Source organism: Bradyrhizobium sp. SZCCHNR1015 (assembly GCF_032489875.1).
In the GTDB taxonomy this organism is placed as follows: domain Bacteria; phylum Pseudomonadota; class Alphaproteobacteria; order Rhizobiales; family Xanthobacteraceae; genus Bradyrhizobium.
In genome coordinates, this window is record NZ_JAUEYW010000008.1 from 288,203 (window position 1) to 340,589 (window position 52,387).

At 65.5% G+C, this 52,387-nt stretch carries 39 protein-coding genes (1 of these 39 only partly in view); 13 read left to right on the plus strand and 26 right to left on the minus strand.

All coding sequences use genetic code 11. From position 1 onward, the window contains the following. Together QX128_RS16075 and QX128_RS16080 are read right to left on the minus strand one after the other, a co-directional pair. Window positions 1–817 carry the 5' portion of a branched-chain amino acid ABC transporter permease gene (locus QX128_RS16075; RefSeq protein ID WP_315752511.1) on the minus strand. The gene continues 59 nt to the left of window position 1, outside the view, so only the first 817 of its 876 coding nucleotides appear in the window; its start codon is at window positions 815–817; its stop codon lies beyond the left edge, outside the window. Between the two features lie 75 nt (window positions 818–892). After that, complete coding sequence (locus tag QX128_RS16080) at window positions 893–2,113, minus strand: amino acid ABC transporter substrate-binding protein (RefSeq protein WP_316237922.1); 1,221 nt, start codon at window positions 2,111–2,113, stop codon at window positions 893–895. Window positions 2,114–2,332: 219 nt separating this feature from the next. Between QX128_RS16080 and QX128_RS16085 the strand changes: the two genes are divergently transcribed. After that, window positions 2,333–3,226 carry a helix-turn-helix domain-containing protein gene (locus QX128_RS16085; protein WP_316237923.1) on the plus strand — a complete coding sequence of 298 codons (894 nt, stop codon included), beginning with the start codon at window positions 2,333–2,335 and terminating at the stop codon, window positions 3,224–3,226. 1,069 nt (window positions 3,227–4,295) lie between these two features. Then, a complete protein-coding gene (locus tag QX128_RS16090) occupies window positions 4,296–7,361 on the plus strand; it encodes an ATP-binding protein (RefSeq protein ID WP_316237924.1) in 3,066 nt (1,021 codons plus the stop codon). Window positions 7,362–7,369: 8 nt separating this feature from the next. Here the strand turns inward: QX128_RS16090 and QX128_RS16095 are convergent, their stop codons facing one another. The 3 genes from QX128_RS16095 to QX128_RS16105 form a co-directional block, all read right to left on the minus strand. Further along, a complete protein-coding gene (locus QX128_RS16095; protein WP_316237925.1) occupies window positions 7,370–10,495 on the minus strand; it encodes an NAD(P)-binding protein in 3,126 nt (1,041 codons plus the stop codon). Between the two features lie 372 nt (window positions 10,496–10,867). Next, window positions 10,868–12,247: an ATP-binding protein gene (locus QX128_RS16100; protein WP_316237947.1), complete on the minus strand. Its 1,380-nt coding sequence runs from the start codon at window positions 12,245–12,247 to the stop codon at window positions 10,868–10,870. Continuing rightward, window positions 12,247–12,969, minus strand: a complete 723-nt coding sequence (locus QX128_RS16105; protein WP_316237926.1) for a response regulator transcription factor — start codon at window positions 12,967–12,969, stop codon at window positions 12,247–12,249. The genes QX128_RS16100 and QX128_RS16105 overlap by 1 nt, the downstream gene beginning before the upstream one ends. Before the next feature lie 322 nt (window positions 12,970–13,291). Between QX128_RS16105 and QX128_RS16110 the strand changes: the two genes are divergently transcribed. Then, the gene (locus QX128_RS16110) at window positions 13,292–15,655 is read left to right on the plus strand and encodes a polysaccharide biosynthesis tyrosine autokinase (RefSeq protein ID WP_410053157.1); all 2,364 of its coding nucleotides are present in this window, start codon (window positions 13,292–13,294) and stop codon (window positions 15,653–15,655) included. Window positions 15,656–15,721: 66 nt separating this feature from the next. Here the strand turns inward: QX128_RS16110 and QX128_RS16115 are convergent, their stop codons facing one another. The 3 genes from QX128_RS16115 to QX128_RS16125 all read right to left on the minus strand — a co-directional run bounded on the left by QX128_RS16115 (window position 15,722) and on the right by QX128_RS16125 (window position 18,336). After that, a complete protein-coding gene (locus QX128_RS16115; RefSeq protein ID WP_316180516.1) occupies window positions 15,722–15,982 on the minus strand; it encodes a hypothetical protein in 261 nt (86 codons plus the stop codon). Window positions 15,983–16,101: 119 nt separating this feature from the next. Further along, complete coding sequence (gene opgC, locus QX128_RS16120; RefSeq protein ID WP_316237928.1) at window positions 16,102–17,136, minus strand: OpgC domain-containing protein; 1,035 nt, start codon at window positions 17,134–17,136, stop codon at window positions 16,102–16,104. Between the two features lie 168 nt (window positions 17,137–17,304). Further along, window positions 17,305–18,336: a WecB/TagA/CpsF family glycosyltransferase gene (locus QX128_RS16125; protein ID WP_316237929.1), complete on the minus strand. Its 1,032-nt coding sequence runs from the start codon at window positions 18,334–18,336 to the stop codon at window positions 17,305–17,307. 473 nt (window positions 18,337–18,809) lie between these two features. Here QX128_RS16125 and QX128_RS16130 point away from each other — a divergent pair, with 473 nt between their 5' ends. Beyond that, complete coding sequence (locus tag QX128_RS16130) at window positions 18,810–20,201, plus strand: O-antigen ligase family protein (protein ID WP_316180513.1); 1,392 nt, start codon at window positions 18,810–18,812, stop codon at window positions 20,199–20,201. Window positions 20,202–20,231: 30 nt separating this feature from the next. On the opposite strand, the gene QX128_RS16135 is transcribed toward QX128_RS16130, so the two are convergent. Continuing rightward, window positions 20,232–22,283, minus strand: a complete 2,052-nt coding sequence (locus QX128_RS16135; protein ID WP_316237930.1) for a glycosyl hydrolase family 28-related protein — start codon at window positions 22,281–22,283, stop codon at window positions 20,232–20,234. Between the two features lie 180 nt (window positions 22,284–22,463). On the opposite strand from QX128_RS16135, the gene QX128_RS16140 reads away from it, so the two are divergent. The 3 genes from QX128_RS16140 to QX128_RS16150 all read left to right on the plus strand — a co-directional run bounded on the left by QX128_RS16140 (window position 22,464) and on the right by QX128_RS16150 (window position 25,745). Beyond that, window positions 22,464–23,414, plus strand: a complete 951-nt coding sequence (locus tag QX128_RS16140) for a glycosyltransferase (protein WP_315802920.1) — start codon at window positions 22,464–22,466, stop codon at window positions 23,412–23,414. A gap of 76 nt (window positions 23,415–23,490) precedes the next feature. Further along, window positions 23,491–24,762, plus strand: coding sequence for an acyltransferase (locus QX128_RS16145; protein WP_316180510.1), 1,272 nt, complete (start codon window positions 23,491–23,493; stop codon window positions 24,760–24,762). A 206-nt stretch (window positions 24,763–24,968) separates the two neighbouring features. Continuing rightward, on the plus strand, window positions 24,969–25,745 hold the full coding sequence (locus tag QX128_RS16150) for an SDR family NAD(P)-dependent oxidoreductase (RefSeq protein ID WP_315802918.1): 777 nt from the start codon (window positions 24,969–24,971) through the stop codon (window positions 25,743–25,745). A 46-nt stretch (window positions 25,746–25,791) separates the two neighbouring features. On the opposite strand, the gene asnB is transcribed toward QX128_RS16150, so the two are convergent. From asnB to QX128_RS16205, 11 genes are all read right to left on the minus strand, one after another. Next, the gene (gene asnB, locus QX128_RS16155) at window positions 25,792–27,732 is read right to left on the minus strand and encodes an asparagine synthase (glutamine-hydrolyzing) (RefSeq protein ID WP_316237931.1); all 1,941 of its coding nucleotides are present in this window, start codon (window positions 27,730–27,732) and stop codon (window positions 25,792–25,794) included. A gap of 113 nt (window positions 27,733–27,845) precedes the next feature. Beyond that, complete coding sequence (locus QX128_RS16160; protein ID WP_316237932.1) at window positions 27,846–28,877, minus strand: NAD(P)-dependent oxidoreductase; 1,032 nt, start codon at window positions 28,875–28,877, stop codon at window positions 27,846–27,848. Then, window positions 28,874–29,932, minus strand: a complete 1,059-nt coding sequence (locus tag QX128_RS16165) for a Gfo/Idh/MocA family oxidoreductase (RefSeq protein WP_316237933.1) — start codon at window positions 29,930–29,932, stop codon at window positions 28,874–28,876. Before QX128_RS16165 ends, QX128_RS16160 begins: the two co-directional genes overlap by 4 nt. Continuing rightward, complete coding sequence (locus tag QX128_RS16170; protein WP_316216141.1) at window positions 29,932–31,233, minus strand: glycosyltransferase family 4 protein; 1,302 nt, start codon at window positions 31,231–31,233, stop codon at window positions 29,932–29,934. The genes QX128_RS16165 and QX128_RS16170 overlap by 1 nt, the downstream gene beginning before the upstream one ends. A gap of 138 nt (window positions 31,234–31,371) precedes the next feature. Continuing rightward, window positions 31,372–32,871 (minus strand): lipopolysaccharide biosynthesis protein, encoded by a 1,500-nt coding sequence (locus QX128_RS16175; protein WP_316237934.1) that lies wholly within the window; start codon window positions 32,869–32,871, stop codon window positions 31,372–31,374. Between the two features lie 175 nt (window positions 32,872–33,046). Continuing rightward, window positions 33,047–34,204, minus strand: a complete 1,158-nt coding sequence (locus QX128_RS16180) for a glycosyltransferase (protein ID WP_316237935.1) — start codon at window positions 34,202–34,204, stop codon at window positions 33,047–33,049. Between the two features lie 58 nt (window positions 34,205–34,262). Continuing rightward, window positions 34,263–35,582 carry a DUF4910 domain-containing protein gene (locus QX128_RS16185; protein ID WP_316237936.1) on the minus strand — a complete coding sequence of 440 codons (1,320 nt, stop codon included), beginning with the start codon at window positions 35,580–35,582 and terminating at the stop codon, window positions 34,263–34,265. Between the two features lie 24 nt (window positions 35,583–35,606). Continuing rightward, the gene (locus tag QX128_RS16190) at window positions 35,607–36,575 is read right to left on the minus strand and encodes a phytanoyl-CoA dioxygenase family protein (protein WP_316180496.1); all 969 of its coding nucleotides are present in this window, start codon (window positions 36,573–36,575) and stop codon (window positions 35,607–35,609) included. 103 nt (window positions 36,576–36,678) lie between these two features. Next, the gene (locus QX128_RS16195; RefSeq protein WP_316180494.1) at window positions 36,679–37,221 is read right to left on the minus strand and encodes a dTDP-4-dehydrorhamnose 3,5-epimerase; all 543 of its coding nucleotides are present in this window, start codon (window positions 37,219–37,221) and stop codon (window positions 36,679–36,681) included. 42 nt (window positions 37,222–37,263) lie between these two features. Then, window positions 37,264–38,526 carry a class I SAM-dependent methyltransferase gene (locus QX128_RS16200; protein ID WP_315802908.1) on the minus strand — a complete coding sequence of 421 codons (1,263 nt, stop codon included), beginning with the start codon at window positions 38,524–38,526 and terminating at the stop codon, window positions 37,264–37,266. A gap of 61 nt (window positions 38,527–38,587) precedes the next feature. Further along, window positions 38,588–39,625: an SDR family oxidoreductase gene (locus QX128_RS16205; protein WP_315802907.1), complete on the minus strand. Its 1,038-nt coding sequence runs from the start codon at window positions 39,623–39,625 to the stop codon at window positions 38,588–38,590. A gap of 390 nt (window positions 39,626–40,015) precedes the next feature. On the opposite strand from QX128_RS16205, the gene QX128_RS16210 reads away from it, so the two are divergent. Beyond that, window positions 40,016–41,116, plus strand: coding sequence for a hypothetical protein (locus tag QX128_RS16210; protein WP_315802906.1), 1,101 nt, complete (start codon window positions 40,016–40,018; stop codon window positions 41,114–41,116). A 109-nt stretch (window positions 41,117–41,225) separates the two neighbouring features. On the opposite strand, the gene QX128_RS16215 is transcribed toward QX128_RS16210, so the two are convergent. Together QX128_RS16215 and QX128_RS16220 are read right to left on the minus strand one after the other, a co-directional pair. Beyond that, window positions 41,226–41,879, minus strand: a complete 654-nt coding sequence (locus tag QX128_RS16215; RefSeq protein WP_316237937.1) for a PIG-L deacetylase family protein — start codon at window positions 41,877–41,879, stop codon at window positions 41,226–41,228. Next, a complete protein-coding gene (locus QX128_RS16220) occupies window positions 41,876–42,673 on the minus strand; it encodes a glucose-1-phosphate cytidylyltransferase (RefSeq protein WP_315802904.1) in 798 nt (265 codons plus the stop codon). Before QX128_RS16220 ends, QX128_RS16215 begins: the two co-directional genes overlap by 4 nt. 487 nt (window positions 42,674–43,160) lie before the next feature. On the opposite strand from QX128_RS16220, the gene QX128_RS16225 reads away from it, so the two are divergent. Further along, entirely contained in the window at window positions 43,161–44,633 is a 1,473-nt protein-coding gene (locus QX128_RS16225; RefSeq protein WP_316237938.1) for an undecaprenyl-phosphate glucose phosphotransferase, read from the plus strand. 209 nt (window positions 44,634–44,842) lie between these two features. Here QX128_RS16225 and QX128_RS16230 read toward each other — a convergent pair whose 3' ends face one another. The 3 genes from QX128_RS16230 to QX128_RS16240 all read right to left on the minus strand — a co-directional run bounded on the left by QX128_RS16230 (window position 44,843) and on the right by QX128_RS16240 (window position 47,378). Beyond that, window positions 44,843–45,229, minus strand: coding sequence for an H-NS histone family protein (locus QX128_RS16230; RefSeq protein ID WP_315802902.1), 387 nt, complete (start codon window positions 45,227–45,229; stop codon window positions 44,843–44,845). A gap of 990 nt (window positions 45,230–46,219) precedes the next feature. Further along, window positions 46,220–46,624: a hypothetical protein gene (locus QX128_RS16235; protein ID WP_315802901.1), complete on the minus strand. Its 405-nt coding sequence runs from the start codon at window positions 46,622–46,624 to the stop codon at window positions 46,220–46,222. 427 nt (window positions 46,625–47,051) lie between these two features. Next, a complete protein-coding gene (locus QX128_RS16240) occupies window positions 47,052–47,378 on the minus strand; it encodes a hypothetical protein (RefSeq protein ID WP_316180484.1) in 327 nt (108 codons plus the stop codon). Between the two features lie 670 nt (window positions 47,379–48,048). Here QX128_RS16240 and QX128_RS16245 point away from each other — a divergent pair. From QX128_RS16245 to QX128_RS16260, 4 genes are all read left to right on the plus strand, one after another. Continuing rightward, window positions 48,049–49,158, plus strand: a complete 1,110-nt coding sequence (locus QX128_RS16245; RefSeq protein WP_316237939.1) for a polysaccharide biosynthesis/export family protein — start codon at window positions 48,049–48,051, stop codon at window positions 49,156–49,158. Window positions 49,159–49,395: 237 nt separating this feature from the next. Next, window positions 49,396–49,698, plus strand: coding sequence for a hypothetical protein (locus QX128_RS16250; RefSeq protein WP_315717381.1), 303 nt, complete (start codon window positions 49,396–49,398; stop codon window positions 49,696–49,698). A 117-nt stretch (window positions 49,699–49,815) separates the two neighbouring features. Next, entirely contained in the window at window positions 49,816–50,697 is an 882-nt protein-coding gene (locus QX128_RS16255; protein WP_316237940.1) for a sterol desaturase family protein, read from the plus strand. Continuing rightward, complete coding sequence (locus tag QX128_RS16260) at window positions 50,694–51,587, plus strand: alpha/beta hydrolase family esterase (RefSeq protein WP_315802898.1); 894 nt, start codon at window positions 50,694–50,696, stop codon at window positions 51,585–51,587. The genes QX128_RS16255 and QX128_RS16260 overlap by 4 nt, the downstream gene beginning before the upstream one ends. Before the next feature lie 64 nt (window positions 51,588–51,651). Here the strand turns inward: QX128_RS16260 and QX128_RS16265 are convergent, their stop codons facing one another. Next, window positions 51,652–52,071 (minus strand): DOPA 4,5-dioxygenase family protein, encoded by a 420-nt coding sequence (locus QX128_RS16265; protein WP_316237941.1) that lies wholly within the window; start codon window positions 52,069–52,071, stop codon window positions 51,652–51,654. Between the last annotated feature and the right edge of the window lie 316 nt (window positions 52,072–52,387).

Consider the following 52,387-nt stretch of genomic DNA (forward strand, 5'->3'; position numbering starts at 1 on the left):
TCGCAAACGTCGCGGCCAAGGTCAGCCCGGGATCGACCAGCCGCGCCACCGCGGTCTCGACGACGCCGAGCAGCAGCCCTGCGGCCAGCGCGCCCATGACATTGCCGACGCCCCCCATGATCACGACCACCAGCGCCTTCATCGTGAAGACGACGCCCATCGAGGCGTTGAAGGTGAGGAACATGCTGACGAGCACCCCGCCGGCGGCGACCAGTCCACCACCGAACGCAAACGCCAGTCCTGCGAGCCAAGCGACATCGATGCCGACGAGCCGCGCGGCATTGGCATCGACCGCGACGGCACGCACGGCCGTACCGATCCTCGTCCGCGTCAGCGCGAGATAGACGCCGGTGCCGATCAGCGCGGCGAAACCGAGCGCCACCAGCCGGTTCACCGCGAGCGTCGAGCCGAGCACCGTCACGGGAATGGAGAGATAGCTGTAGCTGTAATACTGCCCGCCAAAAGCGACCAGCATGATGCCCTGGATCACGAACAGCACGCCGAAGGTGACGAGGATGCTGTCGACCTCCTGGGCACCGGCGTCCTTGCCGCGGCGGATCAGGCGCTGCAGCAACAGCCTGTAGAGCAGCCAGTTCAGCAGTCCCGCGGCGGGCATCGCCAGCAGCAGCGCCAGCAGCGGACTCAGTTGCAGGCCGGAATAGAGCGACAGCGTGCCGAACGCGGCCGCGACCAGCGACTCGCCATAGGACAGGTTCATGATGCGCGCCACGCCATATTGCAGCGTCAGGCCGAGCGCGATCAGGGCATACATGCCCCCCAGCACCAGACCGGGCAGCAGGATGTCGAACAGCAGCATGGGATGGTGCCTCTTGCGCGAGGCCCGCGGACGCGCGCATTGACGCGCGTCCGCAAGCTCACGACCTCGTTCCGGCTATTTCCACTCGGGCTTCGGCACGACCGCGGCGCGTGCGCCGGGCAGCGAGGCCGGCGCCAGGGCGTAGAACTCGCCGTTCTGCCACTGGCCGACGCTCCAGACCTCCTGCAGCAGGCCGTCCTTCAGCTTCACCTTGCCGATGATGGTGTCGAAAGAGCCCTCGCGGATCTCCTTGGCGACCGCGGTACGGTCGACCTTGCCGACCTTCTCGATCGCCTGCTGCAGCACCTGCAGGCTGGCATAGGTGATCGGGCTCGCCCAGCGATCCGGCTCCTGCCCGGTCGCCGCCTTGTGGCGGGCGAGATAGTCCTTGAGCGCGGGCGCGTCGGCGTTCCAGCCGCCGATGCCCATCACGCCGTCGCTGCCCGCGCCGAACTTGCCCTTGAACAGCGGGAACGCCGTGCCGACGCCGACATAGAAGACCTTCGGATTGTACTTGAGCAGTTGCGCCTGCTCGGTCAGCCCGATCGTATCCGGCGGATAGCTGAAGGCGACGAAGGCATCGGCGTTGCTCGCGATCGCATCCTTGAGCAGCGGCTGCAGGTCCTGCGAGCCCATCGGATAGGTCTTGTCGTAGGCGACGGTCAGTCCGGCCTTCTTGAAGGCCTCGCGCCCGGCGGCGGCCAGCTCGATGCCGAACTGATCGGCGACGCTGACCATCGCGACGGTGCCGCCGATCTTGCCCTCGCTCTTCAGCTTGCCGAGCAGCTCGGCGAGCCCGTTGGAGATCTGCGCCGACGTGCCGAGCCAGAAGGTGGCATTGGCCCAGCGCTTGGCGAGCTCTGGCGCCTTGTCGGTCACCGACGTCACCGCGAGATGCGGATAGCCGAGCCGGTTCAAGGTCGGACCGACCGCGAGGTTGAGACCGGTGCCCCAGGGCGGCAGGATGAAGTCGACCTTGTCCTGGTTGGCGAGGCGCTCGATTGCCTTCACCGCCTCTTCCGACGAGCTGCGGTCGTCATATTCGACGATCTCGACCGGCAGCCTATTGTCGCCGAGCTTGATGCCGCCGGCCGCGTTCACGTCCTTCACCCAGAGCTGATAGTTGGGCAGCGTGGTGATGCCGGCGCCGCCGGCATAGGGGCCGGTCTTCGAGATCGCATAGCCGATGCGGATCTTGTCCTGCGCCTGGGCCTGCGCGGCCGATACGGCAAAGCCGGCTGCGATCGCTGCCGCTCCCGCGATCCGCAGCACCTGACGACGGTTGGTCGAAGTCATCTCTCTGTCCTCCTCCCATGTTCACGCGCGCGGACCGCGCGGGTGAATCGGTGACGTTCCTCTGCCCCGGCGTCGTCCGCGGTTTTTTGTTTGCGGTCGTCGGGACTTGACGAGGGAAACACCGCAGGCTTGGGTGACGCAATGGACAGTTCCGGCAAAAGAGTGCACTTTTCTGGGGCGACGGCTGCGCGTAATGCCGCGCCCCGGACGCTGCCGCCGGTGGCTCGCGGCACCCCGACAGCGCTCGGCGCCGAAGCCATTCCCACGCATTTCGAGGCACGGCGCTGGGCCCTGCGCTCGGATGCCGCGCGGCCGTTCGTCCACCTGCTCTGCCTCTCCGCCGGGGCTGCCTCGGCGCGCTTCGCCGATGACGAAATCCAGACCTGGTCCGGTCCGGCGCTGGTCTGGCTGCCAGCGGGAGAGGCCGAGCATCTCGACGTCGCGGCCGGCTCGGCCGGCCATCTCCTGCGGCTGAGCTCCGGGCTCTGGCACCGCCACCTGCCCTCCTCCGCCGAGCCCGCCTATCTCGACCTCGCAGGCACCGAGGCCGTCCTGGCCTTCTCGGTCACGGCCGAGTTCGCCGCGGTCATCGCGCGCTCGATGGCGGCGATCGCAGCCGAGATCGAAAATCCGTCACGGCGCGGCGCGGCCTCGATCACGTCATCGGAGCTGACCCTGTGCGTGCTGCGCTTCTGGCGGCTGTTTGCCGACGACAGCGCCGGCGAGGCGCAGGGCTCCAGCGCCGAGATCCTGAGCCGCTTTCGCCGGCTCGTCGAGGAACGCTTTCATCAGCAACTGCGGGTCGCCGACTACGCTGCGCTGCTCGGCGTGACGCCGGATCGCCTGCACGCGCTGTGCACCCGGGTGCTGCAGCGGTCACCGAGCGCGCTGATTCAGCAACGCGTCATTCAGGAGGCGGCGACCCGGCTCGAAACCACCACCGCGACGATCAAGCAGATCGCCTTCGCGCTCGGCTTCAAGGACAGCGCCTATTTCAACCGCTTCTTCGTCAGGCACACCGGCCAATCACCGGGCGCGTGGCGCAAGGGCGTTTCGTCGCAGCGGACCAAAGGCCAGTCGCGGGCCATCCTCAACTTCGCCGACTGGCCGTGACGGAGCGGCGCAGCCAGGCGCCTCGGTCGTCCTCCTTGTCGGTCCAGGACGACGCGTCAGCGTCGGACCAGAAAATCCCGAGGTTCGGACGGGCGGCGCAATCGTTGGATGCTCGATGCGCCGAGAAACTGATTTCCGCTGCGCGATCAAGCTGGTTTGGCCTGTCCAGTCCCCGCGCCGAAAATATTCCTCTTTCGTTTTTCCGAAAATCATGGTTCTATTCCTACATCCCGTCTCGAGCTGAGGGGCGTATCGCGGTCGTCACGACATGCGAGGCGGGGAGCGGTGGGCGTGGTGGATTGCAGCGCGGGTTGCTCGCGCCGACGAACAATTCGCCACGCACGGTCAAGTCGCGCGGTCCTGATATCCCGATGCTGATATCAACTCACGTCGAGGCCCTGGCTTCGCGTGGGGATGGTGGCCAGAAAGCCCGGCGCACCAGGGAGAACGCGAAGCAGCCGTTCAACCATCGCGCAGGGAGGGCCGGGTTTCCGGCTGACCTGTGGTACCTGCCGCCTGCATTTTTTTCGCAGGCGGGCCACGGGCCTCAGTCGAGGTCCGGCCTTCCCTGCGCCCTCACGCTTTCCGAGGGCCTCACGACGCATCACCCGGACGGGCCATCCGCCGCGGGATCGCGCGATCATGCGCGCCTTTCCGCAAGCGAGGCGGCCTGATGCTTCCACATTGATGTCAAATCGTCGCAGGCTTGAACGGTCCCGCCGGCATCGAGGACACCCGAGGGAGCCGTCCGACATCGTTCCCCCCTCCCCGGAGCGACCGCGAGCAATCCGGCACCGTTGCTACTCTGCCACGAATGCGCTATGAGTTGAACATGATCAGCCGGTCCTGGTCGCACTCGAAATGCCAGTACCGCAAACCGATGCTTCGCGCTCGGCGCGCGACGTCGGTCGATACGGGCGCCGCGATCGCGCCCTCATCGCAAGCTCCGCGCTTCGCGCTCATTCGCATTCCGTAGTCGTGTCCGGGAGCCCGAACGCAGATGGATTGTGAAACCTGTGGTCGGCCCAATCCACCGGGCTCGGACGTCTGCGGCGGGTGTGGCGGGGCGTTGCGACAGCCGTCATCCGATACGACGACGAGCTCGCGCCTGCTCGGCATGCATCGCGCCGAGCGGCGGCAGGTCACGGCGCTGATCTGCGATCTCGTCGGCTCCGTCTCGCTCACGGTCAGGCTCGATCCGGAAGATATGACCAGCGTCATCGACGCCTTCCTGACGACCTGCGAAAACGTCATCGGCCACCATGGCGGCGCCATCACGCAATATGCCGGCGACGGCGTGCTCGCCTATTTCGGCTATCCGCGCGCGGGGGAAGACGATGCAGCCACCGCGATCCGCGCCGCCATCGCGCTGCGCGACGCCGTCGGCCGGCTCGAGGCCCCGCATGGACAGAAGCTGCGCCTGCGCATCGGCATCGCCACCGGCCTCGTCGTGGTCAGCGACCTCATGCCCCGCGCCGACGGCCGCCCGGTCGACATCGTCGGCGAGACGCCGAATCTGGCGGCGCGGCTGCAATCGATCGCCGCCCCCGACAGCATCGTCGTGGCCCGGACCACCGAGCGCATCGCGCGCGGCATGTTCGACTTCCGCGATCTCGGCACGTTCGCGCTGAAGGGATTCGCCGCACCGGTCGAGGCGTTCGAGGTGCTGGAGGAAGCCGCCGTCGCGAGCCGTTTCCACGCCCGCATTCGCGGCGAAAGCTCCCCCCTGGTCGGGCGCGACCAGGAGCTGGCGCGTCTGTTCGATTGCTGGGCGGCGGCGCGGTTCGGCAGCGGACAGGTGGTGCTGCTCCATGGCGAGCCGGGCATCGGCAAGTCGCGGCTGGTCGAGGAGCTGCGTCGGCGCGTGGCCGACGTCTCCCAGCTCCAGATGATCTGGCACTGCAGCCCTACCCGTTGTGACAGCGTGCTGTATCCGATCTCGGAGCAGCTCGCGCTCATCGCCGGCTTCGACCGCTCCGACGGCGCAGCGACGCGTCGCGACAAGCTCGATCGCTTCATGAACGCGCACGGCGTCGGCGACGCCACGGCGCGCGCCGTGCTCGCCGATATCCTGGGCGTCGCTCCCGAGCCGGACAGTCCGCTGCAGACGATGACCGTCGAGAAGCGCTCGGAAGTCACGCGGGAGACGCTGCTCCGGCTGATCGACATGATGGTGCCGACCGGGCCCGCGCTGCTGGTGCTGGAAGACGCGCATTGGAGCGACACGACCACGCTCGAGCTGCTCGATCGGGCGATCCGGCGCGCCGCACAACGCCGCTGGCTGATCGTGGTCACGGCCCGGCTCGAATATGAGCCGCCCTGGGCCGCGAGCCCGCAGGTCACGCGGCTCCCGCTTGGGCGATTGAGTCACGGCGACGCCGAGCGGATCTGCAGCCATGTGGCCGCCTCGGCCGCGCTGCCGGCAGCGACGCTGCGCCAGATCGTCAGCCGTGGCGAAGGCATTCCGCTATTCCTGGAAGAGCTGGCGAAGTACGTCGTCGAAGCCTCCGCGGCGCCCGCGCGGGACGGCCATGCGAGCGTGGCCATTCCCGCCTCGCTGCAGGACTCCCTGGTTGCGCGGCTCGACCGATTGGGGCCGGCGCGCCGGATTGCCAATCTCGGTGCCGCCATCGGCCGCCGCTTCAGCTACGATCTGTTGTCGGCCATCGTGGCGGAGCCCGAAGCCAGGCTCGGCGAGAGCCTGGATCAGCTCGTCAAGTCCGGCCTCGTGGAGAGCAGCGGCGCGCCGCCCGACGGCCTCTACACGTTCAAGCACGCGTTGATCCGCGACGCCGCCTACGAGTCCCTGCTCCGGCGCGAACGCCAGACATTGCATGGCAGGATCGCCGCGGTGCTGCGCGATCGCTTTCCCGAGACGCGGGACACCGAGCCGGAGTTGCTGGCCTACCATTTCACCGAGAGCGGCGCGATCGCCGAAGCCATCCCGCTATGGGCGGCCGCGGGCCGGCGCGCCGCCTCGCGCGCCGCGCATGTCGAAGCGGCGCGACATCTGCAAACGGCGCTCGACCTGCTGCGTCATCAATCCGCCGACGGCGAGCGCGCCGACTTGGAGCTCGAGCTCCTGATCGGGCTTGCCGTCAGCCTCGCCGCCTCGCGCGGCTACACCGTGGCCGAGGTCGGCAAGGCGCTGTCCGAGGCACGGGCGATCTGCGACGCACTCGGCAACACCGCCGGCCTGTTCGCCGTGCTGCGCGGCATCTGCAGTTTCCTGATCATCGCGGGCGATCTCGACGGTGCCGAGGAGATGGCGCATCTGTGCCTGGGAATCGGCGAGCAGACCGGCCTTCCCGAGCACCGCATCGAGAGCGGCGTTGCGTTGGGCTACATTCTCTTCGCCAGAGGCGACCTCCCCGCCGCGCGCCGGCTGCTGGCCGCCGCGGTGCAGCTCTATCAGGCGTCGGACGGCGCGCGGCTGCCGCAACTGTCCTCGCAGGATCCGCTGGTCGCCGCCCAGGCCTCGCTGCTGCAGGTGCTGCATGCGATGGGCGACGACGCTGGTGCGGCCGCGGTCGCCAGCGATCTCATCGCGCATGCGCGCCGGCTCGGACGTCCGTTCGACCTCGCCTGGGCGCTGTCGTGGCTCGCCTTCTATCAGCTCGCACGCGGCGACTACGAGGATGTCCTCCTCGCCACCGAGGAGGCCCTGAACATCTGCCGCGACCATGGCTATCCGCTCTATCAGCTGGTGGCGGGCAGCCTGCAGGCGCACGCCCGCGGCCATCTCGGCAGGAATCCAGACGAGGCGCTGGCGGCGGCGTGCGAGGCGTTGCCGGCGTTCCAGACGCTCGGCATGATGCATTTCTCCTGCTTCTATCTCGGCGAGGTCGCCGGCCTGCAACTGATCGTCGGCAACACGGCCGAGGCGATGCAGACGATCGATGCGGCGATCGACGCCGCGCGGCGCTATGGCGACGGCTATTTCCTGTCGCCGCTGCATCGGCGGCGCGCCGAGATCCTGGCCGCCGTTCCGGATCATGCGCCGGGCCAGGTGACGGCCGCGCTGCGCGAGGCCGTCACGGTGGCCGAGGCGCAGGGCGCGGCGGCGTTCCTGCGCCGGGCGGCGGCGCGGCTCGCCGCCGTCGATGATGACGCGCCGAGGCGACAATCGGCGTGACGACCTGTTCAGGCCATGGGGGTGGCCGTCGCGACGGTGAAGTCGATCTCGGCCCAGATGCGCGTGGTCGCGGTCAGGACGAGCTTGCCGTCGACGGGCGTGCCGAGCCCGAGGTCGCGAATGAACGGCAGGCTGTCGAGCGCGCTCATCTCGATCGTCCAGTTGCCCGATTGCAGTTGCCAGCTGCGCAGCGCCGTCAGGTCAAGCGCGCCGTTCAACAGCGTCTTGTAGCTCGCCGCGGTGAGACTGTCCGCCGACCGCGCCTGCTTGAGATAGAACACGGGAATCGGCAGGCCCCAGACGCCGCCCAGGAACGACGCCATGCCGGGCCCGGTCGTCACCTGCTTCAGCCGCTCGTCGTCGGCTCCGGCACAGAGCCGCCGGAACGCATCCGCCGGCGAGGCCACCGCGGTCGCGGTCGGGGGCGATCCGTCCGTGCCTTCGATTCGGATGACGCGCTGCTGGCAGGCATGGGCATCCGGCCCGTAGCAGGCAATCGCCAGCCCCGAGACGTCGAACGGGTCGTTCGATGGCGCGCTGGCCGGCTGGACGATGGTCGCGTGATATTTGGGAAAGCCCCAGACCTCCTGCCCCGCAACCACCGACCAGGCATTGTCGACGAACAGATAGGCAGGCACGAAGCCGATCGATTTCGGCAGCAGGGCACCCCGCTCATAGCTGCCGACCAGGAGCCACAGCCCGATATCGGTCTCGGACATCGTCCCCTGCTCCGCGAATGGCGGCGTCGCGGCCTGGCTCTTGCGCACCTGGATGACGTTGACGAACGCCATGTCCAGCATCACGCGGAACTGGTCGCGGCCCGCGACGCGGTTGAAGGAGCGGTCGAGGAATCGCTGGCAGGCACCGAGGTCGGCCGGCACGGCGAAGCCGTAGAAGGTCGAGTCGTTGCAGAGATAGGGCGCCGGCGGAAGCGTGATCCATCCGGCGTAGTTGACATAGGCGTTGGTGATGTAGGGTTCGGGACTCATCGAGACGATCGGAATGTAGACGCCCGACAGCGCCGACGCCGCGGCAAGGCCGGACATTGCCGCGACCTCCACGCATCCGGCGTTGATCTCAGGCACACGGGTCCAGTCGCCGGCGAGGAAGAGATTGTCGTAGCCGGACTTGCCGGGCTCCATCCGGTGCCGCAGCGTGCCCGGCAGGCTCAGCACATAGCGTTCGCTCGGATTGATGTTGGCGCGCCAGAACTGGAAATCGAGCCGCGCCGATCCGCTGATGTCGCTCGGCGCGTGCAGCAGATCCCAGCGGAACGTGCTGCCGCTGCCGATGTTCGTCCACAACGTATCGAGCCAGGACGTCATCCAGTCCTTCGATGCGTTTTTCACATAGTCCGCCGCCAGCTCCTCATTGTCCGGCGCGCTCTTGTCGCTCATGATGGCACAATAATAGGCGATCGAGCGCGGCCCCGGCGCCGGCCAGTCCTCGGCCGGCAGCAATTGCGACATGTCGGAATAGGTGTCCAGCGGCGGCTTGCAGGTGGTGACGATCGGCCCCATCGTCTCCAGCGACGGTCCAGGCGCCACATAGGGGCCGCCGAGATCCCCGACCGGGCAGTCGAGCCAGAGCTGCAGCGCCATGGTGCGCACGGTTGGGAGATTGCCGACCATGTCGGCCCAGGCCGGCTTCTGCTGCACCAAGGGCCGGCAGATCTCATCGAGCGCGCCGACCGCGATGCCCAGCACCACCTGGTCGAAATCCTGGCCGAGCTGCAGGCTGAGACGCGCCGCCGGAGGCGGCTGCGGCGGGTTGGGAGGACCATAGGCGTTCTCGAAATTATAGCCCTTCAGCGCGTAGTACTCGCCGTTCTCGATCTCTGTCCATTTGGGCTCGGACGGCCAGCACCAGTAGTTCTTCACCAGGACCAGCGGATCATATTTGCCATCGACGAACTCGACCTGCTTGTCGATATGGATGGTCGCGATGTTGCGGCCGTCCTCGGTCGGCTCGAGACTCGTGACCTTGTGGAAGAACTTGAAGTTCACGCCGCGCCGCGCCAGCAGCTGGTAGATCGGGGTGCAGATCGTATCCCCCATGCCGACGACGGACTTATAGAAGAACGCCCCCTTGTAGGTGAAGAACAGCCGCAGCAGTCCCTGAACGGCCGAGCAGGCCGACACCTGCTGCTCCGACGGCTCGCGGGAGCCGCTGCGAAAGGCGAAGATGTACTCATAGAGAGCGGTCACGATGGCGTTGTTGGCAGCCTCTTCATCCTGCTGCGCCAGAAAGCTGCGGAATTCGAACCTGTCGAGAACCTCCAGCCCATCCGTCAGGCAGTCGTTCTCGATGATGCCGAGCAGCATGCAGATGCCGAGATTGGCGAGGATCAACAGCCGGCGCAGGCCTTCCTCGAGGCCATCGATCTTCTGGTGCTCCTTGACGATGCCGCGGAACGCATGGAGAAGCGCCGCCATGTCGCCCTGGGCATCGCGGCGGATCGCTTCGACGTCACTGTGCAGCTTTTCGCCGACGCGGTGAGCCAGCAGCAGCAGCGGATGGCCCTTGCCATTGGACGGGACCGCCGCCAGCCGGGCCTGCCGCTCGGCGGGCATGGCGGCGATCGCCTTCGTCAGTTCGGCATTCAGGTCACCCGGCCAATCCTCGAGATAGTAGTTCAGGTTGAAGATGATGCTGGCGATGGTCCGCAGCAGCAGGGTCGAGAGCGGTGGCACGATGTTGTCGGCGGGCGCCCACAGGCTATCCCGGCCGGGATAGACCGATTCGTCGACATCCGGCTGAAACCAGAATGGCCAGGGCAGCCATTGGCCGTCGGTATACTCGGCGTAGAAGATCTCGTTCTGCCGCTTGAAGGCATCATCGATCGTCCTGATCGGGTCGCTCGGCGGTGCATCCAGTGCCTTCAGCGCGGCACGCAGGATGGTGAAGGCGTTCTCGTAGAAGCCGGCCCAGATATGCAGCCCATGCTCCTCGATGCGCTGTCCCTGCTTGGCGTTGCGTCCGCTGGCGGTCTTGCCTCCGAGACGCCAGCCGAGCTGATACAAGGTGATCTCGTAGAGCTCGCCGCGCGGATCGATCTCGCTCAAGGCAAAGGCCGCACTCAACGCGCCGATGCCGCCGCCCAATATCGCCACGCGGGTCTTTCTTGCTGCCATGTCGATGATCCTGCCCTGACCTCGGACGTTCTCGCCCGGGCGAGCCGGAACGACGTCGTCCATCGGCGCACGAGTCCGCGGTCCGCGCGGCCCGTGCGGTTGAATGACATTCGGTACGATGGGTTTACAAAATCGGCGCCGCGCCCAGTTCAATCCGCGTGGCGATGCAATGAGGATGCATCGAATACCTATCACAATCTCCACGCGATCATCAAGCGGCGCAAGATGCATCGGCGACATCGCGTGGTGCGGCGACGACGGAGACCATCGCATCCATCCCAGCCCGTCACTTCGCCATCTCAACTTTTGCGAGAAATTCGGCTTATCGCCACCACCCACAAGGACCAGGCCCGGATCACGAGCCGCCGTCGATCAGGCCAGATCCGAATGCAGATCGCCGGGCCCGTCGAGAAACAGCGGCAGCCGCACGACGATGCGGGCGCCGCGCGGCGCGTCAGTGATCTCGATGCTGCCACGATGCGCCTCCACCAGCGTCCGCACCACCGCCAGTCCGAGCCCGGCTCCTCCGGTGCCACGATTGCGCGACGTGTCCAGGCGCGTGAACGGCTCAAGCATGGCCTTGCGCTGGTCGCCGGGAATCCCGGGCCCTTCGTCATCGACCGTCAGCACGGCGTGCTCCGGCTGGCGTTGCAGCGAGACATGCGCAGCCTCGCCATATTTGAGCGCGTTGTCGATGATGTTGGCGACGATCCGGCGCAGCGCGACGCGGTCACCGAGCATCAGCAGCTCGCGTCCATCGCCCGCATGGTCGAGACGCACCCGCGCCCGGTGCGCACGGCGATCATCGACCTCGGCCCGCACCAGCTCGTCGAAGGCGATGAGCTCCTGCGGCAGCTCGCCGGCCCCCGCCCGGCTCGCGAGCAGCGCGTCGTCGAGCAGACGGATCATGTCGGAGATATCGACCACGGCGCGCTGCCGCTCGGCGTCGTCCGGGATCTGGTCGATACGCAGCCGCAGCCGCGTGGCGAAGGTGCGGACGTCGTGAGCAATGCCGCCGACCAGCGCCATGCGCGCCTGCATCAGATCGGCGAGCCGGTCCTGCAGCCGCCCGAACGCCGTGACCACGGCGCGCACCTCGGGCGCGTTGCGGCGGACGTCGGGCAGTGGCACCGCCGCTCCGCCGAGGTCAACCCGGTCGACGGCGGCGGCAAGACGTGCCAGCGGCCGCGTCTCGCGCTGCATGATGAGAAGCGCGAACAGCGCGACCACCGTTCCGAACAGGCCCGCGCCGAGTCCGATCGGCAACCCCTGCTGGGTCAACACCAGCGACGAGCGCGAATCCACGACGAGCACGTCGCCGCCGTTCAGGCCGATGCGGAACTCCAGGGCATTCTGCGGCGCCCGCGAGAGCCGCGGAAACCACCGCCCCTCCGGCTCCGGCACGGAGGTGATGGCCAGCGGGCGCGCACCGAGCGCCTCGGCATAGGCCTCGCGCAATCCGGACCGGACCGGCGCGGGCTCCGTCCGCGGAAGCCGGACCGCCGCGTCGGCCCCGACCAGCCGGACCTCGAAGCGGTCGGAGGACACGGCATCGACGACCCGGCCCCGCTCCGTCCGGGGCGTTCGCTCGATCAGCTCGGCGAGCGCGGCCAGCCGCATCGGCAGCGGCGTCGCGCCTTCGAGCTCCGCGGTACGGGCGCGGTAGAACCGCGCCAGGGTGACGATCCAGATCGCCAACAGGCCGATGATGACGATGAGGCCGATACGCATCGCAAGCGTCAGCCGCATCATCACGCCACCGGCCTCACCGTCGCCGTGAACAGGTATCCGCCGTTGCGGACGGTGGTGATCAGGTTCGTTCCCGGGCTTGCGGCCTCGAGCTTGCGCCGCAACCGCGAGATCAGCATGTCGACGGTGCGGTCGAAAGGCTCGGCGGAGCGGCCGCGCGTCCAATCCAGGATCTGGTCTCGGCTCAGCACCCGCCGCGGCCGCTGCACGAAGCAGGCGAGCAGGTCGAACTCCGCCGAGGTCAGCTGGATCGGCGCGCCCTGCGCATCCGGGATCTCGATGCTGCGGGCATCAACGTCGAGCACGAAGCGGTCGAAACCGAAACGCCGGCTCGCGTCTCGCGGCGGGCTCGCCTGGGCGCGCCGCAACAGCGCGCGCACGCGGGCCAGAAGCTCCCGGGGCCCGAACGGCTTGACCATGTAGTCATCGGCGCCGAGCTCGAGCCCGACCACGCGATCGATCTCGTCGCTTTTGGCCGACAGTATCAGGATGGGAATGTCGTCGCTCTGCCGCAGCCGGCGGCAGATCGAAAGCCCGTCCTCCCCCGGCAGCATCAGGTCGAGAATGATGAGATCGGGCCGCAGCCGCCGCAGCACGGCATCCATCGCCGCCGCCGTGGCGGCGACCTCGATCTCGAACCCTTCCCGGCGCATGAAATCGCTGACGAGCCGGCTGATCTCCGGGTCGTCCTCCACCATCAAAAGCGTGGCCGCAGGCATGCTCATCGCCAGGACTGATGCCCAAAACCCGCGGCTTGGCAATGGTCCGGCGACGGCTGTTACACACCGTTACGCCACGGCCAAAGACCGAGACGCAGGCGAGCGGGACGCCGGTATCCGGCGGGAGAAGCCCTCGCGGCGCAAGGGCGCGCTCCACACCGGCGATATTTAATTCGAAAGGCCACTTGCTGAGCAAAACCTTATTTAATATAAATTAAATCGCGCGGCGGTCCCAGATCATTTAATGGTTCCGAATATATAAATTCTCGTTCTCGCAGGCAATCGGACGGCTCCGACGTCCGAAACGCAACTGATGAAGCTTCAAAACATGCTGCACAATCCCAACGCGAGCACGGCTGCCTACCCCCCTCAGCAGGAGCAGGGTTGGGACCGGAACGGACCCGGGCCGTTTGACATGGCGCTGGGATTCCTGCGCCGGCACTATCTGGTGATTGCGATCACCACGGTGCTTTCGCTACTGGCAAGCTTCGCCCTGCTGAAAATCCTCCCGCCGACCTACTCGGCGGACGTCAAGATCATGCTGGGCACCTCCAAGGCCGCGGTCGTGCAGCCGCAACCTGCGGTTCAGGACGAGCCCCCGCTCGACATGGAGTCGCAGATCGAGATCCTGAAATCCAAGTCGATCGCGACCAGCGTCATCAACCAGTTGAACCTGGCCGACGACCCCGACTTCAACGGTAAAGGCAGCCCGCTGCACGGTGCGGTCAACGCGGTCCGCAGGCTCGTCGGTTTGGCGCCGGAGCCAAACGCGCCGTCCATGGACGATCTCCTCGACGAATTCCAGCGCCGGATGAACGCCTTCAGGATCGGCACCAGCTCGGTCGTCGAGGTCGATTTCAGCGCCAGCGATCCCCATCGGGCGGCGATGATCGCCAATGCCATCGCCAAGGAGTATTTCGATCAGCAGCTGAAGGCGGAGGCCAACGAGCAGCGCACCATCACGGCCTGGCTCCACGACCGCCTGCAGGACCTCGGCAACGACGCGACGACGGCCGAGCGCGCCGTCAACGAGCTGAAGAGCCGGTACAATATCGTTTCGGCAGACGGCAAGCTCATCGACCAGCAGCAGGTCACAGAACTCACCAACCGTCTGGTGGCGGCGCGCACCCATACCGCCTCGCTGATGACCCGGCTCAATCGGTTCGACGACATGCTCGCGACGAGCAATGCCGATATGCCGGTCGACCGCATTGCCGCCGTCTCCGACTTCTCCCCGGCGGAACTCAGCGGCAATCTCAATCCGCCGGACGGCCTCTCCTTGAGCAATTCCAACAGCACGACGATCATCAACAGCCTGCGTCAGCAATATCTCGATAACGCCAAGCGCGAGTACGAATATGCTGCGAAATATGGCAACGATCACGTCGCCGTCGTCAATATCCGTGCGACGATGAAGAGCATCCGTCAGGCCATGCTCGACGAGGTGCGGCGCCTTGCCGACGTCGCCAAGCATGACTATGCGGAGGCCAAGCAGCAGCAGCAGGAGATCGAGAGGCAGCTGGCGCAAGCCGTTGGCAAGTCGCAGGACACCAGGGCCGCGGAGGTCAGCATCCGCGAGCTGGAGACGAGCGCCAAGAGCTATCGTGCCCTCTACGACACCTTCCTTCAGCGCTACATGGGCTCGGTCCAGCAGGGCTCCTTCCCGATCGCCAAGGCGCGTGTGATCTCCGCCGCCACACCACCGAAGAAGAAGATCAAGCCGAAGTCCATCGTGCTGATGGCGATCGGCCTGTTCGGCGGCCTGGCGCTCGGGGGCGGCCTTGGCCTGCTCGCAGAGGCCAAGGACCGCAGCTTTCGAACGACCGACCAGGTCGAGGATCGCCTGCGCCTGCCCTGCCTCTCGGTCGTCCCTCTGCTCAAACGAGGAGAAGTCGACAAGTTTACCAAGAAAGCGACGGCCAACGCCGTTGCCAAGGTCGAACCGGACGGCAGCCAGCGAATGGTCTCGAGAGGCCCCGGGACCTGCTGGGCCGCATCCGCGATGCCCACTTCGCGCTTCGCCGAATCCATCCGCTCGTTGAAAGTCGCCATCGACCAGGACCCGAACCGGACGTCGCGGAAGGTCTTCGGACTGACGTCGGCCCTGCCGAACGAGGGCAAGTCGATCATCGCCGCGTCGCTGGCGCAGTTGATTGCCAATTCAGGCAAGCGGGTGATCGTGGTCGACTGCGACCTCAGGAATCCGTCGCTCTCCGCGATGCTCGCCCCCGATGCCGGGACCGGGATCGCCGACATCGTCTCGGGAGGGCGTCAGCTAGCGGACGCCGTCTGGACCGACCCGGTGACGCGCCTGGATTTTCTGCCCGGAATGGGCGCCGCACAGCGCGACACCAGCGATATCCTCGGCAACGAGCAGATGCGCAAGCTGTTCGAGCAGCTCCGCGAAGCCTATGACTACGTCATCGTCGATCTTCCGCCGCTCGCCCCCGTCGTCGATGCGCGGGCCATCTCGGCGCTGCTCGACAGCTTCGTCCTTGTCGTGGAATGGGGACGGACGCCCGCCGAGGTGGTCGAGCATGCGCTGAACACAGCGCCCAACGTCTACGATGCCCTGTTCGGCGTCGTGCTCAACAAGACCGACATGAAGGCGCTGAAGCGCTACGCCAATCACTTCGGCGACTACTACAACCATAAATACTATGCTCGTTACGGGAGCGTGATGGCCGAGTAGGTCCATCGGCGCGCGCCGGCCGGTGCGCGCCATGGACGGCAACCGATGACGGAGATCGATCGGCCGTCAGCGCTGGTGCTCGGCGCGAATGGATGGCTGGGCGATGCCGGCACGCTCCAGAGCGCTGCGAACGTAGATCCCTGAGAGATAGCCGACCTGGACTGCAACCAGACCGGCGCCGGCATAGAGCGCGGCCGGCAGCCCGCTGATGATCGACGCGGCGATGCACTCCATGAAGACGATCGCGGCAAGCGCCAGCAGCGTGCGCACCGTGAACATCGTCCCGGCAACCACTCCGGCTGCAAAATGAAGCGCTATCACCCACATCAGTTCATGCCTCCTCGGGCGTCTCGAGAGGCTAGCGGCCAATGGTTAGCGATGAGCTAAGCCGCCCGGGAGGATTCGAACAAGCGCATCGGAGCAACACTTTCAGGCGAAAGATGCGCCTACGGCCCGCTGAGCGGGTGCAGCATTGTCTGGCGGTTCTGCCAGTGCGCCCGGTAGAGCCAAAGCACCGCGGTCACCAGGACGACATCGAACAGACCCATCACGGTCTGGCCGTAAACCTGCGGGTGGACGCCGCCCAGGAGGAGCGCGAGTTTTACCGATTGCCGCACCACCTCCGACCCGAGGAACGCGATCAGCGAGTTCTGGCCGACGTTGAGGATGAGCGCGACTGCCGGCGATCGCCGGGTGCGCGCGTACACCGCCCACAGCAGCGCCAACAGCAGCGGCAATGTCCAAAGCAGGTTGAGGAGCTTGTCGAACCGATAGGGGTATTTTTCGCCGTTGCTGGGAAAGCCGAGGCTGTAATCGAGCAGCAGCCCGAAGATGAAGATCCCCGCCAGCGCCGTGTAGAACGCGGGTCCGATCAGACGGTTGGACCGATGGAGATCTCCGAGCCAGATACCGACCACGAAGAACATCTGCGCCTGGAGCGAGAACAGCAGCAGAATGACGGCCGGATTCTCGAGCTCGGCGGCCGTGCTCGTGTTGCTGAACCAGGTGCACGCCACGAAGATCGCAGCCGACAACGCGAGCACCTGGAGCCTGCCGCGCTTGAACACCGGCAGGATCACCGGCAGCAGCAGGAACATCAGCCCGTAGAACTTGAGGATCGTGATGGCGGTCGGCTCGGACTGAAACGTCAGCACGTCGAGAATCGCCTGCCCCACCGGCTCTCGCTTCTTCCCCAGAACAGCCATGCCGACCGCGACCGGCACCGAGATGACGAAATAGGCGGCGAGCACCTTCAAGCCGCGGGCGACGAGCTCTCCGTGTCTCTCCTTGTGCAGATAGACGTACCCGACCATGAACCCCGAGATCACGACGAACAGCTCGGCGAAGGGATTGAATTTCGTGAACAGATCGACGGAGTCCGGAAAGACGTTGGCCGTGTGATGATAGAACACGAACAGCATCGCGCAGCTTCGATAGAAGTCGATCAGAAGCTCGCGCCTCTTCTGGCCTGCTGCGCTCACCGCTCAATCCCCGAACACACGTCGCTCGATGGGCGACAGTCAGCCGACGGGCGCCGGTCGGACTGACGGCCCGGGCAATCCTTCGCAACGCGGGCAAGCGTCGCGGCGGCGATCATCGAACCACCGACTGCTGAAGCCGTGATGCCACCGATGACAGGCCTCCCCCTCTCATTGCCGGTCCAGACCGCCGAAGCGGAAGATGCGGGCCATCAGCGGCGAAACGCCCACGAAGGTTGCGGTACAGCCCTGGGCTTCCAACTGCTTCCTCAGCATCAGCAGCAATCCAAGGAAGCGCGCATCGATGGCGCAGACGTTGGAGAAATCGACCGCGACGGGCTTACGGGACGCCGTCGCGGCGCGGAAAACCGGAATGGCCCGGTCGACGTGGCGCGAGTCGGCGGGCCCCGACAGGCTGAGCGTGACCGCGCGTGTCCCATAGTCCTGCGTGATGGTCAGCGCCTCACCCCGCTCATGCGTGCGGCGCATCCACCAGGTCCACACCACGAACGGCAACACGTGGGTGAGCATGAGGCCGAGCATCGCCGTGCCGTCGTTCCAGTAGCGGCGCCAGAGATAGGGCTCCTCCTTGATGCGCCACAGCCACTCGAAGCCTGATCGGCGCAGGAACGCCGGTGCTCGCTTCACGGTGCCGGCCTGGAAGTTGAGCGCGGCGCCGAGGTGGGCGCGAACTGGAATCTCGAGGCGCTCATGGTTGCGCTGCAGCCATGATTGTCCCTTCACGCTGCTGAGCGAGGCAACCAGGAAGTCCGCCCCGCTGGAATTGATCTCGTCGATGATGTGATCCCGGCTCAGCTCCTCGGCCGACAAATAACCGGGGTTCGACCAGCCCACGCACTGCAATCCCGCCGACTGACCGTTCAGCGTCCGGGCGGCCCGTTCGGCGGCCCCCTCCGGGCCACCGAAAAGAAAGAGCTTCAGCGCGCTTGCCGGCGCGGCCTCCGACTTCAGCGCGTCGAAGATGTCCGCGCCGGCCGTCCGGCTCTTGATCGGAATCCCGAGCAGCCTGGCGATCCAGACCACCGGCATGCCGTCCACCGTGCAGAGATCGCTCAGGATCAGCGACTCCCTGAAACTCCTGTTCGACTGGCTGGCGACAAGGAAGTTGAGATTGGGGGTCGAAATGAGAAGCCGCGTTCTTTGTTGAGCAGCATCGCGGATGCGGCGCAGCACGCCGCGCATGTTGATGGCATCGACCGGTATTCCGAGGACGCAATAGACGTCGCGCGCGAGGTCGTCGGGAATTGCGGCGTCGGCCGGGGCGACAGCATCGACCTCCGGCCGATCGCGACCCGCCCCGGAGCGCCCCACGCGATAAAGGGAGGATCCCGGCTCCTGCAATTCATGCGTGGTCAGCATCAACCGCTCTCCCTCAATCTGCCCCGCCGCACGAGGATGCCGGGCCGCGGACCCTTGCCGCACCTCCCCGACCGAAAAACGTGCGACCTAAAAGCCACTATTTAATTTTAAATCACATGATTTATTTAATACGATTTATTTGTGAATGCCAGAGCAGATTTGCGGCGCGTCCGCAGCGATACCTTCCGAGCACGCGTCGAAGGTTCTTTTATTTAATTTCATCTCTGGATAATATCATGGACGGTATTCCCGGCGGCTGCCGGGGGCCGTCCCGTTCGAATATCCGAGTGAGATTGATGCCGAGAATTGCAGCGAGCACGTCGATGTCGGCCGGGCCGCAGGCCTCCGCGGGGACGTTCGACGTCTGCGCGCTGATTCCGGTCCTCGCCTTCGCCTACTCGTCGCTCATTCAGCCGCTGATCTATTTCAGCTTCCCGCCATCGCCCGGACTCCAGGGCTTGCTCGAGAGCAGGGTCGAGAACCGGGTCTTCTGGCCTGTTCTCGCGGCCGTCGCCATCATCGTTACGATGCAACGCCTCGCCCGCGGCGAGCGGTTTGCCGTTCCGCCCAACATCATCAGTCTCTGCGCCTATTTTGGATTGGCTGGCGCCAGCATTGCGTGGGCATTCAAACCCGAATTCGCCTTCGTCCGTTTCGTCCAGGAAGCGATGGTCCTCACCGCCATCGTGCTGCCCGCCCTGCTATCGAGGCCGAGCGCCGACATCCTGCGCGGCATGTTCCTCTGCTTTGCAGCGGGGGCGATCCTCAATGTTCTGCTGATCCCCGGCGGCTACGCGACCTACGCGCAGTACGGCAACGCGCTGGTCGACATCGGTTATCAGGGCTACTTCTCGGGCAAGAACCTGCTGGGCGAGTTTGCTGCCATCGCCTTCCTGCTGTCGGTTCACGAGCTGCTCTATCCCGGCACGCGCCGCGCGCTTGGGATCGTCGTCGCCGCCGCTGCCGTCGTCCTGATCTTCTTGTCCAGTTCGAAGACCGCGCTCGGCCTCGCTCTGGTCGCCCCGATCCTGGCCGTCCTGACGCTGGCGCTTGCGAGAACGCTGCGGGTTGCACCGCTTCTGATCCTGATGGCGATCATCCTCGGCTACTTCGTGGTCGGCGAGCTCGCGGGCTTCACGACCGGCCGCATCGCCTATCTGCTGACGGGTGATTCCAGCTTCACCGGCCGGACGACCATATGGGCCTTCTCGAATCTGGAGATCGCGAAGCGGCCGCTCCTGGGATGGGGCTATCAGAGCTTCTGGCTGGTCGGCGCCGACGCACCAAGCATCACCGATGCGCCCGGCTGGGTGAAGGCCATGCCGAACTCCCACAACGGCTACTACGATGCGATGCTGGAGCTGGGCTATGTGGGCTTTGCCTTTCTCCTCGTCTTTCTGGCGGCCACCGTTCACGTCATCGGCCGCGTGATGAAGCACGACTACAAGCGGGCGTGGATCCTGCTGTCCGTCGCGCTGTTCGTCATGCTCTACAACCTGCTCGAAACCCTGTGGCTGCGCGCGTTCGACGTGACCTGGGTGGTGTTCGTGCTCGTCACGGTCGAGGCCGCGCGATACTGGCGGAGGTCACAACAGAGCATGCCCGCCGCTCAGCCGGCGAACAGGCGGCCGGCTCGTTGGAGCCGTACACGGCCGGCTTGGCGCCCGCGGCTCGGCGTCCGCACCTGACGGAAACCCGTTGGACGTCTCACGCCGGCTCTATTGCGTTGATCCCGGCGCGGCCGCGAATGGCGCGCCCGCCTCGAATCTCGCCTTGGCCGGCAACGTATGCAGCTTGGTATCGCTGGTCGGGTCCACCCAGGGCCACGGATGATCGCCGAAAAAGCCGGGTTTGGCTCTGAGATACAGCGACGCCGGCAGCGGCTGCGCCGCGAGAGCGTCGGTCCAGACCACCTTGCCGGTGAGATAGTCGAAATTGCCGCCGCGGATCACCGTGGCCAGCGTCTTCGGATCGGGCGCCATGGTCCATCGCTCCGGGTCGTAGCCAAGCATCCAGACGTTGCCGACACCGCCCTGCCCCCAGGCGGCCGTGCCGGCCCGCATCGATGGATCGTCGTACACCCAACCGCTCATGCGTCCCGGCTGGCCCAGCACATTGCCGGCGAACGAATCCCACCACGAGCCGTAGGCGAGACCCACGGCCCGGATGCCCGAGCGATCGACGAAGCGCTGGCGCTGGCCGGTGAGATGGTTGCGGAAAAAAGTGAGATAGATCGCGTTGCCGTGCGTGTAGTCGCTGTCGGCATTGTGGGACAGATTGCCTTCGAACAGGACGTGATGCGCGCCGGCCATGTGCGAGGCGTTGATGCCGACCTCGACCCAGCCGGGATTGTCGAAATCGAACGAGTCGTCGGCATAATTATAGCCGACGACGCTGCCGGCGCCCGACGACCGAAACACCATGTTCTTGCAGACATCGACCAGGATGTTGTTCTCGATCAGGACCTCCGAGGAGCCCGCCGCCAGGCTGATCGCGTAGCCCGCCCCGCCCGGCTGCGGCCACGAGCCGGCGTGAATGTAGGAGTCGCGGAGCTCGATCCGGAACGAATTGTTGATCGCCACGCCCTCGCCGAGCCATTGTGTCACCTCGACGGATCTGGCCCAGGAATAAGCGGCGGCTTCGAACCGCAACGCGCCGTCCGCCCCGCCGATGATGCTCAGATCTTCGACACCCACCCTGGCAACGTGGATGTCGCGATTATTGGCGGCGTGGCGACCGCTGTTCGGGTCGGTGCTGTAGGGCGTGAGCTGCGCCTGGTGATCCCTGCGATAGCTGATCGTGAGCGGCGAGGTGAATGTCACCGTGCTGCCGGTGACCGAGGCGATCTCCTTGATCTCGGCGGTCGCCCGGTCGGTCCGGGCGAACCACGACATCGACTTCGGCAGCACACCGGGGGTCTGGTCATATGGACCTCCGGCATTCGCGCCGGCATTGTCGTCCCCCGGCTGAACCGGATCGTGCATGTTCCAGGCGACCCGATCACCTTGCCAGACCTTCGCTCCCGCCGGAAAGCCGGCCGGTGTCGCCTGCCACGATGCGCCTGAGACCTCGTCGAGCAGAACGAAATCCCCCGGCTTCAGGTTCGTGGTGTTGGCGAGGGTCACGGTCGACGTTCCCTGAACGCCGTCGGCCAGCAGGTCCTGCGACGCGCTGCTGTCGGGGCCATTGTTCCAGCGCGAAGGTCCGACGATGATGATCGGCTTGGGATCATAGCTGTACGTGCTCGGATCGACCGGCGTCAGGATTCCCTTGGTGCCGGCAATCACGGCCGACGTTCGTGCCCGTGCACCGTTGCTTTTCACCAGCCTGGTCACACCCGCGCCCGCGCCGCGCAGCGTCACCGGCCGGCTGATCAGGAGCGGCTCGTTGACGATAAACGTCCCGGAGCCGAGCATCACCACCTGGCCGGCGGGCGCGGCGGTCAGGGCGGCCTGGATCGCGCCGCTGTCGTCTCTCCCGCTCGGAGACAGCGCGCGATAAATGATGGTGCGGTTCGGAATACCGCCGGCTGACATCAGCCCGGGATTCCAGGCTGCGAGACGCTCCACCGGCAGCAGATTGCCGGCCAGTGACGGCCCGGCGGACGCGGTCGGCTCGGCGGCTGCGGCAATGCCGCGGACAGACAGCAGGGCAAGCGCCGCCGTGAGCAGCGCCCGGATGCAGGCGGCGTCGATCCGGCGCGTCCCACGCGCGACCGGCCGGGCCGAAGCCTGGGTGCAGCCGGGGATCACGGGGCCGATGCCATCCATGTTAACCTCTCGCAGGACCGGTCACAGCGAACGAGGGCGCCGATTTAAAAACACCATGACTTTGACACGCGCCCTGACATAATATTAATTCACGATTTAATTTATTGAAAGGCGGCCGGCGACGCCCCTGCTCGGCAGAGATTCGTCGCAATCTTCCGCCTTCGGCAAGGGATTTGATACGTGACGCCATCGCGCCGCTACCTGCTCATCTCGCCCTGCCGGGACGAGGCCCAATACCTCCGCCGGACTCTCGACAGCGTCGCTGCGCAATCGGTGCCGCCGGCGCTGTGGATCGTGGTGGACGACGGATCGACCGATGACACCCCGGCCATTCTCGACGAGTACGCCCAGCGCCTGCCCTATCTGCGCGTGATCCGCCGCGCCGATCGTGGCGGACGCAAGGTCGGGCCCGGCGTGATCGAGGCGTTCTATGCCGGGCTGGAGAGCGTGCGGCTGGAGGATTTCGACTATCTCTGCAAGCTCGACATGGACCTCGATCTGCCCGCGCGCTACTTCGAGCTGCTGATGGAGCGGATGGAAAGCGATCCGCGGGTCGGGACCACCTCGGGCAAGCCGTGGTTCGTCCATCCCCAGACCGGCGCGCTCGAGCCGGAGGTCTGCGGCGACGAGATGTCGGTCGGGATGACCAAGTTCTACCGCGTCGCCTGCTTCCAGGAGATCGGCGGTTTCGTGCGCCAGGTGATGTGGGACGGCATCGACTGCCACCGCTGCCGCATGCTCGGCTGGATCGCCGAGAGCATCGACAGCGAAGCGCTGCGCTTCATCCATCTGCGGCCGCAGGGCGCCAGTCACAAGGGCATCTGGACCGGGCGGCTGCGCAAGGGTTTTGGCCAGTACTTCATGGGAACGTCGCCGCTGTATCAGTTCGCGGTGGCGGTCTATCACCTGCCGGCCTATCCCGCCCTGATCGGCAGCACCGCGATGCTGTGGGGCTATTTCCGGAGCTGGCTGACGGGCCTGCCGCGCTACGACGATCTCGAATTCCGCCGCTTCCTCCGCGCCTACCAGCACGCCTGCCTGCGCCTCGGCAAGCGCGCCGCCACGGCCCGGATCAACGCGGAGCGGGCCCAGCTCTGGCGGGCCAGCCACGCCGCGGCCGACACGCGATGACGCTCGGCGGCCGATCGCCGCGGCACTGACACGACGATTACGAAGCTACGTGTTTCTCCGACTCCGTCTGGACAGCATGGCCAAGATTCTCGAGCTCAGCCGCCTTCGTGCCGCGTCCGCTCTACCGCCGATGACGGCGCCCGGCGACGGGACGACCGCGCCAGCGGCATCACGCGGAACGAACATCAAGGGCAGTGCATCCACGCTTATTCCATCACTCGACGGCATCCGCGCGCTCTCGGTGCTGATCGTGGTGCTGGGCCATTCCGGACTTCAGGCCATCGTCCCCGGCGGCTTCGGCGTCACCATCTTCTTCTTCCTCAGCGGCTTCCTGATCTCCACGCTTATGCTGGCCGAGCATGAGCGAACCGGGGGGCTCGACGTTCCCAGTTTCTATGCGCGGCGCGTGTTCCGGCTGATGCCGCCTCTGCTGCTGTCCCTGGCGATCGCCTACGGCCTGACCGCCGCCGGCCTGCTGGACGGCGGAATGACCGTCAAGGGCCTGGCCGCCCAGGTGTTGTATTTCGCCAACTATTACGGCCTGTTCTTCGATCCCGGCAACACGGTGCCCGACGGCACCGGCATTCTCTGGTCGCTCGCGGTCGAAGAGCATTTCTACATCGTTTATCCCTTGCTGATGACGCTGCTGCTCGGATCGGCGCTGCGGCCGCGCACCATCGGCGCGCTGCTCGGGCTCGTCTGTCTCGGCGTCCTCGCCTGGCGCTTCCATCTCGTGCATGCGCCTGGGTTCTTCTCCGACCGCACCTATTACGCCTCGGACACCCGCATCGACTCGATCGCCTATGGCTGCATTCTGGCGCTGGTCATGAACCCGGTGCGGCAGCGCTCTGCCTCGGGGCGGATGTCGGCGGCCCAATGGGCGCTGCTGGCCGGCGCCGTCGCGGCGCTGCTGGTCTCGCTGGTCTACCGTGATCCGGTGTTCCGGGAGACCGCGCGCTACAGCCTTCAGGGCCTGGCGCTGATGCCGTTGTTCTATTTCGCGGTGCGTTTCGCCGACGCGCCGCTGTTTCGTGATCTCAACCGCTCCTGGGTGATGACGCTCGGCACCTATTCCTATGCGATCTATCTGATCCACAACGTCGTGATCCGAACGATCGACAAGAACCTGCCCGCGATCGCCGCCAAGCCGTACCTCCTGTTTCCGCTCGCGCTCCTGATCTCCGTCATCTACGCGGCGGCGATCGAGCGCTTCATCGAGCCGTATTTCAGGCAGCTCCGGCACAAGTTCAGGCCTGCGCCTGCTGCCGGAGCGGTGCATGACGCGTCCGGCGCAGACTGGCCGCTCGGCAACCGTCTCGCCGAGAGTCCGACGCCGCGCGCATCCTGAGCGGATCGGCCCACGTCACCGCTCGATCGGCTGCGGCACAAATGCGTCAAATTGTGCAATTTAAATAATTAGTCCCGCATTTAATACTGCGACCCGGGCGAATGAATACTTTCGGGGACGGGTGGATGCGGATCGCGCGCGCGGTTGCACGACGAATTCGGCGAAACACGCTCGGTCCCCTGCCGGACGATCCGGCGCTGCGCCCGTTGAAGTCCCCGCTCCAGATCAATCTCTCGGGTAAGGTCGCGCTGGTCACCGGAGCGGCCGGAGAGCTCGGCCGGCCGATCGCCCGGACGCTCGCGGCCTGTGGTGCGAAGGTCGCGATCCATTATCTGACGGCGCGGGCTGCCGCCGAAAGACTGTGCGAGGAGCTGAACGAGCTTCAGCCGCAACATGCCTGCACGATCTCGGGCGACGTCGCCGAGCTCGAGGACGTGCAGGCCATGCGCCGCGCCACCGAGCGCGCGCTCGGTCCTGTCGATATCGTCGTGAACAATGCGGTGACATGGTACGACGAACGTCCCGTGGTCGAGCAGACACCCGACCAGTTCGACAAGGTGTTCCGCTCTTCGGTCCTGCAGGCCTGGGCGACCGCGCGGGTGTTTTCCGGACCGATGATCGAGCGGAAATGGGGACGCCTCATCTCTCTCGGCACGGAGATGACGAGCCTGGCCCTGCACAACCGCGCGCCATACACGGCGGCCAAATGCGCCATGGACGGCATGCTCCGATCGCTGGCGCGGGAGCTCGGAGGGCATGGCATCACGGTGAATCAGGTCGCCCCGGGCTGGGTCATCTCCGACAGGGACCGCCGCGACCGCGACGAGGTGCAGCCGCTCTACGAGCGGTCAGTGCCGCTCGGGCGGCGTGGCTACGATCAGGACGTCGCCAACATGATCGCGTTTCTGGCCTCGGACCTCGCCGGCTTCGTGACCGGCGTTCGCGTGCCGGTGTGCGGCGGAATCGTCATGCCGGAAGCCTGACCACGCGCGCTTCGATGCAGCCAGCTCACCTGATGTCGATCGCGCCTCAGCGGAAGACGCGATGACGGTGGCACCAACGCACGAACACGTAGATCGACCAGACGCGCGACCAATAGATCCCCGGCGCGCCATCGAGGAAGGCGCGCCAGAGGCGCTCCACGGCCGCAGGCTCAAGCCCCACCGGCGCAATCGCCTGCGGGTCGCGCAGGGTCCGGTCCATCGCATCCTGCAGGCCGCGCCGTATCCAGCGATCGAGCGGCAACACGAAGCCGCTCTTCGGCCGGTCGAACAACGACGGATCGAGGCCACGCAGGCCGATCCGCCTGAGCATCGCCTTGCTTCGCAGCGGCGCGTAGCGCGTCGCATCGGGCAGCCGGTCGACGCTTTCGAACAGCACCTGATCGACCAGCGGCACCCGCTGCTCCAGCGAGGCCGCCATGCTCGCCACGTCATTGTCGCGCAGCAGGCGCTCGCCGAGAAACAGGCGCTGCTCCATGACGCTGATCGCCGACAGCGGGGTGCGCGCGCGGGTCTCCGCGGTGATCTTCGCTCTCATCGCGGCGGGCAGCCCATCGTTCAGCGTGTCGACGAGATCAGGCGCGAGCAGCTCGCGCTGAAAGCCGGGGAGGAACAGCGCATAGGCCATTTGGTACAGCGCCAGGAGATCGTCGCCGCACCGGACCATCTCCGGCAGCTTGGCCCAGCGCGTCTGCGGCGCCACCGTCCCGCGCGACGGCGACAGCATCTGCGCGGCCAGCTTCGCCGCAGCGGCTTTGACGCCGGCCGGCACCCAGGCGGTGCGCTCCGACCATCGCTGCAGGATGGGCAGGTCGCGAAATGACGTGTAGCCGCCGAACAGCTCGTCGCCGCCGGTCCCCGACAGCGCCACCGTGAAGCCTGCGCCGCGGATGGCGTGCGACATGAAGTAGGAGTTCAGGCCGTCGAAGGTCGGCTGGTCGAGGCTGTCGAGCGCGGCATCGAGGTTGTCGACGAAGTGCTGCTCCGTCAGCACCACCTCATGATGCTCGGTGCCGATGGCGGCAGCGATCTGTCGCGCGATCGGCCCCTCGTTCAGCTCCTGCTCCTCGAACGCCAGCGTGAAGGTGTGGATCGGGCTCCTGGCCGCACGCTGCGCCAGATTGGCCATGACCGAGGAATCGATGCCGCCCGAGAGAAACACCGCCAGCGGCACGTCGCTGGCGAGGTGCAGCCTCAGCCCCTCCTCGAGGATCTCGGCAAGCTGGTCCTCATCCATCGTCGGATCCGGAGCCCGCTCCGGGATCGACCAGAAATCCTCATCGCGGACGGTGTTGCCGACGCCGTCGAATGCGGTGAGATGGCCGGGAGGCAGCAGCTCGACGCCCTTCACCGCGGTACCGGGGCCGACCACGAAACCGTTCCAGACGCCGCTGGCGACGGCCTGCGGATCGAGCTGGGCGCTGCCCAGAAGGCCCGACGCCAGGAGAGCACGCAGCTCGGATGCGAAGGCGACCGACCACCCCGCGTCTGGGTTCGAGGCGCGGGCGACGTACAGCGGCTTGATGCCGAGCGGATCGCGCGCCAGCAGCAGCCGGCGCTGCTTCGGATCCCAGCAGGCGAACGCGAACATGCCGCGCAGCCACGCCACCGCCTCCGGCCCATGCAGGCCGAGCGCGCGCAGCATCACCGCGGTATCGCCCGTGGAGCTGAAATGCTGGCCGTCGGCGACCAGACGCTGCCGCAGGTCGGCGAAATTGTAGATCTCGCCGTTGAAGACGATGACGTGCCCGGTGACCGGGTCGATCATGGGCTGCACACCGGCCGGCGACAAATCGAGGATCGCGAGCCGGCGGTGCGCCAGCAGCGCGCCCCAGCCACGCTCGTCCGCGGGCGAGGTCCAAATTCCGCCGGCATCCGGACCGCGATGGAGCATGGCGTCGTTCATCCGCTGCAGCGCGGCGCGGTTGTCGTCGTCCACCCGTCCGATGATCCCAGCGATGCCACACATCAGAACAATCCGTTTGAGACGCGCGACGTCAAAATGACGGACGGCACGGAATGGCCTCGCCCGCGAGATCGCGGACTAACAGGGCACGGGCATCGCTGGACCATTGTCGGCCCTCAAATGGAAGCAGCCGTTCCGGACGACCAGGACGCCGGCGCTGGTGCCGACGCCGGCAGCGGACCGTAGGTTCGCGCCAGGCATTGTTCGTAGTCGAGCGGCGGCGTCCAGCCGAGCGTCTCCCTCAGCTTGCGATTGTCGAAGCGCAGCGGCTTGAGCATCGCATCGAATTTCTTGGGCGTCAGGATCGCCGGCACTTTCGTGGCCCGCCTGAACACGGTCGCAAACGCCAGCCGCACGACGCTGCTGGCCAGCCAATGAGGGATGGGCAACCGCAAGCCGCGCGCGCCGGTGCCGCGCATGTAGTCCGACAGATAGGACCAGACCCGCTCGCCGGAACCATCCACGACGTTCAGCGTCTGGCCGATCGCCCGCGAATCCCTGGCCGCCAGCGCGAAGACGTCGGCGCAGTTCTCGACATGGGTCATCGGGATGCGGGTCAGCGGCCCGATCACGACGTGGTGGCGTCCGATCTGCTGGCCGAGCGCGGCGAGATAGCCGTGGCCGCGACCCCAGATGAACCCGGGACGCAGCACGGTGAGATCCCAGCCATGCGTCTCGACGTAGCGGCGCGTCACCCGCTCCTGCCACCATTTGGCGACGGTGTATCCGCCACGGGTGTAGACGTCAGGTGTCTGCTGCAGCGGCGCGCGTTCGTCGAGGACATCGCGCGTCGCCGTGTAGTCGTAGACCGAGAAGCTGCTGCACAGCACGAGCCGGCGGCAGGCACTGCCCGCCATCGCCTCGAGCAGCCGCTCGGTTCCGCCCACGGTGCCGGCGAATTGCGCGTCCTCGCCGCCGGAGACCACGGCCGCCAGATGGATCAGCACGTCCACATTCTCGAACGCGCCGACAAGGTCGCGCGAGGTGCGCAGGTCCGCCCTGACGACGTCGACCGACGACGGCCAGCCGAGCGCATCGACGCGCGTCGCCGGGCGGACCATGGCACGAACCTCGATACCGCGGGCGAGCAGCGCATCGACGACATGCCGGCCGAGAAAACCGTTGGCGCCCGTGACCAGGGCTCTCATATCGCCAGCTCCCTCATGTCCGCCTGCTCGGTCGGCTTCATTGCCTCGACCATCCGATTGACCGCGAGGACGTCCTCGATCGTGATCGGCAGGGCCGTTCCCGCGCCGAGCGCCTGATAGGTGCGCGCCAGACACTCCCACAGCCCCTCATAGGCGCCCGGGCCCTTGAACTTGCGCAGCAGGGTCGAGAGCGCCGCGCGGCGGATGTCGCGGCCCTCCTCCAATCCGCTGAAGAACGGGCGCAGCGGCTTCGGCACGTTGCGCGGGCCATCGAAGGTCAACCGCGTTTCGAACAGATTGGCGGTCGCCTGCATCCGCTCGCCATAGACCCGCAGCCAGAACGCGTCGGGCTGAGCGCTGGCGCTGAAGCCGAGCGTCGCCGTGCCGCGCTCGGCTTCGACCACACAGCGAAACTCGTCGTACGGCAGCGGCGACGGCTTGCGCTTGCTCCAGACCGTCTCCGCCTTGCGGTGCGGGCCGACGAACGCATGTGACAGCGAGGCGAGATGCGGCAGGAAGTCGGCGATCGCGCCACCCGCCAATTTGAGCGCCGGATGCGGCGAGTTCGGATCGGCAAAGCCGTCGGGGCCGAAGATGTCGAGGCAGATCAGCACGTCGACATGGGTCACGGCGCCGAACTCGCCGGTCTCGATCCGGCGCAGGATGTCCTGCGGCGCCCGGTTGAAGACGTAGTTGTAGTCCTCGACGACGTGGCGGCCGGTCTGCTTGGCGCGCAACGTCAGCGTCTGCAGCTCGTCGAAGGTCGAGGTCGCGGGCTTCTCGACGATCACATGCGCGCCGGCCTCCAGCGCGTCCATCGCGAGCCGGAAATGCGAGGTCGGCGGCGTCGTCACATGCACCACATCGGGCCGCACGGTCTGCAGCATCGCGCGATGATCGGTGAACCAGGACGGGATCGCGTAGCGCTCGGCCGCGGCCTCCGCGGTCGCCGGCGACAGGTCGCAGATGCCGGCCAGTTGAACGCCCGGCAAGGTGTTGAGGCAGGCAAGATGCTGGCGGGCGATCTGCCCTGCCCCGATGAGCACGGCCTTCATCACGAACTTGCCTCCAGGATCTCGCAATAAAAGTCTTCCAGCGCCTGCGCCGCCGCGCTCCAGGCATACTTCTCGACCGCGACCTGCCGCGCCGAGCCGCCGATCCGCGCCGCGAGATCGGGCTCGGCGAGCAGCCCGCTGACCGCATCTGCAAAGGCATCCGGCTCGTCTGCGATGAGGATGTCACGCCCGGGCATGGCCTCGATGCCCTCGGCACCCAGGCTGGTCGAGACGATCGCCTTGCCCATCGCCATGGCCTCGACGATCTTGAGCCGCGTTCCGCCACCGAGACGGAGCGGGACGATCACCGCCGCCGCGGCGGCGAGGTGCGGCCGCAGGTCCGGCACGAAACCGGTCAGCTCGATCCGCGGCCCGGCCAGTGCCGTCAACGCCTGCGGCGGCCGGCCGCCGATGATCTTGCAGCGCGCATCCGGGTGCCGCGCGGCGATGCGGGGCCAGATGTCCTGCACGAAATGCGTGACCGCATCGATGTTGGGCACCGTCGACAGCAGGCCGAAATAGACCAGCGTACGGCCGTCGGGCGCGGGATCTGTACCGCGCGGCTGATAGAAGTCGACATCGGCGGCATTGGGGATGACCGCCGTGCGGGCGTTCGGAATGTCGTCATGCAGACGCTTCTCATCGTCCGTGCTGCAGAGATAGACGCCGTCAGCTTGGCGATAGGCTGCGATCTCCTCGCGGCGCAGCTTGCGCCAGTTCGCGCCGGCATAGAGCCGGCGGCCCAGGCTCGCCCCCGTGGCCGCGAACTGCCGCGCCAGATCGTAGGCGATCTCATGCGAGTCCACGATCAGCCGCGGCGGCGTTGCGCCTGCCGGCGCCTGACGGAACAGGCAGTGACCGAGATAGGGAAATTCGAGATTGACGATGTCGAACCGCGTGGACCGCAGCACCCGATCCAGCACCCGCTGCAATTCCGGCAGGGCCACGCGCAACCGGTCGAAGCTCCGCACCGAGACCAGCGAGCGCAGCTGCAGCAGCCGCTTCGCGAGACCGTCACGGCCGTAGGGGTTCGGCACCAGCACCACGTCGCGGCAATAGGACTGCATGGCCAGCCGGCACTCGTCGATGTCGAAGGCGTCATCGACCAGCATCACCGCCGTGAGGTCGTGGCGGCGCGCGAGCTGGGTCATCAGCCCGTGCATGCGCGCCTGTGCCCCGAACCGCGGCGGGCTCGCCGGCATATGCGAGACGCAGAGGATGCTGAGCCGCCGTCGGTCGGCGAAACCGGCCACCGACCATTCGGGATCGCGCTGCGCCGGCGGCGCAGGCTCGACCTCCATCACATCCAAGCCTTGGTGGTTGTCGCGGGCCATGACCATTTAAAGCATTTAAATCACGGGATATTTTATATGTGGCATTTAACGATTGCGATAGTTAATCGCGACGTGCGGTGCTGTCCGAGGCCCCTTCGTTCCATCTCAGCGCCTGCCGGCGAAATCATGGATGATCGTACCTGCGATCCTGAGCGGCTCGCGGACCCGGAACATTCCGACCACGATCGCGAGATAGAGACAGCCGCAGAAGCAGCCGGACAGAACCATGCGCACGAGCGCGGGATAGGCTCCGAGAAGCGTCGCTTGCATCCACCAGCCCGCAGCCGCAGTCGCAACGGCGCCGACGGTCTGCGGACCGACGGCCCCGATCACCAGTTCCGCACCGATCCCGATCGGACGTCCGGCATACATCACCGACGGCAACGCGATCAGCGAGTATCCGGCCACGACGCCCCAGGCGACGCCGACCGGCCCAAAGGGCAGCCCGGCCAGCACCGCAACGACCTGCGCAAAGAGAGAGATGATGCCCCAGGTCTGCCAGCGGTCCGCCCTCCCGAGCGACAGATGCAGCCAGCCCTGCGAGCCCTCGACGACGTGCGAAATGCCGCGCAGCGCAATGATGCTGAGCAGCCCTCCCGCAGCCTGCCACTTCTGCCCCAACAGCACGACGGTGAGGTCCTCCGCGGTGACGGAGAGGATCGCCGCCGCCGGCATCAGGAAGAACGCCAGCATCGAGAGTGCCACCTCGTACTTCTGCCGAAGCGCAGCCGGATTCGCCTGCAGCTTGCTCAGCGCCGAGCTTCCCACCGCATGCGTCTGATTGAGCGCCGCATAGATCGAGTTGTCGTACAGGTTCATCGCATTCTGGTAGTAGCCGACCTGATCGGGCCGGTAGAGCAGCCCGAGCGCGATCCGGTCCACCGCCCGCGACAAGGTATAGGCCACGGTGAAGCCGACCACGTGCAGCCCGAACCGGACCATCGACCTCACCTCAGCATCGAAAACGGGGACGCCGGGCCTCCAGCGACAGGCCGACCACGCGGCGACCACGACGCAAATCGATGTCACGACGGGACGAATGACCAGCGCCCAATAGCCGTAGCCCTCGAACGCCATGGCGACGGCGGCAACCGTCCCTGCCAGCGTGCCGAACAACTGGATCCGGCCGATGCGACCGAACTGCAGCGTGCGCCGGAGCAGCGCCATATGCTGGTTGGTCAGCCCGGACAGCACGAAGGTGATCGCGACGCAAAGCGCGATCGGCTCCAGTCGCGGATCACCGTAGACCCAGGCAATCAGCGGACTGGATGCCGCGACGACGATCGCCACCGCAACGCCGATGCCGGTGCTGACCCAGAACAGGCCGCTGACCTGGGCCGGCGTGATCCTGCTGCGCTGAGCGGTGGCATCGAGCAGGCCGAAGTCGATCAGCAGCGGCGCGAAGCTCGTCAGCACGGTGACGATGGCGACGAGCCCGAAATCCTCCGGCGCGAGCAGCCGGGCCAGGACGATGGCCGCTCCGATCTGGAGCACGGCATTGCCGTATTGGATGACGATGGAAATCAGGCCGCCGCGCAACGCACGGCGTCCGAGATCGCTCGATTCCCGATGTTCCTCGAAGTAAGCGGCGACGGCTTCCGACATCTCCGTTCAATCGCTTTCAATCATCGTAACCAACCTTTCGATTCCCAGTCACGGCCAAACAGATCCGTCCAGGGCAATGAAAATCCGATCGTCGAAAATGCAGCCGGTATAAAATAGCTCGCGGAGGCCGCTGGAGCGATGACGCCACTTTGTGGCGGAGAAAAGGATTGAAACGTCACTGCGCCAACAATACCGGCTTGCGATTTAATTCCTGCTCGCGAGCCATCCCCGAGCCAGCCGCCATCTCCGCCAGCCTCTTCAGCCGATCCTTGCGGGCAGCGAGGCCCGGCATCGGCTGCAGACCCGTGGCCTCCAGGATCGTCTCCCACCGATACACCCAGTCGTGCCGCATCAGGGTCTGGGCCATGCCGGTTCGCCGCATCCGGTCCTGGCGGACCGGATCGCCGTCCAGCTCCCTGATGACCCGGTCGATGTCGGGCGATGTGTGCGACACGTCGATCATCACCTCGGGCCAATCGAACAGCCGCGGAAACAGGTCATTGTCGGGACGCTCGCCGAGCATGATGGCGCCCGCCGCCGCGCCCTCGAAATACCGGTAGCCGAACTCGACTTGCCGCCCGGTCTCCTGCGGCTCGTCGAACTTGCCGGGATTGACCAGAAAATACCTGCTTCTCTTGGCGAGGTTTGCCATCTGCGTCCGGTGCTCCCGGAGGTCGATGGCCTGGCTGCCGCCGATCGTGTCGTGGAGATAGAACAGGCCGCTCTGCTGCGCCATCGCGAGCAGCGACTGGTGGGTGACACGGGAGCGACGCCCCATGCTGAAGACGTCGATGACCCTCTCGGGCGGATCGGGATAGGGACAAAAGCGGATCGCGTCGATGGCGAGCGGAAGATGCACGCAAGCCTTGCCGATCTCCTCGCCGAGCGGCTTCACCGTGCCGATCTGGAACGGCATCACGACATCGAACTTGGCGAGGATCTTCAGGAAATGCCGGTGCTTGGCGATCTCCTTGATCCAGAGCTCGTCCAGCAGACACACCGAGGTCCCGCACGCACCTCTCAGATCCTCGATCGCGTCGAACATGATCAGGTCCTGCGGGAACCCGCAGATCGCGAACAGAACGTCGTATTGCTGCTGCGGCTTGATCCGCGTGAGCCCGGGATTCAGCAGCACGGGCGCGTGGTAGCCCAGCCGGGTCGCGAAGCTCGCCCGTCGGCTCGACGGGTCGAGTTCGGGCGCGAACAGCTCGGCGGAATCGACCTCGCAGATGATGTCCTCGAACTCGACATGGGGACCGCGGTTGAGGGCTTTGCCGAAGATGTTTCGGAGTGAGAAGACGGCGATACGGGGCTTGCCCGGCTGCGAACTCATGACGCCTCACTCTGGTGTTGTTGGACCACTTGCACGGTGCTGTACGAAGGCGGCGACGTCACGATGATGAAACCGGTGTTCTGATGAGATCGGCGTCCAGCGCGATCCGCGCAGCGGCCTCGATGCGCGCGAACGGAACGTCGGCCCGGATTGCCATGTCGAGCAGGCTGTGCCTACCATCCGCGAGGTTGAGGACCCATAGCAGGTCCATCTGCGTCGCCCCGCCCGCCTCGCGCTGGCCGGCAATCGCGCGATACAAGCCGCGCCGTCCCAGTTGCGGCTCCCCTCGCCCATCGACGCGCTCATAGATGCGGTCGCGATCGAGCAGATCCAGCACCTCCTCGATGACCGCGTAGGACTGCTCGAGACAGTCCGGCTTGACGAAATCCAGATTGTCCGCCGAGGTGTGATATTCGGGAAACGTGCCGTGCACGCCGCGCATCAGGCACCCGACCGGCAGATCGAATCCCGGCGAGCAGAACTGCCGCTCGTCATATCCATAGGGGCTGAATGGCAGAATCTCATGAGGATGGCCTGAGTGCTTCAGGACATGCGCGACGGCGCGATCGATGCTCGCCCCGCTCCGGCTCTGCTTGTAGTGAAATCCACTGGAATCGCCGAGACAGGTGAGGACGAGGCCGTGTTCAACACGTCCGAGATTCCGCTCGTTGCGGTCGAGCCACGCGAGCGCGCCGATGGTCGCCGGCAGGAACAGAAATCGGTATCCGAGTCGGCGCGGCTGCTGCGCCTGCCGCATCGCCAGCGCCGTCATGACGGCAATCCCTGAGAGATTGTCGTTGGCGAGACTCGGGTGACAGATATGGCAGGTGATCAGGACTTCCTTGTCCGTCTGCCCGGTGACGAAGAATTCGCCGTAGGTCAACGCCCCCTGCGAGAGCTCGCTGTCGATCTCGACGCGGTAGCTGTCGTCCGTCATCCCCCGCCACAGACGATCTTGCAGGCAGAAGCCCCAATCGTCGGCATAGTAGCCGGTCCGGTAGGGAATGAGATCAGGCTGGTCCGGCAAGGTATGGACGTGCTTGGCAAGCTCGGCACGGCTGAGCACCGCCTGGACTGGCTTGCTGTAGCCCATCACGTGCAGATTGTTGTCGGCGAAGTCGACGAGAACGCGGCCCGACAGGGTCGAGATCGTCGCGCGACGAATGTTCCACTCTGCCGGCACGTGCCAGTCCAGGACCGGCGTGCCGGACGGCACCTCGTGAATCGCAAGCCCGACATTCCGCGCGACGATGCCGAGCGTCTGACGGACACCCGCCCCGGTGAGGCTGCGGTTGATCGGAAACAGTTCGGCGACCAGATCGTGGAGATCGATCGCCGGCGTTCTCGGACCAGCCGGGGATTTGAGGATGTCCAGCATGACGCGTCAGCCCTACTTCATCGGTCAGGCCGACGCCTGCGCGGCATCGGCCGCGAGATCGCCGGCCGGCAGCGGCACGATCGTCGGCTGGTAGACCAGATGCTCCGCCGGAGCTTCCACCTGATCGTATGGCGTGACGATCTCCTCGGGCAGCCGCGCGAGATCGGCCACCCGCAGGAAGTCGCGCAGGTTCGTGCCGGTCGATTCCGAGTCGATGTTGACGGCGCCGCGCCGGCTGCTGACATCGGCAAAATGCACGGTACGGAAATCGATGCTGAAGCGCGTCACGCCCGAGGTGTTCGGGACGGACGAATGCAGATGCGCTCCGGAGAAGATCGTGACGCCGCCGCTCGGCGCGATCACCCGGATCTGCGGATCCAGTGCAATCTCCTGCTCCGGCTTCGGCTGCACCCGTGTATCCGTCTTGATGTGCTGCGCCGCCGACGCACGCGAGGTCCTGTTCCACTCGTAGTAGTTATAGGTCCTGGAGCCGTTCTTGATCGCTTCATCGAAATAGCGCGGATGAAATGCAAGGCCGTTGTCCGGCGCGATGTCATACACCGGCAGCCACCAATTGAGCTGGCACGGCGGCGCCGAGTACCAGGTGTCGCGATGAGGGTGGAATGCGAACGCGATCCCGGTGGTGAGATAGTCGTTGCTGGTTGCCGACCGCAGCCGCGGCACGTCGAAATAGGTCAGCTCGGGATCGCAGCCGAACTCGCGGAGCGTGCCCTGCACCAGCTCCTTCGACCGGGCGTGATGGATGAAGAACGGCTTCAGCCTGGCGAGGATCTCGACGTAGCGCTCGACCGGGAGCTCGAATTGCGCCGTCCGGGGATCATAGGGATGAAACGCCTCCTCGATCAGCTCCCTGGCGAACGCGACCAGCGCATTGAGCGAGGGCGTCGGCGAATGTAGGAACAGCGCGCCCTGATACAGTTTCTGGCGCCGCTCGTCATCGGGCATCGTGGCATCAACGAAAATGTTCGTCATTCCGTGATCCTCCTCGACAAATCGTCAGAACGTTCGAGACGATCGGGCCGCTCCGTGGCCGCCAGATCCCTCCCCCAGGATACCGCGCTGTCGTCATGCTGCTTCACCAAAGACCCCGTTCGGCAAGCGAGGGCCAAGCGGCATCCTTGGCTGACAACACCGTCACCGGCTGCGGCCATCGGATGCCGATCATCGGATCGTCGTGCCGGAAGCCGTCCGAGAGCTGCTCGACATAGTCTTCGCCCATCAGATACTCGACCGTGACGTCGTCGGTCAGCGTCTGGAATCCATGGGCAAAACCGGCGGGAACGTAGAGCATCCGCGCCGTCGAGGGGCCGAGCTCGCAGGCATAGACCTCGCCGCGCGTCGGCGAGTTCGGCCTGATGTCGACGATGACGTCATGGATCAGCCCGGCGCTGCAGCGGACGATCTTGGCGTCAGGCTTCGGCGCACGCTGGAAATGCATGCCGCGGACGCTGCCGCGGAGACGCGTCACCGAGCTGTTGCCCTGCATCGGGACGAACGCGATGCCCTGCTCGGCAAAAGTCTTCGCGCACCAGGTCCGCGTGAAGCTGCCGCGCTCGTCGGAGCGAACGGTCAGCTCGATCAGCCGCGCATCCGACCGTCCAAGCGGGACAAACCTCATGGCTCAACACTCTTCGCGCATATGGTGCGGCAATGCCCTGCTCTACTCCTCGATCGTCGCCTTGGGGACCGGCACGATGAAGCGGCCGCCCCAGTCGCGGATCGCCGCCATCTGTGCCTTGATCTCGCTCTTGATGTTCCACGGCAGGATCAGGACGTAATCTGGCCTGGCTTCGAAGATCGCTTCCGGCGGCAGGATCGGAATGCGCACGCCCGGCATGTAGCGGCCCTGCTTGGACGGGGCGCGATCGACCGTGAAGTCGAGAAAATCGGTGCGGATGCCGCAATAATTCAGCAGCGTCACACCCTTCGCCGGGGCACCGTAGCCGACGATCTTCTTGTTATCGCGCTTGAGCGCCGTCAGCAATTCGAGCAGCGCACGCTTGGTCTCTTTGACCTGCTCGTTCCAGGCCATGTAGATGGCATCGTCATGCAGCCCATAGGCCCGCTCCCGCGCCAGGACATCGGCAACATTCGGGCTCTCCGCATGAGCGGCCTCCGCGTGGCAGACGAAGAACCTGATCGAGCCGCCATGCGTCTCCGGAAGCTCGACGTCGAACACCCGCAGGCCCGCTTGGGCGAAGATGCGCAGGCCCGCGATCAGCGACAGATACGAGAAATGCTCGTGATAGATGGTGTCGAACTGATGCCGCTGCATCAAGGTCAGCAGGTGCTGGACCTCGAAGGTCGCGACGCCCTCCGGCGCCAGGAGGATTTTGACGCCGCCGACGAAGTCGTTGATGTCGGGAACGTGCGCGAGCACGTTGTTGGCCGTGAGGAGATCGGCCGACCAGCCCTCCTCCCGGAGACGGGTCGCATAGTCGCGGCCGAAGAATTCGACCCGGGTCTCGATGCCCTTGGCGCGCGCGGCCAGCGCGACGCTTTCGCAGGGTTCGACGCCGAGACAGTTGATGCCCTTCTGGAGCGAGTATTGCAGCAGATAGCCGTCATTCGACGCGATCTCGACATGCCGCGAGGCCGGGCCGAGCTTGAAGCGATCGGCCATGGCTTCGACATAGCGGCGCGCGTGCTCGAGCCATGAGGTCGAGTGCGAGGAGAAATAGGCATAGTCGGCGCGGAAGATCTCGGACGCGGCCAGGAGGTCGCGCGTCTGCGCCAGACGGCACTCGCGGCAGACGAAGGTCTCCAGCGGATAGAACGGCTCCGCCCGCATGTAGTTGGCCGGATCGATGTAGTCGTTCGCGACCGGCGAGGCGCCGAGATCGATCAGCTTGAGGGTCAGGTCGTCGCCGCAGTGCCGGCACTTGGGCGCGACGCCGACGGCGGTGGGAAGGGTCAGTTCCATGGTGTCTCCGTCACTGTCCTTGCCGGCTGAGGCGAGCATCTGCCCGGCGCGGCCGGCGCGATCACGTCCATTGCAGCCTGTCGTTGATCCGGGCCGTCTCCATGTGGTCCTGCAGGACCTTGAGACGGATCAGATCGGACGAGCGAAACTCGGCATCCTTGAACTGCATCCTCTTGAGACCATCGACAAGGTTCTGGATCGACTGGTCCAGGGTGACCTGCGGCTGATGATCGGGGGCCAGCGAGCGGTACAGGCCGAAATCGACCTTGTAGGAGCGGCTGTCCACCGGCGCGGAGGTGTTGATCGACACGCTGGTCCCCGGCACGCGCGCGGCCACCGCGTTGGCGAGATCCTTGACCTGGTAGTTGCGGTCGTCCGAGCCGGCATTGATGGTGAGGAAGCGGCCGCCCGTCGCCGCCGGCCGGTCGATCGCCCAGTCGATCGCCCGCGCCATGTCGGCCACGTCGATCAGGGGGCGCCACGGCGTGCCGTCGGAGAGCACGCTGATCTGGCGGCGGGTGAGCGCGCAGGCCACGAAATCGTTGAGGACGAGGTCGAGCCGCAGCCGATCCGACATGCCGCAGGCGGTCGCAAAGCGCAGACAGGTGATGGTCATGCCGGTGTCGATCGCGGCGAGCTCCTGCTCCGATCCGATCTTCGACTTGGCATAGGCCGTGATGGGATTGAGAGGATCGCCCTCCTTGCGCGGCGGTCCGTCGGCGATGCCGTAGACGCTGCAGCTCGACGCGAACACGAAGTTCTTCACGCCGGCCGCCGCAGCCTTCCTGGCGAGCGACACGGTGGTGTTCTGGTTGATGTCGAGCGTCACGTCCTGGAAGCGATTGCCCATCGGATCGTTGGAGATCGCCGCCAGCTGAACCACGGCATCATAGCCGCGGAGGTCGAGCGACATGTCGCGGACGTCGCCATGGATCTGCTCGTCGAGATATCGCTCGGGAACGACAGGCGCTCCGGTCAGGCAGTGGGCGAAATAGGCATTGTCGAAGCCGTGCAGCGTCGCATCCGGGCGCTGCGCCCGCAGATGCCGCGCGACGACCGGACCCACATAGCCCATGTTTCCGGTGATCAGGACCTTCAAAATCTCACCCTCTACGATACCGACCAAAACAAAATTTAAATCACCTGCAATCGATTATAATTTAATATTCCAGCCGGCGTCCAGTGAATCCGTCGGCAGCGGCGGTGCCGCCCGCCTTCTCCGGCGGGATACGCAAAACTCGGTAAAAATCCCTTCTCCGCCATCTCGATCCGCCTGTTACCGTGCCCCATCCGGACGGCGCCGATCGATGCGGCATCAGGCAACCTCTCCCATTTAATTTATTCCACCAAATTAAATAATGCCACAATAGGAACAAATGTTGACCGCAAATCTCGGCAGCTTTAATTCGATCCATGGAAATGAGGACGTCCCGCGTGCGGGAACGCCCCGGCCTGACGACGCATTGATTGAAGCATTGAAAGACAGAGCATGACACTATCCGCCGGCGACTGGGTCGAAGTGCGCAGCAAGGAAGAGATCCTGGCGACGCTCGATGCCAACGGGCGCCTCGAAGGGTTGCCGTTCATGCCGCAGATGTTCAAATGGTGCGGCCAGCGCTTTCAGGTCTACAAGCGCGCCCACAAGACCTGCGACACGGTCACCGGATACAACACCGGCGAGTGGCTCGGACGGCGCCTTCCCAACGCGGTGCATCTCGAGCATCGCTGCGACGGCGAGGCCTATGGCGGCTGCCAGGCGGCCTGCCTGATCTTCTGGAAAGAGGCGTGGCTGACCCCGGTCGATCCGGCCAAGCCCGCCGCGGCCATCCCGGACCGCGCCGCTGCGCTTCAACCGTCCGGCGGATGCACCGTGCGCGCGGTGTGGGATGCGACCAAGTCGCCGGACCAGCAGCCCGGAAAAGGCCCGCGCTATGCCTGCCAGGCGACCGAGCTGCCGACCTACACCCAGCCGCTCAAATGGTGGGATGCCCGGCAGTACGCCGAGGACATCGCGTCCGGCAATGTCTCGCTCGCGAAGATGTTCAAGGGCCTCCTCTACTTCGCCTATGTCGGCGCCACCATGGCCCGCCGTCCGCGGCTCGGCCGGCCCGCGCGCTGGATCTACGACCGCATCCAGTCGCTGTGGGGCGGCGTACCGTTCCCGCGCAAGCGCGGTATCCTCCTGACGGACAAGGACGCGCCGATCGCCGATCTCGGGCTGCAGCCCGGCGATCTCGTCCGGGTGCGTCCGCACCAGGAGATCCTGGCCACCATCGACAAGCAGACCAACAACCGCGGCATGGGATTCGACGCCGAGATGGTGCCCTATTGCGGAAAGGTGTTCCGGGTACGGACGCGGGTCGAAAAGTTCATCGACGAGCGCACCGGCTACATCCGGCGGATGAAGACACCGGCCGTCATCCTCGACGGCGTCTATTGCCAGTCGCGCTACAGCGAGAACCGGTTGTTCTGCCCGCGCGGCATCTATGCATGGTGGCGCGAGGTCTGGCTGGAGAAGGTGCCGGCCACCGCGATCGAGCGTCCGCCGGCAGAGGAGATCGTCGAACTTCCGCGGCGGGCGGCCGGCTGACGGCAGGCCGCCGCCGGGCAAAGGGGCCGGGCGCCGCTCATCGCCTCGCCCATCGGGCATGGATAGACCGTGTGCGAGGGCCTCGCGGCGAGGCGGCTTCAGCCGCCGTTCACCCCAGTGACAGCTTGCGCGCGACGAAGGCCTCGGCGTAGCGCTCGGCGGCGCGGCATTCCATGCCCCGCAACCGCGCCAGGCCCATGAACGTTTCCGGATCGAACCATTGCTTGGAACGCTGGCTGCCGAAATGCGTCATCAGCAGCGCGACCTTCCGCTTCATGATCCGCTCGGAGAGGGGCATGTAGACGTTGGGCCGTCCGAGATCGCCGTCCCATTTCGGAATCTCGTATTCCAGAACGAGATGATCGCGGAATGTGTTCCAGACCAGGCGGTTGACCTGCCGATGGTCCTGATGGGCGTCGTCGCGGCGGTGCGCGAGAATGACGTCCGGATTGATCCGGCCCTTGAGCTGCTCGAACCAGGCCTTGATCTCCTCGCCCTGCTCGGGGAAGAAGCCGTCGCGGAACTGCATGATCTCGAGATTGCGGCTGGCGACCTCGGCGAGGAAATCATCGGCCGACGCCCGCGCCTCGACGCCGCGCTCGCCATTGCCGCTGAGCACGCACCAATGAACATCCAGGCGGATGCCCTGGTCGAGCCACGACAGCAGCGTGCCTCCGGCCCCGATCTCGATGTCGTCGGAATGCGCGCCGAGACACAGGACCGACAGCCGGTCGCCGCGACCGGCGAGCTGCAACGCCCTCATCCGTTCACCACCGCCGGAAGACTGGAGCCGAGATGCCAGGGCGTGTCGCCGCGCTCGATCATCTCCTCGAGCACCTGGCGGTCGCGGAGCGTGTCCATGGCCCGCCAGAACCCTTCGTAGCGGTAGGCCATCAACTCGCCGCGGTCGATCAGCCGCTTGAACGGCTGCACGACGAGCTCGTCCCCTTCCTCGATGTAGTCGAAGATCTCCTTGCGGAAGATGAAGTAGCCGCCGTTGATCCAGATATCGGAATCGTTGCTCGCGGCCATGCGGCCCACGGTGCCGTCGGCGTCGAATTCGGCGAGGTGAAAGCTGATCGGCGGATGGATGGCGATGAAGCAGCCGATCTTGCCGCTACGCTTGAAGCGATCGATCATCTCCGGCAGCGGCGCGTCCGTCAGGCCGTCGCTGTAGTTGGCGAGAAAGATCTCCTCGCCCTCGACCAGGTGCCGGACGGCCCGCAGTCGCTGGCCGATGTTGCGCCAGATGCCGGTGTCGACCAGCGACACCCGCCAGTCCGGCGGGCGGTCGCCCAATAGCTCGACCTTCTTGCCGAACTGCGAGATCGTGCAGTCGGTGGTCGCCGCCTGATTGTAGTTCAGGAAATAGTCCTTCACCACATTGGCCTTGTAGCCCAGGCACAGAACGAAATCCCGGTGCCCGTACTGGCTGTAATACTGCATGACGTGCCAGAGGATCGGCTGGTGGCCGATCGGAATCATCGGCTTCGGAATGCTCTCGGAATATTCCCGGATCCGCGTCCCGAGTCCTCCACAGAACAATACGACCTTCATGGCGCGACGTCCTTCGGGTTCTCAATCTCTGAAATGAGCAGCACTATCTTCAACCTCGCCGGCGGGCCTCGACGACAGCTCGCCGTGCCCTCGTGTCGCCCTTCCGTCCGCGCAGGGAAAAACTCCCTCCGCATCCGGTCGGCTACGGACGCCACCCGCGTCACGGGCGCCCGGCACCGGATTAATAATCCAATTATATCTCTTTTTAAATGCCATTCTTGGCGGCAAGCATCGAAATATCCGCCGCCTCAAATATTAATTTGACTACCTTAATTTTCCGGAGCCGCTTCCGTAGCGGGCACGGGCGGTATCTTTCGGCGCCTAAGCGCCACCGTCAGGCGTCACGCTGCCCGCGACGCAGGTATCGGGGGATAATCCGACCGCGCGAATAAATTCCAATGGCAATTTTTCATTGTTTAAATTAAATGCCAAAACATATAATAAATGGCTAATCGCTATTTAACCGAGTTTCGAACACCGACAACCCATGCATTACGTGGATCAGCCCGAGACTCTCGATCGAAACGGCATGCCGGCCGTCCTGGTGGAACGGCAGTTCCAGGGGCGCAAATGGCCCGTCCACTACGACTCGGTGGAGCCGTTCGCGATCGTGGCGGACATTGCGACGATCACCATGTCGAGCGTCCTGTCCGGGTTTCTGTATCACCTGCAGGATGCGGCGGGCGCCAACGACGTCAGCAAATCGCTCGGCCTGGCGATCCTCGTGTCGGCGCTGTTCGTCTCGCTGATGAAGATCCGCGGGATGTACCGGCCGGCCGAACTGCTGATCCTGCCGCGCCAGATCCGCGCGGCCTGCCTGACCTGGGTCACGGCGTTCCTCGTGCTGGCCGGCGCCCTGTTTGCGCTCAAGATCGGCAGCGAATTCTCGCGCGGCACGAGCATCGTCTTCGCGATGTTCGGGCTCGCGGCGCTGATCCTGCATCGCCGCACCACCGCATATCTGCTGGCAAAGGGCTTGGCGGAGAGACGGTTCTCGGGCCGAAACATCGTTCTGATCACCGATGAAGCAAGCAAGGACAACGCCGGGCTGACCCAGGTGCTCACCGACACCGGCTTTCGCGTCCAGCGGCACTTCATGCTTCCCGAACCCGGTGCGGATCCGGATCAGCGGCAGCGGATCGTGTCCAGCGTGATCGACTATGTGCGCGGCTCCGACATCGAAGAGATCGTCGTCGGCGCCAATCCCGAACCCTTGTCCGACCTGCGCACGCTCGGCGCCGAGCTGAGAGTCCTGCCGTTTCCAGTGAGCTTCGTGCCGGTCGGAGCGGCGTCGGACATCTTCAAGCGGCCCTGCCGCGAGCTCGGCAATGCCGTCTCCATCGAGCTGCAGCGCGGCCTGCTGAGCCCGCTCGAACACGCCACCAAGCGGCTCATGGATGTCATGCTGGCCGGCATCGCGCTGGCCTTGATGTCGCCGCTGCTGCTGCTGGTGGCGATCGCCATCAAGCTCGACTCGGCCGGACCGGTGCTGTTCCGGCAGCAGCGTTGCGGATTCAACGGCCGGGCGTTCCAGATCTACAAGTTTCGCACGATGTCCGTGCTCGAGGACGGGCCCTCCATCGTCCAGGCCCAGATCGGCGACAGCCGGTTCACCCGGCTCGGGACCTGGCTGCGCCGGACCAGCATTGATGAGCTGCCGCAGCTGCTCAACGTTCTGGACGGCAGCATGTCGCTGGTCGGCCCCCGCCCCCACGCCTTGGCGCACGACAACGAATTCGACAAGCTCGTGCGCAACTACGCATTCCGTCGCCGCGTCAAGCCCGGACTGACCGGCTGGGCGCAGGTGCATGGCTGCCGCGGCCCGACGCCCACGCGTGCGTCGATCGAACAGCGCGTCGAATTCGATCTCTGGTACATCGACAATTGGAGCCTGTCGCTCGACGTCGCGATCCTGCTGAGGACGCCGATCGAGCTGATCCGCGGCAACAATGCCTATTAGCGCATATTCGCAAGGGATTATGATCGCAAGCCTACCGGCGGAGCCGTGCGGGCGGATCGGACCGATCTCAGGCTCGAGACTGCGGATCGCGACGCGGGGGCGTCAGACCGCTCACATGTCGTTCGCTGATGTTGAGGGAGCGAATCAGGTGCAGAACCGACGCTGCGCGTCGCTCGGGCTATCGACGGGCTTGACTCAGTCGGCCCCGATTAGGCCCGCTGACGGCGACTTTTCGAACCGCCCGCCGCTCCATTGATCGCAAACTCCTCGATCCGATGCCCGGTCTTGATCGCCGCCACCAGCCAACGCGGCTGCTTGCCTCGGCCGGACCAGGTCTCGGAAGTCTGCGGGTTGCGATACTTCGGCAGAACCCGGGGATATTTGCGCCGCGCCTTGCCGCTGGTGGTGTAGGACTGCCCACCCTCACTGCCGGCACCTTCGATGGCGCCACGGCTGCGGTTGAGAACCGCCAGACGACGTTCGAGCTCGCGCTTCTCCGACGTGATCCTCACGGCGAGGATCTGACTGATCTGCTCGTGGAGAGACCAGAGGTCATCGAAAGACATCGCCTCGAAATCGATCTTCTTGGTGGACATACAGCGACCTTTGTCTGTGATCTCTATCCTGCCGGATTAACGTCATATAATTCGGTATTTCGTTCCGCAAGTGGCTCGCGGTCGGAAAAACTGAATATTTGAGTTATACCAACCCGGCCAAGCCATATGGTTGTAACTCAAATAAAACTCAACCCGCAACCCCATTTCCGAAACGATGTCGCGCCGCCTTCGAGATTGCGGCAGCATTCGTTTGCACGCCGGAAGAAGCCACCGAATCAACACGATCTGCAACGGATTCGTCGCATACTACGGCAAGACCGCGTCAAAGTGACGTAGTTTCGATGATCGAACTTGCGCGTATTTGATAGCTGACATTCTCACCACGACATGGTTTTCAAAGCTGCCGCGACGGACTTACAACCTTTTCGAGCGAGCACCCTGAAGACCCGGATCGAGATATTTTTGCATGCGCACAAAATGCCGCCACCGGGTTTAATTGAGCACGCCACCGTGAATATGCCGCAAAGCAGCCGACATCGTTCCGGCGAATCAAACGCCTTCCCTAAATATTGGATCCTTCAGGTGCGCTCACGCAGATCAGACTTGCGCACGTCGCGCCGACAGCGGGGCGCGCGGCGTCAGACAGGCACACACCGGCAGCGGAACTAACTGCCGCTGCGATCGGCCGTGAGGTTGAGGACGGCTGCGGACACCCGGCGGCCGATCCCGAAAACCCGTTGTCCAAAGTCATCGTCCGTGGAGGCGACATCAGCGGCCTGTGCGCCAGGTGAAGCGGCCGCATCGCATGGCTCGCCGCGATATGGTTTCGGGCCCGTCTTGGAGCGCCGTCCTTGCCCGACACGACGGCTGAAGGACGTCCAGATGACGTCCGGCCGTCGAGCGGCCGCCGACAGCAGCACGGGGCGACCTGACGCGTCATCAGGGTCAATGCCGAGCGGCTGTCGTCTCGCGCCGGCAAGCGGCGCGGCCATGACGGCCGGCCGCCGCAGCGATCAAATTCCGATGCGATTATTTCTGCTGCCTGGTTCGACCCGGCACCGCCGGCCGGGGCGGAATCACGTGCGCCGTCCCGCGGCCGTGCCGCGTGGCCATCGGGCGACGCCTGGGTGCCGCGGACTTCTTCGCGCGTTTGCCGAGGCTGGTGCTGATGGATTGGATCTCATCGAGCAGGACATCACAAAGCTCGATCTGCGACCGCAGCACGGATTGCTGCGAACGGCCCGACCTTGGCCGGCCGAAACGTAATTTGGCAAGGCGTATTTTATTCAGCGATTTCAGGACGGCATTCAAAGCGCGACCGCCGCCATCCATCTCAATATCCTCAATCAACGCGGCACCAAGCTCGTCACACAAGGACGGACCCCACTCGTTGGCGAGTTTTGAGGGCATCTTCCCCGAATGCCGAACCGTCATCGCGATGATGCACGGATTCGATTTTCGGCATTAAATTAACCACTCGCGACAAGTTAATTTACCATCTGACAGCAAGACATTAAATACTTCTGGCACTCGCTACGGTTTGCCGTAAAATGCTACCGCATTGCCAGAAAGACCTTTTTAAGCACCTTTCGTCCGGTACAATTGAAGCTTTAGTTTGTTCAGTCTACCCTTTTATGTCTCCGACCGTGCAGAATCGTCTCTACACAATTAATTTAATTCTAGATTACGTAAGAATACGGTGTGGAACTTGCCCATTTAATCGTCTGAGCGACGATCGACGTTGCCGAACGCGGCCGGACCGGCCGAGCACGGCCCTCATCAGTCCTCGCCGCCAAGCTTGACCATGACTCGGCCGAGCGGAGCGTCCAGCTCCTTCGGAGACGACGAGGAAGGGGTCGGGTTACCACACCATGGGCCGCTCCGGCGCCCCGCACACCACCGCGCGGCGGTACAATACGCCCTGGGGCGTCTCGACGGCGACACGCCGAATGCACCCGGGATGAATCGCAAGATTGTAATGAAACGGAGTGGCCTCGAATGTCCCGTGCAGCCGGCAGAGTCTGCTGAGATCTGGCCCGCACTCCGTCAGCGGATAGAGGCCGCGCGCCGACGCGGGATCGGATAGGCCCGTGAAGGCGATCGCGAAAGCGGCTGCGGCGATCCTGATCACGTTCGACAATTGCGTGCTCCGTTGCAAAAAGAGCCTCAAGGGCTGGCGCAGCAGCATAGACTTGATCGGCGGCCTTGGACAACCGGCCGCCCGCTTGCAGTCCCGACGCCCGCACGGCCTTCGAATCTCGCCAGCTACAGCCCGCCTTGGCGGCGCCGGTCCGCCTCCCTCGGCTGTCCGGCTGCCTCGGCTCACCGACGCGCTGCGCGGGCTGCGATGTCGTCGCCCCCTGCGCGAGCAAGCGACTCGGGCTAACCGTTGCGCAACGGCTTTGTGCTTAAAATTGTTCGGACCCTGTTAGGTCGAATGGATCATCCCTTCACCGTGGGACCTCCGGCAGCGCCGACAGCTTGGGGCGGTAATATGGTGATGTCAGACTGTGACCTAATTGGCACGGCCGGGCAAAAGCGGACCAATCCGAACGGCCGTACGCTTTCGTCCAGTATGGCCGCCGGGTAGGTTGAAACACGTGGGACGTTCTCCCTTCTTGGTGGAGGGAGCAGCGTGGGGAAATGTTTTTTTGCTGTATTCGGGGACGCGTTTGAAGGCCTTGATCAATCCGCCCGGGCCGACCGGCGGCGGGGGGTCTCCTGTGCGCAGCAGTACAGTGGACCCGCGCAGCTTTCATGGCCTTTGCCGCCGCTCGCGCGCGCTCCTCACCCTGGCGATCTTGGCGCTTCTGCCCGCCTGTTCCTTGCTCCCCGGGACAGGACCGACCAGCGACGCCGTGAACGACAATGCCACGGCCAGCGTGCGGTCGAACACGGCGCTTCCCTATGCGCTGGTCGACGTCAGCTCCGAAACGATCGGCTTCCTGTCGCAGCCCAATCTGATCACGTTCCAGGGCGTATTCCCGGACAAGCGGCCGAAGCCGGTGCAGGTCGCGGGCGTTGGTGACGTGCTGAACGTTTCCATCTTCGAAGCGGCGCCCGGCGGGCTGTTCACGCCGCCCACGGCCGCCGGCGCCCGCCCGGGCAACTTCGTGGATCTGCCGGCGCAGGCGGTGGACCAGCAAGGCAATATCCGCGTTCCCTATGCGGGCGAGATCACCGCCGCCGGCCGGACGCTGCCGCAGATCGAGCAGGAGATCGTCTTCCGGCTGCAGAAGCGCGCGCTCGAGCCGCAGGTCGTGGTCAGCCTGAACCAGCAGCATTCCAGCGTGGTCAGCGTGCTCGGCGACGTCAATACGCCGGGCGTGCTTGCCCTCAACAGCGTGGGCGAACGCCTGCTGGCCGTGATCGCACGTGCGGGCGGCCCGAAGCACGAGGCCATCGAAAGCTATGTGACCCTGCAGCGGGACGGCAAGCGCGTGCGCGTGCTGCTCAGCCGCGTCGTGCAGGATCCGCGCGAGAACATCTTCATCCGTCCGAACGACGTCGTCTACATCACGCGGGAATCCCCGACTTTCACGGCCCTCGGCGCCCTCAATCAGAACGTCTTCGGCTTCAATTCCGAGATTTCGTTCGATACCGAGACCCTCACGCTGGCCCAGGCGATCGGCAAGGCGGGCGGACTGAACGATCAGCAATCTGATCCGGCCGAGGTCTTCCTGTATCGCTACGAGGAGCGCCCGCTGCTGCAGAAGCTCGGCGTCGATACCAGCCGCTTCATCTACGACCGCATTCCGACCATCTATCATATCAACCTGCGCGATCCCTCCGGCATGCTGCTGGCTTCGGGCTTCCAGATGCGCAGCAAGGACGTGATGTACGTCGCCAATGCCAAGGTCGTCGACTACTACAAGCTTCTGACCCTGATCAACACCACGGCGACGACGACGTCCAACACGGCGACTTCGGTGATCAACGTCAACACGGCGACGAAGACCCGGTGGTGAAGCGCAACGGCGGGCCGGTAGCGGCCTGAACGGGCGCCGGAGCGTCGAGGGGCGGCGGACCGGAGTCCGCCCCGCGCGATGTCGTGGCATCGGACGGCCGTCGTGTGACAAGCCGTTACAATCCAGCCAATCACCGCGACCAAACGACACCGGCGGTGCATCAGGCCGCGACATCGAACGCGCAGTATCCCCTTGCAGGCGACGCGATCGCCCGCGCGAACGAATTGGGAGACTGACGTGAAGACATCCATCGCGACATTTCTGCTCGTGGCAGTGCTTTCGGCGGCAGCAGCGGTCGACGCGAATGCCTGGACCCGCAGCGGCTCGGTCACCGGACCGCGCGGCACCACCTCATTTGGCGGCTCAGGCAGCTGCTCCGGCGGCGCCTGCGCCTGGCAGGGTGGCGGCACCGGTCCCGCCGGCCGCAGCTGGTCGCGCTCCGGCTCCGCGAGCTGCAGCGACGGCAGCTGCACCCGGCAGGGCCAGGGCACGGGACCGCGCGGCAATTCCTACAGCTACAGCCGCACCGTCACGCGCTGAGCAGACGCCGCGGCGCCGCTGGCCGCGGCCCTCCGGAAGCATTGACATCGCCGGTCCGCCTGCTGTTCCGGAGCGGGCCGGCGCGCCGTCTCCATCCGATGACGCCGGACACGCGCCATGCCCATCCTCTCTTCCCTGCCCCCGTCGACGCGCATGATCGTGCTGCTGACGGCGATCGGCTTCATGACGCTGGAATATGGGCTCAGCCGGCTCGCCGGTCGCGAGACTCACGACCTGCGTGAGACCGCAGCCTCGTTCGCCGTCGCGGTCGGACAGCACCTGATCCGCGCAATGGTCGCGCTCGTCGCGGCCGTTCCCTTCATCATCGCCTATCGCCACAGGATCTTCGATTTCGATCCGAGCCGGCCGCTGGCCCTGCTCGCATTGTTTCTCGCCAGCGAGTTCGTCTATTACTGGCACCATCGCGCCTCGCATCGGGTTCGCTGGCTGTGGGCCACGCATGCCGTGCATCACTCTTCCACGCGTCTGAACCTGACCGCAGCGATTCGTCTCGGCTGGACGAGCGAGATCTCCGGTCATTTCCTGTTCTATCTGCCGCTGGCGCTGCTCGGCTTCCATCCGCTCGCCATCATCGCCATGCTCGGCGTCAATCTGCTCTACCAGTTCTTCATCCATACCGAGCTCGCGCCGCATCTCGGTCCGCTCGAATCTGTGCTGAACACGCCGCGGCATCACCGCGTCCACCACGCGGCCAACGCGTCCTGTCTCGATCGCAACTATGGCGGCGTACTCATCATTTTCGACCGGCTGTTCGGCAGTTTCGCCGAGGCCCCGGCCGGCGAGACGCTGCGCTATGGCCTCGTCGGCGTTGAACCGAGCTTCAATCCGTTGCGGATCGCATTTGGCGAATGGATTGCGATCGCCCGCGACCTTACGGCGGCGCGGAACTGGGCCACGCGGCTGCGCGTGCTGACCGCGGCCCCCGGAGACAAGCGCCACCGCCGGGAGTCATCCGACAACCGAGAAGGATGCTCATGACGTCACATCTCCGATCGTCCATGGCCGCCATGGCGGCCGTTCTGCTCGTCTCGACCACGGCCGTCGCCGCGGAGCGCGGCATCACCATCGACACAAGCGACGGTCCGCGCCATGCGCTGGTGATGACCGCGGGCAGGACGCCGCAGCCGACCGTGATCGTGCTCCATGGCGCGCTCGGCAGCGGCGCCGGCACCGCCCGCACGACGGGCTTTGCCGAAGCTGCGGCGGCCCATGGCTTCGCCGCGGTCTTTCCCGATGGCATCAACCGGCAATGGAATGACGGCCGCGACGGCCGCTCCGGCGGTCCCGATGATATCGGTTTCATCCGCGCCCTGGTGCGGCAGCTCGTCGCCGACGGCACAGCCGATTCCCGGCGCATCTATCTCGCCGGCATTTCGAATGGCGGCATGATGAGCTTCACCCTGGCCTGCAAGGCGCCGGAGCTGTTTGCCGGCATCGGCACGGTGATCGCCAACATGCCTGAAGGCATCGAGCCCTGCGCCGCGCGGCCGCTGCCGGTGGTGATGATCAACGGCACGGCTGATCCGATGGTGCCCTATCGCGGCGGCGAGGTCGGGCTGCGCGGCGGGCGCGGCCGGGTGTGGAGCGCTGACAGGACGGCGGAGTTCTTTGCGCGGCGCGACGGTTGCGGCGCGCGCCAGGCCGTCGCGCTGCCGCATCGGGATCTCGCCAGCGACACCTCCGTCACGCAACTCAGCTGGCGCGATTGCCAGGTGATCGGCGGCGTGTCGCTGTATCGCGTCGAAGGTGGCGGACATGCCCTGCCCGGCCGCCGCCCGCTGGCGCCGCGCCTGCTCGGCCCGAGCAATTTCGACATCGATGCCGCCGAGGTCATTCTCCGCGCGTTCGATCTCGCGCGCACGCTGTAGTCCGGCAAGTCCGCCCAGGCTCCGAGCGTGACGAGACGGAGCGGTCACCCGTGGGCACGCGAGCTCAGGCGGCGATCGTCGGCGTGGTGTTCGGCTCACGCGCCAGCTCTGCCTCGCCGTGCGAAGGAAGATTCTCACTGCGGATGCCGAGCGGCGATCCGATCCACAACGCATGCGCGGTGTGATCGGCCAACGGCTCGGTCGTGTTCGGATGCACGAGCACGCTGAGGCGACCATGATTGAGCATCAGCCATGACACCAGCACTGGAAACACGTCGACCGCGAAGGCGACTTGATACATCGGCCGCTCGTGAGGCCCGACCAGCGCGTCATGCCAACGCCCGAGCGTCACGAGGAAGCGGTCGGCCATCCACTGCCGTAGCTGTGCGGCTTCGGTTCGAGTGGCATCATCGAAATAGATGTGGGCATGAAAGCTCGCAATTGCGCTCAGGCGATGCGGCTGCGCCGCCGAGGTCGTTTCCATCCGCGCCTCTCGATCATTTCAATCGCGTTGGCCGCGCAGGCGAACCGATGCGGCATGGTCATCCTCGCATCGCTAGCCTGCCCTCGGCCGCGCCGCGAGTCGTCGCCGGCGGACGCTGGCCTCGAGATCTCGGCGGGGCTCGAGCTTCGACCCAGACAGCATGTCGCCGCGCGAACGACCGCATCAGGACAAACGACAACGCCGCGCTGAGGTTTCAGCGCGGCGTTGTTGTTTTGAGCGTGAAGAGGGGATGTCCTTTGCAGGCCTGGCAGCGACCTACTCTCCCAGGGCTTGAGCCATAGTACCATTGGCGCTG

Excerpts from the sequence above, each read along its gene's own strand:
- QX128_RS16080 (WP_316237922.1), bottom strand. The coding sequence starts at position 2,113 with ATGACTTCGACCAACCGTCGTCAGGTGCTGCGGATCGCGGGAGCGGCA.
- QX128_RS16095 (WP_316237925.1), bottom strand. The coding sequence starts at position 10,495 with ATGGCAGCAAGAAAGACCCGCGTGGCGATATTGGGCGGCGGCATCGGC.
- QX128_RS16100 (WP_316237947.1), bottom strand. The coding sequence starts at position 12,247 with ATGATGCGGCTGACGCTTGCGATGCGTATCGGCCTCATCGTCATCATC.
- QX128_RS16105 (WP_316237926.1), bottom strand. The coding sequence starts at position 12,969 with ATGAGCATGCCTGCGGCCACGCTTTTGATGGTGGAGGACGACCCGGAG.
- QX128_RS16110 (WP_410053157.1), top strand. The coding sequence starts at position 13,292 with ATGCTGCACAATCCCAACGCGAGCACGGCTGCCTACCCCCCTCAGCAG.
- QX128_RS16115 (WP_316180516.1), bottom strand. The coding sequence starts at position 15,982 with ATGTGGGTGATAGCGCTTCATTTTGCAGCCGGAGTGGTTGCCGGGACG.
- QX128_RS16125 (WP_316237929.1), bottom strand. The coding sequence starts at position 18,336 with ATGCGCGGCGTGCTGCGCCGCATCCGCGATGCTGCTCAACAAAGAACG.
- QX128_RS16130 (WP_316180513.1), top strand. The coding sequence starts at position 18,810 with ATGCCGAGAATTGCAGCGAGCACGTCGATGTCGGCCGGGCCGCAGGCC.
- QX128_RS16135 (WP_316237930.1), bottom strand. The coding sequence starts at position 22,283 with ATGGATGGCATCGGCCCCGTGATCCCCGGCTGCACCCAGGCTTCGGCC.
- QX128_RS16145 (WP_316180510.1), top strand. The coding sequence starts at position 23,491 with ATGGCCAAGATTCTCGAGCTCAGCCGCCTTCGTGCCGCGTCCGCTCTA.
- asnB (WP_316237931.1), bottom strand. The coding sequence starts at position 27,732 with ATGTGTGGCATCGCTGGGATCATCGGACGGGTGGACGACGACAACCGC.
- QX128_RS16160 (WP_316237932.1), bottom strand. The coding sequence starts at position 28,877 with ATGAGAGCCCTGGTCACGGGCGCCAACGGTTTTCTCGGCCGGCATGTC.
- QX128_RS16165 (WP_316237933.1), bottom strand. The coding sequence starts at position 29,932 with ATGAAGGCCGTGCTCATCGGGGCAGGGCAGATCGCCCGCCAGCATCTT.
- QX128_RS16170 (WP_316216141.1), bottom strand. The coding sequence starts at position 31,233 with ATGGAGGTCGAGCCTGCGCCGCCGGCGCAGCGCGATCCCGAATGGTCG.
- QX128_RS16175 (WP_316237934.1), bottom strand. The coding sequence starts at position 32,871 with ATGTCGGAAGCCGTCGCCGCTTACTTCGAGGAACATCGGGAATCGAGC.
- QX128_RS16180 (WP_316237935.1), bottom strand. The coding sequence starts at position 34,204 with ATGAGTTCGCAGCCGGGCAAGCCCCGTATCGCCGTCTTCTCACTCCGA.
- QX128_RS16185 (WP_316237936.1), bottom strand. The coding sequence starts at position 35,582 with ATGCTGGACATCCTCAAATCCCCGGCTGGTCCGAGAACGCCGGCGATC.
- QX128_RS16190 (WP_316180496.1), bottom strand. The coding sequence starts at position 36,575 with ATGACGAACATTTTCGTTGATGCCACGATGCCCGATGACGAGCGGCGC.
- QX128_RS16195 (WP_316180494.1), bottom strand. The coding sequence starts at position 37,221 with ATGAGGTTTGTCCCGCTTGGACGGTCGGATGCGCGGCTGATCGAGCTG.
- QX128_RS16200 (WP_315802908.1), bottom strand. The coding sequence starts at position 38,526 with ATGGAACTGACCCTTCCCACCGCCGTCGGCGTCGCGCCCAAGTGCCGG.
- QX128_RS16210 (WP_315802906.1), top strand. The coding sequence starts at position 40,016 with ATGACACTATCCGCCGGCGACTGGGTCGAAGTGCGCAGCAAGGAAGAG.
- QX128_RS16215 (WP_316237937.1), bottom strand. The coding sequence starts at position 41,879 with ATGAGGGCGTTGCAGCTCGCCGGTCGCGGCGACCGGCTGTCGGTCCTG.
- QX128_RS16220 (WP_315802904.1), bottom strand. The coding sequence starts at position 42,673 with ATGAAGGTCGTATTGTTCTGTGGAGGACTCGGGACGCGGATCCGGGAA.
- QX128_RS16225 (WP_316237938.1), top strand. The coding sequence starts at position 43,161 with ATGCATTACGTGGATCAGCCCGAGACTCTCGATCGAAACGGCATGCCG.
- QX128_RS16230 (WP_315802902.1), bottom strand. The coding sequence starts at position 45,229 with ATGTCCACCAAGAAGATCGATTTCGAGGCGATGTCTTTCGATGACCTC.
- QX128_RS16235 (WP_315802901.1), bottom strand. The coding sequence starts at position 46,624 with ATGACGGTTCGGCATTCGGGGAAGATGCCCTCAAAACTCGCCAACGAG.
- QX128_RS16240 (WP_316180484.1), bottom strand. The coding sequence starts at position 47,378 with ATGCTGCTGCGCCAGCCCTTGAGGCTCTTTTTGCAACGGAGCACGCAA.
- QX128_RS16255 (WP_316237940.1), top strand. The coding sequence starts at position 49,816 with ATGCCCATCCTCTCTTCCCTGCCCCCGTCGACGCGCATGATCGTGCTG.
- QX128_RS16260 (WP_315802898.1), top strand. The coding sequence starts at position 50,694 with ATGACGTCACATCTCCGATCGTCCATGGCCGCCATGGCGGCCGTTCTG.
- QX128_RS16265 (WP_316237941.1), bottom strand. The coding sequence starts at position 52,071 with ATGGAAACGACCTCGGCGGCGCAGCCGCATCGCCTGAGCGCAATTGCG.